The 57,671-nt window shown below is 60.7% G+C and carries 51 protein-coding genes (1 of these 51 only partly in view); 20 read left to right on the forward strand and 31 right to left on the reverse strand.

The window, feature by feature from the left end; genetic code table 11:
* Positions 1–294 carry the 5' portion of a bifunctional lysylphosphatidylglycerol flippase/synthetase MprF gene (gene mprF, locus ASD36_RS25150; RefSeq protein ID WP_277996011.1) on the reverse strand. 2,259 nt of this gene lie to the left of the window's left edge, so 294 of the gene's 2,553 nt are visible here — the first part of the coding sequence; the start codon lies at positions 292–294; the stop codon falls past the left edge of the window.
* A 338-nt stretch (positions 295–632) separates the two neighbouring features.
* Between mprF and ASD36_RS25155 the strand changes: the two genes are divergently transcribed.
* From ASD36_RS25155 to ASD36_RS25170, 4 genes are all read left to right on the forward strand, one after another.
* Positions 633–1,370, forward strand: a complete 738-nt coding sequence (locus ASD36_RS25155) for an ion channel (RefSeq protein WP_244481966.1) — start codon at positions 633–635, stop codon at positions 1,368–1,370.
* Positions 1,371–1,477: 107 nt separating this feature from the next.
* Entirely contained in the window at positions 1,478–1,876 is a 399-nt protein-coding gene (locus ASD36_RS25160; RefSeq protein ID WP_060502789.1) for a hypothetical protein, read from the forward strand.
* Between the two features lie 299 nt (positions 1,877–2,175).
* Positions 2,176–3,048: a DUF6030 family protein gene (locus tag ASD36_RS25165; RefSeq protein WP_060502788.1), complete on the forward strand. Its 873-nt coding sequence runs from the start codon at positions 2,176–2,178 to the stop codon at positions 3,046–3,048.
* 221 nt (positions 3,049–3,269) lie between these two features.
* On the forward strand, positions 3,270–4,160 hold the full coding sequence (locus ASD36_RS25170) for a sugar transferase (protein WP_244481958.1): 891 nt from the start codon (positions 3,270–3,272) through the stop codon (positions 4,158–4,160).
* A 128-nt stretch (positions 4,161–4,288) separates the two neighbouring features.
* Here ASD36_RS25170 and ASD36_RS25175 read toward each other — a convergent pair whose 3' ends face one another.
* The 8 genes from ASD36_RS25175 to ASD36_RS25210 all read right to left on the reverse strand — a co-directional run bounded on the left by ASD36_RS25175 (position 4,289) and on the right by ASD36_RS25210 (position 12,832).
* Positions 4,289–6,007 carry an ABC transporter substrate-binding protein gene (locus tag ASD36_RS25175; protein WP_060502786.1) on the reverse strand — a complete coding sequence of 573 codons (1,719 nt, stop codon included), beginning with the start codon at positions 6,005–6,007 and terminating at the stop codon, positions 4,289–4,291.
* 71 nt (positions 6,008–6,078) lie between these two features.
* Positions 6,079–6,498 (reverse strand): DUF2160 domain-containing protein, encoded by a 420-nt coding sequence (locus tag ASD36_RS25180; RefSeq protein WP_060502785.1) that lies wholly within the window; start codon positions 6,496–6,498, stop codon positions 6,079–6,081.
* A complete protein-coding gene (locus tag ASD36_RS25185; RefSeq protein ID WP_060502784.1) occupies positions 6,498–7,322 on the reverse strand; it encodes a carbohydrate ABC transporter permease in 825 nt (274 codons plus the stop codon). Before ASD36_RS25185 ends, ASD36_RS25180 begins: the two co-directional genes overlap by 1 nt.
* 18 nt (positions 7,323–7,340) lie before the next feature.
* Entirely contained in the window at positions 7,341–8,207 is an 867-nt protein-coding gene (locus tag ASD36_RS25190) for a sugar ABC transporter permease (protein WP_060502783.1), read from the reverse strand.
* 2 nt (positions 8,208–8,209) lie between these two features.
* Complete coding sequence (locus ASD36_RS25195; RefSeq protein WP_060502880.1) at positions 8,210–9,280, reverse strand: ABC transporter ATP-binding protein; 1,071 nt, start codon at positions 9,278–9,280, stop codon at positions 8,210–8,212.
* A gap of 10 nt (positions 9,281–9,290) precedes the next feature.
* Positions 9,291–10,373: an ABC transporter ATP-binding protein gene (locus tag ASD36_RS25200; RefSeq protein ID WP_060502782.1), complete on the reverse strand. Its 1,083-nt coding sequence runs from the start codon at positions 10,371–10,373 to the stop codon at positions 9,291–9,293.
* Positions 10,374–10,420: 47 nt separating this feature from the next.
* Entirely contained in the window at positions 10,421–11,938 is a 1,518-nt protein-coding gene (gene glpD, locus ASD36_RS25205) for a glycerol-3-phosphate dehydrogenase (RefSeq protein ID WP_244489871.1), read from the reverse strand.
* Between the two features lie 129 nt (positions 11,939–12,067).
* Positions 12,068–12,832: a DeoR/GlpR family DNA-binding transcription regulator gene (locus tag ASD36_RS25210; RefSeq protein WP_060502780.1), complete on the reverse strand. Its 765-nt coding sequence runs from the start codon at positions 12,830–12,832 to the stop codon at positions 12,068–12,070.
* Positions 12,833–13,006: 174 nt separating this feature from the next.
* Here ASD36_RS25210 and ASD36_RS25215 point away from each other — a divergent pair, with 174 nt between their 5' ends.
* The 8 genes from ASD36_RS25215 to ASD36_RS25255 all read left to right on the forward strand — a co-directional run bounded on the left by ASD36_RS25215 (position 13,007) and on the right by ASD36_RS25255 (position 22,242).
* Positions 13,007–13,777 carry an SDR family oxidoreductase gene (locus tag ASD36_RS25215; RefSeq protein WP_060502879.1) on the forward strand — a complete coding sequence of 257 codons (771 nt, stop codon included), beginning with the start codon at positions 13,007–13,009 and terminating at the stop codon, positions 13,775–13,777.
* 24 nt (positions 13,778–13,801) lie between these two features.
* On the forward strand, positions 13,802–14,695 hold the full coding sequence (locus ASD36_RS25220; RefSeq protein WP_060502779.1) for a LysR family transcriptional regulator: 894 nt from the start codon (positions 13,802–13,804) through the stop codon (positions 14,693–14,695).
* Positions 14,696–14,906: 211 nt separating this feature from the next.
* Positions 14,907–15,386, forward strand: a complete 480-nt coding sequence (locus ASD36_RS25225; RefSeq protein ID WP_060502778.1) for a formate dehydrogenase subunit gamma — start codon at positions 14,907–14,909, stop codon at positions 15,384–15,386.
* Positions 15,383–16,939, forward strand: a complete 1,557-nt coding sequence (locus tag ASD36_RS25230) for an NADH-quinone oxidoreductase subunit NuoF (RefSeq protein ID WP_060502777.1) — start codon at positions 15,383–15,385, stop codon at positions 16,937–16,939. Before ASD36_RS25225 ends, ASD36_RS25230 begins: the two co-directional genes overlap by 4 nt.
* A 228-nt stretch (positions 16,940–17,167) precedes the next feature.
* The gene (gene fdhF, locus ASD36_RS25240; RefSeq protein ID WP_060502775.1) at positions 17,168–20,047 is read left to right on the forward strand and encodes a formate dehydrogenase subunit alpha; all 2,880 of its coding nucleotides are present in this window, start codon (positions 17,168–17,170) and stop codon (positions 20,045–20,047) included.
* Between the two features lie 156 nt (positions 20,048–20,203).
* Positions 20,204–21,031 carry a formate dehydrogenase accessory sulfurtransferase FdhD gene (fdhD, locus tag ASD36_RS25245; RefSeq protein ID WP_060502774.1) on the forward strand — a complete coding sequence of 276 codons (828 nt, stop codon included), beginning with the start codon at positions 20,204–20,206 and terminating at the stop codon, positions 21,029–21,031.
* A complete protein-coding gene (locus ASD36_RS25250) occupies positions 21,021–21,317 on the forward strand; it encodes a formate dehydrogenase subunit delta (protein WP_060502773.1) in 297 nt (98 codons plus the stop codon). The genes fdhD and ASD36_RS25250 overlap by 11 nt, the downstream gene beginning before the upstream one ends.
* A gap of 211 nt (positions 21,318–21,528) precedes the next feature.
* A complete protein-coding gene (locus tag ASD36_RS25255; protein ID WP_082512000.1) occupies positions 21,529–22,242 on the forward strand; it encodes a pentapeptide repeat-containing protein in 714 nt (237 codons plus the stop codon).
* An 11-nt stretch (positions 22,243–22,253) separates the two neighbouring features.
* Here ASD36_RS25255 and ASD36_RS25260 read toward each other — a convergent pair whose 3' ends face one another.
* On the reverse strand, positions 22,254–22,859 hold the full coding sequence (locus ASD36_RS25260) for a hypothetical protein (protein WP_060502877.1): 606 nt from the start codon (positions 22,857–22,859) through the stop codon (positions 22,254–22,256).
* A gap of 170 nt (positions 22,860–23,029) precedes the next feature.
* Here ASD36_RS25260 and ASD36_RS25265 point away from each other — a divergent pair, with 170 nt between their 5' ends.
* The 3 genes from ASD36_RS25265 to ASD36_RS25275 all read left to right on the forward strand — a co-directional run bounded on the left by ASD36_RS25265 (position 23,030) and on the right by ASD36_RS25275 (position 28,299).
* Positions 23,030–24,415, forward strand: a complete 1,386-nt coding sequence (locus ASD36_RS25265; RefSeq protein ID WP_060502772.1) for a sigma-54 dependent transcriptional regulator — start codon at positions 23,030–23,032, stop codon at positions 24,413–24,415.
* Positions 24,408–26,411 (forward strand): cache domain-containing protein, encoded by a 2,004-nt coding sequence (locus ASD36_RS25270; RefSeq protein WP_060512023.1) that lies wholly within the window; start codon positions 24,408–24,410, stop codon positions 26,409–26,411. Before ASD36_RS25265 ends, ASD36_RS25270 begins: the two co-directional genes overlap by 8 nt.
* Before the next feature lie 235 nt (positions 26,412–26,646).
* Positions 26,647–28,299 carry an OFA family MFS transporter gene (locus ASD36_RS25275; RefSeq protein WP_060502770.1) on the forward strand — a complete coding sequence of 551 codons (1,653 nt, stop codon included), beginning with the start codon at positions 26,647–26,649 and terminating at the stop codon, positions 28,297–28,299.
* 157 nt (positions 28,300–28,456) lie between these two features.
* Here the strand turns inward: ASD36_RS25275 and ASD36_RS25280 are convergent, their stop codons facing one another.
* On the reverse strand, positions 28,457–28,888 hold the full coding sequence (locus ASD36_RS25280; protein WP_037097622.1) for an Lrp/AsnC family transcriptional regulator: 432 nt from the start codon (positions 28,886–28,888) through the stop codon (positions 28,457–28,459).
* Between the two features lie 87 nt (positions 28,889–28,975).
* Between ASD36_RS25280 and ASD36_RS25285 the strand changes: the two genes are divergently transcribed.
* Positions 28,976–30,115 (forward strand): saccharopine dehydrogenase family protein, encoded by a 1,140-nt coding sequence (locus ASD36_RS25285; protein WP_082511999.1) that lies wholly within the window; start codon positions 28,976–28,978, stop codon positions 30,113–30,115.
* A 375-nt stretch (positions 30,116–30,490) separates the two neighbouring features.
* Here the strand turns inward: ASD36_RS25285 and ASD36_RS25290 are convergent, their stop codons facing one another.
* The 7 genes from ASD36_RS25290 to ASD36_RS25320 all read right to left on the reverse strand — a co-directional run bounded on the left by ASD36_RS25290 (position 30,491) and on the right by ASD36_RS25320 (position 38,759).
* The gene (locus ASD36_RS25290; protein ID WP_060502876.1) at positions 30,491–30,898 is read right to left on the reverse strand and encodes a F0F1 ATP synthase subunit epsilon; all 408 of its coding nucleotides are present in this window, start codon (positions 30,896–30,898) and stop codon (positions 30,491–30,493) included.
* Between the two features lie 127 nt (positions 30,899–31,025).
* The gene (atpD, locus tag ASD36_RS25295; RefSeq protein WP_082511998.1) at positions 31,026–32,588 is read right to left on the reverse strand and encodes a F0F1 ATP synthase subunit beta; all 1,563 of its coding nucleotides are present in this window, start codon (positions 32,586–32,588) and stop codon (positions 31,026–31,028) included.
* A gap of 24 nt (positions 32,589–32,612) precedes the next feature.
* The gene (locus ASD36_RS25300) at positions 32,613–33,494 is read right to left on the reverse strand and encodes a F0F1 ATP synthase subunit gamma (protein ID WP_060502768.1); all 882 of its coding nucleotides are present in this window, start codon (positions 33,492–33,494) and stop codon (positions 32,613–32,615) included.
* 27 nt (positions 33,495–33,521) lie between these two features.
* Complete coding sequence (gene atpA, locus ASD36_RS25305; protein ID WP_060502767.1) at positions 33,522–35,051, reverse strand: F0F1 ATP synthase subunit alpha; 1,530 nt, start codon at positions 35,049–35,051, stop codon at positions 33,522–33,524.
* Positions 35,051–35,617 (reverse strand): F0F1 ATP synthase subunit delta, encoded by a 567-nt coding sequence (locus ASD36_RS25310; protein ID WP_060502766.1) that lies wholly within the window; start codon positions 35,615–35,617, stop codon positions 35,051–35,053. The genes atpA and ASD36_RS25310 overlap by 1 nt, the downstream gene beginning before the upstream one ends.
* 262 nt (positions 35,618–35,879) lie before the next feature.
* Positions 35,880–36,266 (reverse strand): hypothetical protein, encoded by a 387-nt coding sequence (locus tag ASD36_RS25315; protein WP_060502765.1) that lies wholly within the window; start codon positions 36,264–36,266, stop codon positions 35,880–35,882.
* Positions 36,267–36,554: 288 nt separating this feature from the next.
* A complete protein-coding gene (locus ASD36_RS25320; RefSeq protein ID WP_060502764.1) occupies positions 36,555–38,759 on the reverse strand; it encodes a primosomal protein N' in 2,205 nt (734 codons plus the stop codon).
* A gap of 82 nt (positions 38,760–38,841) precedes the next feature.
* Between ASD36_RS25320 and fsa the strand changes: the two genes are divergently transcribed.
* Entirely contained in the window at positions 38,842–39,495 is a 654-nt protein-coding gene (fsa, locus tag ASD36_RS25325) for a fructose-6-phosphate aldolase (protein WP_060502763.1), read from the forward strand.
* 60 nt (positions 39,496–39,555) lie between these two features.
* Here fsa and ASD36_RS25330 read toward each other — a convergent pair whose 3' ends face one another.
* Complete coding sequence (locus ASD36_RS25330; protein ID WP_060502762.1) at positions 39,556–40,686, reverse strand: AAA family ATPase; 1,131 nt, start codon at positions 40,684–40,686, stop codon at positions 39,556–39,558.
* 10 nt (positions 40,687–40,696) lie between these two features.
* Positions 40,697–41,623, reverse strand: coding sequence for a GNAT family N-acetyltransferase (locus ASD36_RS25335; RefSeq protein WP_060502761.1), 927 nt, complete (start codon positions 41,621–41,623; stop codon positions 40,697–40,699).
* Between the two features lie 131 nt (positions 41,624–41,754).
* On the opposite strand from ASD36_RS25335, the gene ASD36_RS25340 reads away from it, so the two are divergent.
* From ASD36_RS25340 to ftsZ, 3 genes are all read left to right on the forward strand, one after another.
* The gene (locus tag ASD36_RS25340) at positions 41,755–42,696 is read left to right on the forward strand and encodes a tyrosine recombinase XerC (protein ID WP_060502760.1); all 942 of its coding nucleotides are present in this window, start codon (positions 41,755–41,757) and stop codon (positions 42,694–42,696) included.
* A 99-nt stretch (positions 42,697–42,795) separates the two neighbouring features.
* Positions 42,796–43,899 (forward strand): TraB/GumN family protein, encoded by a 1,104-nt coding sequence (locus ASD36_RS25345; RefSeq protein ID WP_060502875.1) that lies wholly within the window; start codon positions 42,796–42,798, stop codon positions 43,897–43,899.
* Positions 43,900–44,225: 326 nt separating this feature from the next.
* Positions 44,226–45,251, forward strand: coding sequence for a cell division protein FtsZ (gene ftsZ / locus ASD36_RS25350; RefSeq protein WP_060502759.1), 1,026 nt, complete (start codon positions 44,226–44,228; stop codon positions 45,249–45,251).
* 62 nt (positions 45,252–45,313) lie between these two features.
* Here ftsZ and ASD36_RS25355 read toward each other — a convergent pair whose 3' ends face one another.
* From ASD36_RS25355 to sucC, 11 genes are all read right to left on the reverse strand, one after another.
* The gene (locus ASD36_RS25355; RefSeq protein WP_060512025.1) at positions 45,314–46,561 is read right to left on the reverse strand and encodes a CHASE3 domain-containing protein; all 1,248 of its coding nucleotides are present in this window, start codon (positions 46,559–46,561) and stop codon (positions 45,314–45,316) included.
* 31 nt (positions 46,562–46,592) lie between these two features.
* Positions 46,593–47,141, reverse strand: a complete 549-nt coding sequence (locus tag ASD36_RS25360; protein WP_060641753.1) for a DUF2867 domain-containing protein — start codon at positions 47,139–47,141, stop codon at positions 46,593–46,595.
* Positions 47,142–47,258: 117 nt separating this feature from the next.
* Entirely contained in the window at positions 47,259–48,665 is a 1,407-nt protein-coding gene (lpdA, locus tag ASD36_RS25365; protein WP_060502757.1) for a dihydrolipoyl dehydrogenase, read from the reverse strand.
* A 23-nt stretch (positions 48,666–48,688) separates the two neighbouring features.
* Positions 48,689–49,447 carry an SDR family oxidoreductase gene (locus ASD36_RS25370; protein ID WP_060502756.1) on the reverse strand — a complete coding sequence of 253 codons (759 nt, stop codon included), beginning with the start codon at positions 49,445–49,447 and terminating at the stop codon, positions 48,689–48,691.
* Positions 49,444–49,938 carry a hypothetical protein gene (locus tag ASD36_RS25375; protein ID WP_060512029.1) on the reverse strand — a complete coding sequence of 165 codons (495 nt, stop codon included), beginning with the start codon at positions 49,936–49,938 and terminating at the stop codon, positions 49,444–49,446. Before ASD36_RS25375 ends, ASD36_RS25370 begins: the two co-directional genes overlap by 4 nt.
* A 2-nt stretch (positions 49,939–49,940) precedes the next feature.
* Positions 49,941–50,582 (reverse strand): LysE family translocator, encoded by a 642-nt coding sequence (locus ASD36_RS25380; protein WP_060502754.1) that lies wholly within the window; start codon positions 50,580–50,582, stop codon positions 49,941–49,943.
* 28 nt (positions 50,583–50,610) lie between these two features.
* Positions 50,611–51,024, reverse strand: coding sequence for an MAPEG family protein (locus tag ASD36_RS25385; RefSeq protein ID WP_060502753.1), 414 nt, complete (start codon positions 51,022–51,024; stop codon positions 50,611–50,613).
* A gap of 12 nt (positions 51,025–51,036) precedes the next feature.
* A complete protein-coding gene (gene odhB / locus ASD36_RS25390) occupies positions 51,037–52,275 on the reverse strand; it encodes a 2-oxoglutarate dehydrogenase complex dihydrolipoyllysine-residue succinyltransferase (protein ID WP_060502752.1) in 1,239 nt (412 codons plus the stop codon).
* 76 nt (positions 52,276–52,351) lie between these two features.
* On the reverse strand, positions 52,352–55,348 hold the full coding sequence (locus ASD36_RS25395) for a 2-oxoglutarate dehydrogenase E1 component (RefSeq protein ID WP_060502751.1): 2,997 nt from the start codon (positions 55,346–55,348) through the stop codon (positions 52,352–52,354).
* 169 nt (positions 55,349–55,517) lie between these two features.
* Positions 55,518–56,420 carry a succinate--CoA ligase subunit alpha gene (sucD, locus tag ASD36_RS25400; RefSeq protein ID WP_037097360.1) on the reverse strand — a complete coding sequence of 301 codons (903 nt, stop codon included), beginning with the start codon at positions 56,418–56,420 and terminating at the stop codon, positions 55,518–55,520.
* Positions 56,421–56,439: 19 nt separating this feature from the next.
* The gene (sucC, locus tag ASD36_RS25405; protein WP_060502749.1) at positions 56,440–57,633 is read right to left on the reverse strand and encodes an ADP-forming succinate--CoA ligase subunit beta; all 1,194 of its coding nucleotides are present in this window, start codon (positions 57,631–57,633) and stop codon (positions 56,440–56,442) included.
* Between the last annotated feature and the right edge of the window lie 38 nt (positions 57,634–57,671).

Here is a 57,671-nt window from a genome sequence, read left to right on the forward strand (position 1 = left end):
ATTGCCGACCGCATAGGCCGCAAAAGCCGTCAATGCCACATCGGCATAGGGCAGTCGCCGCTTGAGATAGATCAGCGCCCCGACATCGTAGAAGGTCAGTGCAAAGAAGCTCAAGGCGGTAAAGCCGATGGCCAGTGCAATGGACGTGCCGCTGGTATTATCGAGCGCGGCCATCACGTCTTCATACCGAACTTCACTCGTCAGATGGAAGATCGCATAGCCCGCAAGGGCAAGGATGAGGATCGTGGCAATCGCAGTCAGCAGCCGGCCCTGAAGCCACACCCGCTGAACCATGACTTGAGTGCCACCGGGCTCATCGTTTCTATCGGCTGGATTGGACATGGAGCACCTGGTGGGGCATTTCAAACTCTAACGTCATCGACGATATACATCCTGCCACAGCTAAATAAAGTGAACTTAATGTAATCTTCGATCAACTGAATCCGGGCGTTTGCTTGGTAAGGCGCCCGGCATGAAATTCGACTGAAATGACGGTCAGGCAATGCCAGCGCCTGACAACAGGCAGCATTGACCGCTTCCACACACCAGCCTATCTCAATCTCATGACAGAGCACACCAAGAGCGACGAGCCCGGAGAGCCGATGTTAAACGGCGTACGCGCACGTTTACGTATGCTCTATCTCGGGACCAGCGCCATGGCGATCCGGTTTCAGATAACCATGGCGATCATCGATCTCGCCATCATCATCTTCTTCCTCGTTGGCCCGTATTTCGCCGCGGGGCACACCTACCTCATCATCGACTATGCAATTGCCGCCTTGATCGCCTTCGAGCTTGGCGCCCGGGCGCTGATCGCCTCAAACCTCCGGCGCTGGCTGACACGGCCGATGACGTGGGTCGATATCGCCATCCTGGCAACGCTGCTCTTCCCGGCGCAATTCTCCAACTTCGCGTTCCTGCGCGCCTTCCGCATCTGGTCGCTGGGCCAGAGCAAGGTATTCACGCTGTTGATCAAGCGGGCGGGCTATGGAGAATGGGAAGAGGTCATTCGCGCCTGCATCAATTTCGTGACCTTCCTGTTCCTCGTCACCGGCTTCGTCTACACCGCGTTCTTCTATCACCAGGCGGCCGGCGTCGAAGGGTTCGTCGATGCGCTCTATTTCACCGTCGCCACCATCACGACGACGGGCTTTGGCGATATCACCCTGCCCGGCACGCTGGGCAAGCTGACGTCGATCGTCACGATGATTTTCGGCATCTCGCTGTTCGTACGGCTGGCACAGGCGATCGTGCGCCCGCACAAGGTCGTCTTCCCCTGTCCCCAATGCGGTTTGCAGAGACACGATGCCGACGCGGTACACTGCAAGGCTTGCGGCCAAATACTGAACATTCCGGACGAAGGAAGTTGAACCTTCTGGCCACGATGACGGCCCTGGAAGCGACCAAATTTGGGCTTCGCGCCCAACCATAGTGGGTGCTAATATTCCCCTAAGGACAAGACTTGGGGGGAAGACATATGCCGCGCGTCGCAAAGCTCTATTTCCGCACTGCCATCATTTTCCTGATTATCGGAATTGCAATGGGCCTGAACATGGCCATCTCGCAGGATCACAGCGCCATCGGCGCGCACGCCCATGCCAATCTGCTCGGCTGGGTGACCATGGCGATCTTTGGCGGATACCACGCGCTGAACCCTGCCAAGGCGGGACGGCGGATCGCCATGATCCAGTACGTGGTCTACACGGCGGGCGTCGCCCTGATGGTGCCGGCGCTCTATCTGATGCTGACCGGAAATCCGGCGCTCGAGCCTGTTGTCGCAATCGCCTCGCTGATCACATTTGCGGGCGTCTTGCTGTTCGCAGTCATCATCTATAGCGGGGATACAGTACACCGCCCGGCAATTGCCACACAGTAAGACTATCTTCAAGTTTCGCCCGCGGCGGGATCTCTGAACTGTTGGCTTAGTTCGCGACCCGCACCGTATTGCCGTATCGGCGGTGCCGAATACATGACGGTCGCCGCGCCTTGCCTATTTCTTTCAACCAACTCCCCGCCCCGGCGTAACAGAACGGGTTCTTTCATTTTATACCTTGATATGTCTGTTTTTTCTCGACAATACCTATCGCGAGGGTGAGACGAGAAACGCCAGATGGCCAAGGCATGTGGATCCATGATGTCTGAGATCGGCGAAAACTGCGCAGGTCAGGTTTCGGCATGAATGTGCAGCGGAAAAACCGGTCCGGAAAGATATTCTTCCTCGCCGCTGTCGGGTTGGTCTTCGCCGGCATCCTGGCGACGGTTCTGCTTGCCAACAACCACCGCAATCTTGATCTGCTACTGACCTATCTCGGCTACCCCAATCTGATTCCCAATGCCGCGCCGCAGCAGGTGAAGATAACCCAGACCAGAAGCTTACGCTTACCGCCGGCACGCATGGTCCTGCCTGTCTATGCTTTCGCCGACTTCAAGGCCCCGCAACAAAACTTCATCCGGCTGATCCAGAGTGACCCGAGGACCCTGTGCGAACAACTGAGGGACGGCGGTTTCGGCCAATTGGACTGGACCGTCAGCAGCGCTCACAAGGACAATTGGGAATGCTCGTCCTCGGTCGATCTTCCCGCTCCGGATGCCGATAAACCGGAACAGTCCTCGATCTTTATCGTCATCAAGGGCGATGGGGAAAACCGTGTCACCTCCTTTCGCGTCAAGCTGAACATCGAAAATAAAGCCGATACGGCCAAGGTCGCCGAACTTGCCGGGGACGCGGCGAACATCTTCCTGCGCCAGGTCCGTTGGGGAAATCCGGAAGAGATCATCGGCAAGATCCATGCCCTAGAACCCTTTGACATCCGCAAATTCGGTAGCCGCATCCAGTTCAAAAGAGAATTCGGCGAAACACCACGCTACAATTTCCTTGCCAATCAGATCAGTGTGCAACGCAAGAACATGCCGGGAGATCTGTTCTTCGACCGGAGCAAGTGGTTTCCGCTGACCGGAAGCGATGGGCTGCCGATGATTGACGGCATGATGGCCGGGGAAGGCGCTGGCGGAATCCCCCTCACGGACCCAGGCAATCCTGCCCCCTAAGCCAAATCGTCCGCGCACACGATGCGATTGCGGCGCGTTGCAACCGGCTGTCCCCTTACCTGTTTCGATCCGGAGCCGGCCGCTCCGGCCCACCACAATTAACCACAGGAACGGATTGGATTCGCAAGGCCCTACCGAAATCGGTAGTATTTAATAAATCGTTAAAATCGCATATTCCACATATGCGGCGAAGTAACGAAAAGACATCTAACGAAGATCTCGTGCGCTCGCATTATCAAGGTCAATATTCAGGATATTCTGCCGCAGTCTCATCCAGCCATTCCAGCTCCATTGGCAATGCATCTCCTGGTAAAGATCAACACAAAGTAGGTATTCCGGTCGAATTCCGGGGAAGATGTAAAGTCATGACGGAAAAAACGCTGCCGCAACGACGACCTCTCATCCGGGCAACGGAAAGCCGCCCTGTCTGGACAGCGTCCGCTGAACGCCCAGACAAGCAATCGCCGGCATGCGATGACCAAGTTCACCTCGAATCGGTTCGCGTAGCAGACCTGCCCGTTCAGTTTGCGATCAAGCGCACAATCGATGCCGCCTGCGCATTTTCCGGGCTGCTCGTTCTTGCGCCCGTCATGCTTGCCATTGGCGCCCTCATCAAGCTGGACAGCAAGGGGCCTGTTTTCTCCCGGCGACTGCACCTAGGGCTGAACGGAGCTCCCTTCGAGCTGTTGACGTTCCGCTGTACGGCTACGGGCTTTCGCAATGCCGGTCAGCCAGCCACCGATGGTCAACACTTCACGCCGTTTGGACGTTTCTTGAACAAAGCCAATCTTGAAGGGTTACCGCGATTGTGGAACGTTCTCACCGGCGACATGTCGCTGGTCGGCCCTCGCCCACATGTTCCGGACTTGCTTGCGGCAGGCCACAACTACAATGACCTTGTGCAGGGCTACGAATACCGAAACCTGATGCGCCCGGGCCTTACCGGTCTTGCGCAGACCCGCGGCCCTCACGCCGCTGCCGGGCACCGCTGGATGGCGGTCCGACAAATTGTCTCCGATGTCGATTACATCACCCAGTTCTCGCTGCTCCTCGACATGAAGATCATGATGCGCACCGCAATCAACGCCATGAAGCGCTGGACGCGCCGTTAGGAGACTGGCAAGCGCAACAGCCCAAACGCGAAAATGAAAACCGCCCGAAGATTCTCTCTTCGGGCGGTTTTCATTTCAACGGAGGCTGAAGACTGGCGCCGGGACGGACCCGGCGCCAGTCTGTCGTCTTACTGCCAGCTCTTGACCAGTTCGTCGTAGTTGATGGTCTGCGGCTTTTCTTTTTCGTTTTCGATCTTCAGCTGCGGCGCAAGGTTACCCTTCGAGACGGCGTCCTTGTTCCAGTATTCGAGATCGTGTTCTTCGGCGAGCTTCGGACCGATATCGCCCTGAACGCCGGAACGCTCCAGGCGCTGCAGAACCTTTTCCTGCTCAGCGCACAGCGAATCCATGGCTTCCTGGGCGGTCTTGGCGCCGGAGGAAGCGTCACCGATTGCCTGCCACCACAGCTGGGCCAGCTTCGGATAGTCCGGGATGTTCGTACCGGTCGGCGACCACTGAACGCGAGCCGGCGAACGGTAGAACTCGATCAAACCACCGAGCTTCGGCGCACGATCCGTGAAGCTCTTGTCCTGGATGGACGATTCACGGGTCAGCGTCAGGCCGACATGGCTCTTCTTGAGGTCAACCGTCTTGGAGGTGACGAACTGCGCATAGAGCCATGCTGCCTTGGCGCGGTCTTCCGGGGTGGACTTCATCAGCGTCCAGGAACCCACGTCCTGATAACCGAGCTTCATGCCGTCCTTCCAGTAAACGCCATGCGGGCTCGGAGCGAAGCGCCACTTCGGCGTGCCGTCAGCATTGACGACCGGCAGGCCTTCCTTGACGAAATCGGCCGTGAAGGCCGTGTAGGTGAAGATCTGCTGGGCGACTTCACCCTGGGCCGGAACCGGACCAGCTTCGCCGAAGGTCATGCCCTGGGCGGATGCCGGTGCATAAGCCTTCAACCAGTCGAGGTACTTCTGGATCGAATAGACGGAAGCTGGGCCGTTGGTGTCACCACCGCGAGCGACGCAGGAGCCGACTGGCTGGGATTTCTCGTTGACCTTGATACCCCATTCGTCGACAGGCAGACCGTTCGGCAGGCCCTTGTCGCCGTTGCCGGCCATGGAGAGCCAGGCGTCGGTGAAGCGCCAGCCGAGCGACGGGTCCTTTTTGCCGTAGTCCATGTGACCATAGACCTTTTTGCCGTCGATTTCGCGGCCGGTAAAGAACTCGGCGATGTCTTCATAAGCGGACCAGTTGACCGGAACGCCGAGGTCATAGCCGTACTTCGCCTTGAAATCCGCCTTGTTCTTCTCGTCGTTGAACCAGTCATAGCGGAACCAGTAGAGGTTCGCGAACTGCTGGTCAGGCAGCTGGTAGAGGTCGCCATCCGGCGCGGTCGTGAACTTGGTGCCGATGAAGTCGGCGAGGTCGAGACCAGGGTTAGTGACGTCCTTGCCTTCGTTGGCCATCCACTTGGTCAGCGAGCGGGCCTGCTGGTAGCGCCAATGGGTGCCGATCAGATCCGAGTCGTTGACATAGGCATCATAGATGTTTTCGCCCGTCTGCATCTGGGTCTGCAGCTTTTCGACCACGTCGCCTTCGCCGATCAGGTCATGCGTGACCTTGATGCCGGTGATTGCGGTGAAGGCTGCGGCCAGAGTCTTGGATTCGTATTCGTGGGTCGTCAGGGTTTCGGAAGCAACCTTGATGTCCATGCCGGCAAATGGCTTTGCCGCATCGATGAACCATTGCATTTCCTTTTCCTGATCGGCGCGGGAAAGCGTCGAAAGATCGCCGATTTCCTTGTCCAGGAACTGCTTGGCTTCGTCCATGCCCGCAAATGCGGTTCCGGTCAGTGCCAAGAGTATCGCTGCTGTAGATGTTAGTAAGTGCCGTCGCATAATGTCCTCCCTTAAAGGTTTGCGATTGCATTCCGCCCGGCTCCATCCGGACGGCATTTCCAGTCCTTGCCTCACACCAGCTTGAAGACCCCGAAAGCGTAGACAAGCGAGAGGGCAAGAGCCCACCACTGGCCGGTACCGACGAGGCCCAGCCAAGCGAGATTGATGAAGGCGCTGCCGAGCAGCGAGATAAACAGGCGGTCGCCGCGCGTCGTCTCGAAGCGCAGGATGCCGACACGCGGATTGCCGCCGGGACGGGCATATTCCCATACGGCCATCAGCGCGAGCAGCAGGAAGATCGTCAGGAAGAACATGGCCGTCGGGAAAGTCCATGCCATCCAGCCGCCACGGATCAGCGGGGCGAACCAGTCACGCGCGCCGTCCTTGATCGGCAACGCGGAGATGAGCAACCCTGCCAGGGCGGCGTAGACGACGAGAACGGCGGCCAGTGCCAGCGGCCAGCGATTGGTGCGTTGGGACACGGTGGCCATTAGACCCTCCCCAGGGCAAAGCCCTTGGCAATGTAGTTTCTGACGAAATAGATGACGATGGCGCCGGGAATGATGGTAAGCACGCCCGCAGCAGCAAGAACGCCCCAGTCCATGCCGGATGCAGACACCGTGCGCGTCATGATCGCAGCGATCGGCTTGGCGTCGGTTGTCGTCAACGTGCGGGCGATCAGCAGTTCCACCCACGAGAACATGAAGTTGAAGAACGCAGCGACGCCGATGCCCGATGCGATCAGGGGGATGAAGATCCGCACGAAGAATCGCGGGAACGAATAACCGTCGATATAGGCGGTCTCGTCGATTTCCTTCGGCACACCCGACATGAAGCCTTCAAGGATCCAGACGGCCAGCGGCACGTTGAACAGGCAGTGCGCCAGGGCAACGGCGATATGCGTATCGATCAGGCCGAAGGCGGAATAGAGCTGGAAGAACGGCAGCGCGAAAACGGCCGGCGGCGCCATGCGGTTGGTCAGGAGCCAGAAGAACAGGTGCTTGTCGCCGAGGAACCGGTAGCGCGAGAAGGCGTAAGCCGCCGGCAGCGCGACAGAAACCGAAATCACGGTGTTCATCACCACGTAGATGATCGAGTTGATATAACCCTTGTACCAGGACGGATCTGTGAAGATCACCGCATAGTTCCGGAGCGTCGGCGCATGCGGGTAAAGCGAGAACGTGCCGGTAATTTCGGTATTCGTCTTGAAGCTCATGTTGACGAGCCAATAGATCGGCAAGAGCAGAAAGAGGATGTAGATCGTAGGCACGAGCCAGGAGAGGCTGCGGCCGGAAGATTGTGTCGCTGTGGTCATTGTTCTTTCTCCCTTCCGTCAGCTCTGCGCATCGCTATTGGTCATCACGGTGTAGAAGATCCATGAGAGCAGCAGGATGATCAGGAAGTAGATGAGCGAAAGTGCTGCTGCCGGGCCGAGGTCGAACTGGCCGATGGCCGTCTTGACGAGATCGATCGACAGGAATGTGGTGGCATTTCCGGGGCCGCCGCCGGTAACGACGAAGGGCTCGGTGTAGATCATGAAACTATCCATGAAGCGCAGCAGGAAGGCGATCAGAAGTACGCGCTTCATCTTCGGCAGCTGGATGTAACGGAACACGGCCCAGCGCGAGGCGCCGTCGATCTTGGCTGCCTGATAATAGGCGTCCGGGATCGATACCAGGCCGGCATAGCACAAGAGCACGACAAGGCTCGTCCAGTGCCATATGTCCATGACGATCAGCGTCACCCAGGCATCGAAGACATTGTTGACGTAGTTGTAGGGAATGCCGATCGCATCGAGCGTATAACCGAGCAGGCCGATATCGACGCGGCCGAACACCTGCCAGATGGTGCCGACGACGTTCCACGGAATGAGCAGCGGCAGCGACATCAAAACGAGGCAGACAGGAACGCCAAGTCCCGTCTTCGGCATGTTGAGCGCGATCAGGATGCCAAGCGGAATCTCGATCGCCAGGATGATACCTGAGAAAATCAGGTTGCGGGTCAGCGCATCCCAGAAGCGGTCGGACTGCAGCACCTGGATGAACCAGTCGGTGCCTGCCCAGAAGAATTCATTATTGCCGAAGGTGTCCTGAACCGAATAGTTCACCACCGTCATCAGCGGGATAACCGCCGAGAAAGCGACCAGCACCAGCACCGGCAGAACCATGAACCAGGCCTTGTTGTTCCAGGTCTTCTCCATGATCAGGCCTCCCCGCCCACACGCCAGCTATCGGCGTAGATATTGATGGCTGCCGGATCGAAGGTGATCTTCGGTGCCGCCGGGATCTCTCCATCTTCATGAACGACAATGGCGATCGGCCGGTTGGCGAAGGTGGCGCGGACAATTTTCTGGCGGCCGATATCCTCGACCTTGGAGATCGAAACCGGCATGCCTTCGCGGCCAAGCCGGACAAATTCCGGGCGGATACCCAGTTCGGTCTTGGCACCAGCTGCGATTTTCGGCGCAAACGACAAGGCAACCTTCTGGCCATCGAGATCGACGGACGACCCGTCGATCTTTGCCGGCAAGACGTTCATGCCCGGAGAACCGATGAAATAGCCGACGAATGTGTGCTTGGGCTTTTCGAACAGCTCTGCAGGCGTGCCGATCTGAACAATCTCGCCGTCATACATGACGACGACCTTGTCGGCGAACGTCAGCGCCTCGGTCTGGTCGTGCGTGACGTAGACCATGGTGAAACCGAACTGCTTGTGCAGACGCTTCAACTGCGAGCGCAGCACCCATTTCATATGCGGATCGATGACCGTCAGCGGCTCATCGAACAGGATGGCGCTGACGTCGGAGCGGACCAGACCACGGCCGAGCGAAATCTTCTGCTTCTGGTCGGCCGTCAGCCCCTGTGCCTTTTTCTTCGCGCGATCGGAAAGCCCGATCATCTCGAGGATTTCCGTAACCCGGCGATCGACCTCATTCTCCGGAACCTTACGATTGCGCAGCGGAAAGGCCAGGTTGTCGTAAACGGTCATCGTGTCGTAGATCACCGGGAACTGGAACACCTGCGCGATGTTGCGCTCCTGCGTCGACAGGTTGGTGACGTCCTTGCCGTCGAACAGGATCTTGCCTTCGGACGGCTGCAGCAATCCGGAAATGATGTTGAGCAAAGTGGTCTTGCCGCAGCCGGAAGGCCCAAGCAGCGCATAGGCGCCGCCGTCGTTCCATTCGTGATGCACTTCCTTCAGCGAATAGTCGGAAGGCTTTGTCGGATTGGGGCCGTAAGCGTGGCGGATATGATCGAGATTGATGCGTGCCATGGTTTTCTCCTCACGCTCCTCGAACGGCAGAGCCGCCGATGGCGCGGCCATCCGGGCCGAAGGCCATCAGGTGGCGGGTATCGACGAAAAGCTCGATCGCCGTATCCGGCTCGATGTCGTGGATGCCGTGTTCAAGCATGACCCAGCGTGATCCCGCGCAATCGACGTGGATAAAGCTCTCGGAACCGGCAATTTCGGAAATGATGATCCGCGCCTTCAGCGTCGCTGCCGTATCGTGCGGACGGGTGAGCGACAGATGATGCGGATGGAACGCGATGGTGTAGGCACCATCGGCGATACCGGCCAGATGCCCCGGTACCGGCAGGACGCTGAGACCACCACGTTCGAATGTATTGCCGGACTTCACCACGTCGAGAACATTCAGCGGCGGATCGGCAAAGGTTTTTGCGGTCGCGATGTCTGCCGGCTTGCGATAGACCGAGATGGTCGGTCCAAACTGGCTGATGCGGCCTTCGCTCATGGTTGCGGTGTTGCCGCCGAGCAGCAGCGCTTCCTGTGGTTCGGTCGTCGCATAAACGAAGATCGAGCCTGCGGCCGCAAACAGTTTGGGCAGTTCTTCACGCAATTCCTCGCGCAGCTTGTAGTCGAGGTTGGCGAGCGGCTCATCAAGCAGCACGAGGCTGGCATTCTTGACGATGGCGCGCGCCAGCGCGGTGCGCTGCTGCTGCCCGCCCGACAGGTTGAGCGGCGTGCGCTCCAGATAGGGCGTCAGCTTCATCAGTTCGGCGGCTTTGCGAACTTCGCGATCGATCGTCGCCGCGTCCTTACCGGAAATGCGCATCGGCGAGGCGATATTCTCATAAACCGTCATCGCCGGATAATTGATGAACTGCTGATAGACCATGGCGACGGAGCGGTCCTGCACGCGCACGCCCGTCACATCCTTGCCGTCGAAGGTGATGGTGCCGGTGGTCGGCTTGTCGAGACCGGCCATCAGCCGCATCAACGATGTCTTGCCCGACAGCGTCGGGCCCAGCAGCACATTCAGCGAGCCCCGCTCCAGCACAAGGTTCGTCGGATGGATATGCGTATCCGCTCCGACAACCTTGGTTATGTTTTTCAGTTCAAGCATTCTCAGGCTTCCTCCCAGCCATCGGCGGCGCCATCCCGGCGCGGCCTTCAGGCAACGTTGCGGATCGTTTCCCGCATGTAGTCTTCCAACCCGTCGGCTTCCGCTTGGGTCAATGTCAGGCCCAGTTTGGTGCGGCGCCAGAGGATATCCTCGGCATGCCGCGCCCATTCCTGGCCAATCAGCCACTGCACCTCGACCTCATAGAGATCAGCGCCGAAATGCCGCCCGAGATCTTCGGTCTTGCCCGCGCTTCCAAGCAGGCTCGCCGCAAGTGTTCCGTAAAGCCGAACCAGACGGCGCGCGTAACGCTCGGCCAGAAACGGATAGCGGCTCTTGAGTTTCGCCACTTCGGCCTCGTAGCCCGTCGCTGGAAAATCACCGCCCGGCAGCACGCTCTTCGCGGTCCACGGATTGCCCTTGGCGCCAATCGCAGCAGCGATCTTTTCCAGGGCATGCTCTCCCAGCCGGCGATAGGTGGTCAGCTTGCCGCCGAAGACGTTGAGCAACGGCGCTTCGCCATCACCGCCATCGATCTTCAGCACGTAATCGCGCGTCGCTTCCTGCGCCTTAGAGGCGCCATCATCAAACAGCGGCCGCACGCCGGAATAGGTCCAGACCACATCGGCCGGTTTGACCGGTTCGGAAAAATACTCGCTCGCCGCATTGCAGAGATAATTGATCTCGCCTTCGGTGATCTGGATGGTCTTCGGATCGCCGGTAAAATCGTTGTCGGTGGTACCGATCAGGGTAAAATCGGTCTCGTAGGGGATCGCAAAGATGATGCGATTGTCCGGGTTCTGGAAAAAATAGGCGCGCGGATCGTTGAACTTCTTCTTCACGACGATATGGCTGCCTTGAACCAGGCGCACGTTGTGAACCTTGTTCTTGCGCACCGCATTCGATAAGACCACGTCCACCCAGGGTCCAGCCGCATTGACCAGCATGCGCGCTTTGAAGGTCGTGATGGCACCGGTCGACACATCCTCGACATTGACGGACCAAAGCGCGCCTTCGCGGTCAGCCGAGACGACCCGGCTGCGCGTCATGATCTGCGCACCCTTGAGCGCCGCATCCTTGGCGTTGAGCACCACGAGACGGGCGTCATCGACCCAGCCATCTGAATATTCGAAGGCCTTGGTGAACAGCGCCTTCAACGGCTTTGCGGCCGGGTCCCGCCGCATGTCGAGCGTACGGGTGGCGGGCAAAAGCTTGCGGCCGCCAATATGATCGTAAAGGAAGAGGCCGAGGCGAATGAGCCAGGCCGGGCGGATGCCACCCTTGTGGAACGGCAGGACGAACCGCATCGGCCAGATGATATGCGGGGCCATGGCCCAGAGCACTTCGCGCTCCATCAAGGATTCACGCACCAGCCTGAACTCGTAATGTTCAAGATAGCGCAGTCCGCCATGAATGAGCTTGGTGGCGCGCGATGACGTGCCGGAAGCGAAATCGTCCATTTCAGCCAGCGCAACCGAATATCCACGGCCAACGGCATCCCTTGCGATGCCGCATCCATTGATGCCGCCACCGATCACGAAAATGTCGAGTACGTTCTGCGCAGGCACTGCTTCCCCTCCCACATTTCGCATTGCACAATTTTGAGCACATGCGAAAGTGAAATTAATTAAAGCGAAAATATTACGAATGTCAAACGAATGTTTATGGAAAACAAGCAGACGCTAAAACCAGCGTTTTTAGCGCGCGGTCTCGATCAATCGCACATCCTGCTCCTGGCAGATGTTACGGACATTTTCGATGGGGCAAATATCGGTAATGAAGGTGTGAACCTGGGTAATATGGCCGATCCGGACCGGAGCTGTGCGCTCGAATTTGGTCGAATCGGAGACAAGAATGACATGCCTGGCATTGGCGATAATCGCCTGCGCCACTTTGACTTCGCGATAATCGAAATCCAGAAGCGCGCCGTCATGATCGATCGCGGATGCGCCGATAACCGCGTAATCGACCTTGAACTGCCGGATGAAATCGACGGCCGCTTCGCCGACGATACCGCCATCGGCACCGCGCACCACGCCACCGGCAATCACCACTTCGATCGAGGGATAAACCCGCAAGCGATTGGCAACGTTGATGTTGTTGGTAATGACCATCAACTCCGTATGGTCGAGCAGCGCTTCGCCAACGGCCTCTGTCGTCGTGCCGATATTGATGAACAGCGACGAATTGTTCGGGATCATGGCTGCTGCCGCCTGGCCGATTGCCTGCTTCTCGAGAGCCGCGATCGAGCGCCTGGCTTCGTATTTCACATTCTCGTTGCCGCGCGGAAAGATTGCTCCGCCATGGATGCGCGTCAGCACCCGGCCGTCGCAGAGATCGTTCAGGTCCTTGCGGATGGTCTGCGGCGTCACCGAAAAACGGGCAGCGAGTTCATCGACGAGAACCCGGCCTTCGGTCTTGGCCAGCTCCAGAATTTCCGACTGGCGCCCCGTCAGATACATGGTAATTCCTCCCCGTCGTTTTCGTTTTCTTTCATAATAGGCAAAAACGAAAGCAGCGCAATTTCATAAACGCGGCGAGTGCTCGAAAATGAGCCCTTCGCAAAGAAGGAAGCCGCTCCGCGTTGCAATTCAGGTCATCATGCGACAGCCTGTCGGTCGCGGGAGGGTTTCACCATGTTTCATCCATCGCTGTTCAAAGGTTTGAATGTCGTCGTCACCGGTGCCGGCCGTGGCATCGGACTGGAGGTCGCACGCCAGTTTCTCGATTGCGGCGCAAACGTCTACCTGCACGGCGGCCGCGTGGCGCGCGAACCGCTGCCGGATTTTCTCGATGCGGCGCTGACTGAGGGCCGGGCCTTTCTCTCCTATGCCGACTTCTCGACCGCTGGCGGCATTGAGCTTCTCGCCACCGGTATTGCGTCCCGTTTCAAAACGATCGATGTGCTTGTCAACAATGCCGGAACGATGGTCGGACGATTTCCGGCTGGCGACCTGACCGACGAACAATATGAGACGGTGGTGCAGCTTAACCAGACCTCCGTGGTCCACACCACGCGGGCGCTGCTACCGCTCATTCGGCGTGGCACGCATCCGGCCATTATCAACACCGTCTCGATCTCGGCACTCACCGGCGGCAGCGCCGGATCGGCGATCTATTCCGCCACCAAGGCCTTCGTCTCGACCTATTCCAAGGCACTCGCCCGCGAACTGGCGCCGGAGGGCATTCGCGTCAATTGCGTTTCGCCGGGAACGATCACCACCGATTTCCACGAACGCTATTCATCCGCGGAAAAGCTCGAAGCCACCCGCAAGACCATCCCGCTGCAGCGGCTCGGCACCGCCGAGGATTGCGCGCCGGCCTATTTGTTTCTCGCATCAAACGCGCTCTCGGGTTACATCACCGGTCAGGTGCTGGAAGTGAACGGCGGTCAATTGATCTGCTGAGCGCAGACGGCGGGAGGGTGGCGGTTGATCGACAAGCTGGAATTCTTCATCGCGCTGGCGCAGGAGCGGCATTTCGGCCGCGCCGCCGATCTCTGCGGCATCACCCAGCCGACGCTTTCGGCCGCGATCAAGCAGCTGGAAGACCAGCTCGGCGTCATGCTGGTCAACCGCGGATCCCGTTATCAGAGCCTGACGCCGGAAGGGCAGCGCGTACTGGAATGGGCGCGCCGGATCGTCGGCGATTCCCGTACCATGCACGAGGAAATGCGCGCCGCCCGCCGCGGTCTTGTCGGTCATATCCGGCTGGCTGCCGTGCCCACCACGCTTGCCATGGTGCCGCGCATTACCGCACCGTTTCAGGAGAAACACCCGGACGTCACCTTCTCCATCCTCTCGACAACCTCGCTGAAAATCCTCGGCCTCTTGGAAAACCTCGAGATTGATGCCGGTCTCACCTACCTCGAGAACGAACCGCTCGGACGCGTCACCAGCGTGCCGCTGCAGGTGGAGCGCTATCATCTGGTGACCGCCGCCGGTAGCCCGCTTTCGGATCGCGAAACTGTGACCTGGAAGGAAGTCGGCAGTATTCGGCTTTGTCTATTGACCGCAGATATGCAGAACCGTCGCATCATCAACCAGCATTTCGCCGAGGCTGGCGCCACCGTCGCGCCGACACTGGAATCCAACTCGATGATCGTGCTGTTCTCCCATGTCCGCACCGGCCACTGGGCCAGCATCATGCCCTATAACGTCGCAAAATCATTTGGTTTTCACGAGGATATCAAGCTGATCCCGATCATCGAGCCGGATGCCCGCCACACGGTTGGCCTGGTCGCGACGCACCGGGAGCCGTTTACCCCACTTGTCTCTGCCCTGCTGCACGAAGCGCGTATCCTGGCGGATGCGCAGGCGCTTTGATAGAAATCATCTATCGCTTAACGGAACACGCCTATTGACCCTCCCCCAGCCTGCTGACACGCTGTATTTCAGTACGTGAGCTGCAAAACCGCGTGTTATCGGCCCTTTCGAGCCGGAAATCTGAATCGATGATGGTCTGGAGGGACTTCGTTCGGTTGGAGGTATTGCAGAGCGCGGCCAATTGTTCATTTCAGTTCGGGAGGTCTGAACGTTGAACCTGCATGTATCAAGCCGTGATATCGGTGAACGGACACTGGATATAGTCAGCGCGTTGAAGTCGCTCGAAGGGCCGCTTCTGCCGATCCTGCACGAAATCCAGGCCGAGTTCGGCTATGTGCCGCAGGAAGCGCTGCCGGTCATTGCCCGCGAACTCAACCTGTCGCGTGCCGAAGTTCATGGCGTCGTCACCTTCTATCATGACTACCGTGATCACCCGGCAGGCCGGCATGTGCTGAAGCTCTGTCGTGCAGAGGCCTGTCAATCGATGGGCGGCGACGCGCTGGCCGAACGGGTGAAATCCCTGCTCGGGATCGATTTCCACCAAACGACGCCCGATGGCGCGGTGACGCTCGAACCTGTCTATTGTCTGGGGCTCTGTTCCTCCGCACCCGCCGCGATGCTCGATGGCGAGGTGCACGGACGGCTTGATGCGGATGCGGTGCGAGACCTCGTTGCGGAGGTGCGGGCATGAGCGTGCGGATTTTCGTTCCCCAGGATGCTGCTGCTCTGGCGCTTGGCGCCGACCGGGTCGCCGTGACATTGTCGCGTGAAATCGAAACCCGCGGCATCGACGTCACGATCGTTCGCAACGGCTCGCGCGGCCTGCATTGGCTGGAGCCGATGGTCGAGGTCGAAACAGCGGAAGGCCGCGTTGCTTACGGCCCGGTCAAGGCATCCGACATTTCTTCTCTTTTGGACGCGGGCCTTGCCAACGGCGGGGATCATCCGCTCTGTCTCGGGAAAACCGAGGAACTGCCCTTCCTGAAAAACCAGACACGGCTGACCTTTGCCCGTTGCGGTATCGTCGATCCGCTGTCGCTGGAAGACTACAAGGCCCATGACGGCCTGAAGGGCCTTGCCAAGGCCGTGGCGATGGCCCCTGCCGACGTGGTGGCACAGGTGACGGAATCTGGCCTACGCGGCCGCGGCGGTGCGGGGTTCCCGACCGGCATCAAGTGGAAGACCGTGCTCGACACCGCTGGCGACCGCAAATACATCGTCTGCAACGCCGACGAGGGCGACAGTGGTACCTTTGCCGACCGGATGATCATGGAGGGCGACCCCTTCGTGCTGATCGAAGGCATGGCGATCGCCGGTCTCGCGACCCTTGCTACCAAGGGCTTCGTCTATATCCGCTCGGAATATCCGCACGCGATCGCGACGATGACGGAAGCCGTCGAAATCGCCCGGCGCGCCGGTGTTCTCGGTGCTTCGGTGATGGGATCGGGCCGAGCCTTTGACATCGAAATCCGCACCGGTGCGGGTGCCTATGTCTGCGGCGAAGAAACGGCGCTGCTCAACAGCCTGGAAGGCAAGCGCGGTATCGTTCGCGCCAAGCCGCCTTTGCCCGCCCACAAGGGCCTGTTCAACTGTCCGACCGTGATCAACAACGTCATCTCGCTCGCGTCCGTGCCGATCATCATGGACAAGGGCGCAGTCTTTTATAAAGACTTCGGCATGGGCCGCTCGCGCGGCACGATCCCGATCCAGATCGCCGGCAACGTCAAGCATGGCGGGCTCTATGAGGCAGCCTTCGGCCTGACACTCGGCCAGATCGTTGACGAGATCGGCGGCGGCACGGCATCAGGACGCCCGGTCAAGGCCGTGCAGGTCGGCGGCCCGCTCGGCGCCTATTTCCCCCGCGCCCTGTTCGATACGCCGTTCGACTACGAAGCCTTCGCCGCCAAGGACGGCCTGATCGGCCATGCAGGCATCACCGTCTTCGATGACACCGCCGACATGCTGAAACAGGCCCGCTTTGCGATGGAGTTCTGCGCCATCGAATCCTGTGGCAAGTGCACTCCTTGCCGGATCGGCTCGACCCGCGGCGTCGAAACGGCGGACAAGATCGCGCAGGGCATCGAGCCCGAGAAGAATCTCGCCCTGCTCGCCGACCTCTGCAACACGATGAAATTCGGTTCGCTCTGCGCACTCGGCGGTTTCACCCCCTATCCGGTCACCAGCGCCATGACCCACTTCCCGGACGATTTCCGCCCGGCTCCCTTGGTGGAGGCGGCGGAATGAGCAAGACGTTGCCTGTCTTCGAGCAGCCCACCGCACGCTCCCTCTTCTCCCCCGCGGGGAGAAGTGCCGAGCGCAGTGAGGCGATGAGGGGGTCTGTCCTCGAATTCGTTGCGTGGCCCCCCTCATCCGGCGCGACGTGCCACCTTCTCCCCGACGGGGAGAAGAGGAGCCGCAGCGCCAGTGCCTACGACAGAAATCTCGCTAAGACATCCACCCAGGAGGCCCTCCATGCCCCTCGTTCCTGAAATCGACTTCGGCACCCCCGCTTCCCGCTCCGAAAAGATGGTGACGCTCACCATCGACGGCAACGAGATCACCGTGCCGGAAGGCACCTCGATCATGCGGGCCTCGATGGAGGCAGGCATCCAGGTGCCGAAGCTCTGCGCCACCGATATGGTCGATGCGTTCGGCTCCTGCCGCCTCTGTCTTGTCGAGATCGAAGGGCGTAACGGCACGCCCGCCTCCTGCACCACACCCGTCGCGCCTGGCATCACCGTCCATACCCAGACGAGCCGCCTGAAGGATATCCGCAAGGGCGTGATGGAGCTGTATATCTCCGACCACCCGCTCGACTGTCTGACCTGCGCCGCCAATGGCGACTGCGAACTGCAGGATATGGCCGGCGCGGTCGGCCTGCGCGATGTGCGTTATGGCTATGAGGGTGACAATCACGTCAAGGCGCGCAACAACGGCGATATCAACCTCAAATGGATGCCGAAGGACGAGTCGAACCCGTACTTCACCTATGATCCGGCAAAATGCATCGTCTGTTCGCGCTGCGTGCGCGCCTGCGAAGAGGTTCAGGGCACGTTCGCGCTGACCATCGAAGGCCGCGGCTTCGACAGCCGTGTCTCGCCCGGCATGCATGAAGACTTCCTCTCCTCCGAATGCGTCTCCTGCGGCGCCTGCGTCCAGGCCTGCCCAACGGCGACGCTCACCGAAAAATCCGTTATCGCCATCGGCCAGCCGGAACATTCCGTTGTCACCACCTGCGCCTATTGCGGTGTCGGCTGTTCGTTCAAGGCCGAGATGCGCGGCGAAGAGCTGGTGCGCATGGTGCCGTGGAAGGACGGCCAGGCCAATCGTGGCCATTCCTGCGTCAAGGGGCGCTTCGCTTATGGCTATTCGACTCACAAGGAACGCATCCTCAACCCGATGATCCGCGAAAAGGTCAGCGACCCCTGGCGCGAAGTCAGCTGGGAGGAGGCCCTTGCCCATACGGCATCGGAATTCCGCCGCATCCAGTATCAATATGGCCGCGAATCGATCGGCGGCATTACCTCGTCGCGTTGCACCAACGAGGAAACCTATCTCGTCCAGAAACTGATCCGCTCCGGCTTCGGCAACAACAATGTCGATACCTGCGCCCGCGTCTGCCATTCGCCGACCGGCTACGGTCTCGGCGCCACCTTCGGCACGTCGGCCGGCACGCAGAATTTCGATTCGGTCGAGCATACCGATGTCGTCATCATCATCGGCGCCAACCCCACCGATGGCCACCCCGTCTTTGCCTCGCGCCTGAAGAAGCGTCTGCGCCAGGGAGCGAAACTGATCGTCATCGATCCGCGCCGTACCGACATGGTCTCCTCGCCGCATATCAAGGCGTCGCACCATCTGCCGCTGCGTCCCGGCACCAATGTCGCCATCGTCACGGCGCTCGCCCATGTCATCGTCACCGAAGGCCTGTTCGACGAAAAATTCATCCGTGAACGCTGCGACTGGTCGGAATTCGAGGATTGGGCCGGCTTCGTCGCCGAAGAACGTCACAGCCCGGAAGCGATCGAACAACTGACCGGCGTTCCGGCCGAAGAGGTTCGTGGTGCCGCCCGCCTGTTTGCCACCGGCGGCAATGGCGCGATCTATTACGGCCTTGGCGTCACCGAGCATAGCCAGGGCTCGACGACCGTCATCGGCATCGCCAACCTTGCGATGGCCACCGGCAATATCGGCCGCCCCGGTGTGGGCGTGAACCCGCTGCGCGGCCAGAACAATGTCCAGGGCTCCTGCGACATGGGTTCTTTCCCGCACGAACTGCCGGGCTACCGTCACGTCTCCGACGACGCGACCCGCGACATCTTCGAAAAGCTCTGGGGCGTGAAAATCTCCAACGAGCCGGGCCTGCGCATTCCCAACATGCTGGACGCCGCCGTCGACGGGTCTTTCAAGGGCATCTACATCCAGGGCGAGGACATTCTGCAGTCCGACCCCGACACCAAGCACGTTTCGGCCGGCCTCGCCGCGATGGAATGCGTCGTGGTGCAGGATCTGTTCCTCAACGAAACCGCCAACTACGCCCATGTCTTCCTGCCGGGCTCGACCTTCCTCGAGAAGGATGGCACCTTCACCAACGCCGAACGCCGCATCAACCGTGTCCGCAAGGTGATGACCCCGCGCAACGGCTTTGCCGATTGGGAAGTCACGCAGAATCTGGCAAAAGCGATGGGGCTGAACTGGACCTATACGCACCCATCCGAGATCATGGACGAGATCGCCGCGACGACGCCGAGCTTTGCGATGGTCTCCTACGAGTATCTGGAAAAGATGGGCTCGGTTCAGTGGCCCTGCAACGAAAAGGCTCCGCTCGGCTCGCCGATCATGCATGTCAACGGCTTCGTGCGCGGCAAGGGCAAGTTCATCCGCACCGAATATGTCGCCACCGACGAAAAGACCGGCCCGCGGTTCCCGCTGCTTCTCACCACCGGCCGTATTCTCAGCCAGTACAATGTCGGCGCCCAGACCCGGCGCACCGACAACATCGTCTGGCACGAGGAAGACCGGCTGGAAATCCACCCGCATGACGCCGAACTGCGCGGCGTGCGCGATGGCGACTGGGTAAAGCTGCAAAGCCGCGCCGGCGACACGACGCTGAGAGCGCTGATCACCGATCGCGTCGCTCCCGGTGTCGTCTACACCACCTTCCACCACCCGACGACGCAGGCCAACGTCATCACCACCGACTTCTCCGACTGGGCAACAAACTGTCCTGAGTATAAGGTGACGGCGGTCCAGATCTCGCCATCGAACGGTCCCTCGCAATGGCAGGTGGATTACGACGAACAAGCCCGCCAGTCCCGCCGCATCGCCGGCAAGCTGGAGGCCGCGGAGTAAGGTTGGAATGTTGAGTTTGTTGCAACCCTGCCGCTCTGTCCCGTTGGGACATCTTCCCCGAAAGGGGGGAGATCGGATGAGCTGTGCGCGGCAAACTCCCTCTTCTCCCCAACGGGGAGAAGGTGCCCGAAGGGCGGATGAGGGGGCGGCGGCCCCATGACCCCCTTCAAACTCACCCAGACAGTGGCCGAAACCGCCCATCGCAGTGGCAAGCTCACGCGAGGCTCCCGCGTCGTGCCCGAAGAAACGCCGATCGCGCTGTCCTATGGCGGCTCCACCCATGCGGTGATGATGGCGACACCCGGCGATTTCGAGGATTTCGCCGTCGGCTTCAGCCTGACCGAGGGGATCATTGCCGATCCCTCCGAAATTGAATCCATCGAAGCTGTTGCGGACGAAAAAGGCATCGACCTGCAGATCATCCTGAAGGACGAGCAGAACGACGCGCTGGTCTCCCGGCGGCGCCATATGGCCGGCCCGGTCGGTTGCGGTCTCTGCGGTATCGAATCGATCGAACAGGCTGTCCGCAAGACACCAATAGTATCGACCTCGCCGCTGCGCCTCTCCGAACAGCAGATCGTCGAAGCAGTGTCCCTGCTGAACGGCCAGCAGCCGCTGCATTTCGAAACGCGCGCCGTGCATGGCGCCGGGTTTTATGTGCCAAGCAAGGGGCTGATCGCCGTGCGTGAAGATGTCGGCCGCCACAATGCGCTGGACAAGCTGGTGGGCGCTGCGGCGCGTGCCGGGCATGCCGGATCGACCGGCGCCGTCGTCGTCACCAGCCGCGTTTCCGTCGAAATGGTGCAAAAGACCGCCATCATCGGCAGCCCCTTCATCATCGCCATATCGGCACCGACGGCGCTCGCCATCCGCACGGCGGACGAGGCAGGCATGACGCTGATCGCGCTGGTGCGTGGCGCCGATTTCGAGATTTTCACCCACCCTGACCGCATTCAATCCGGAGCCATCGCCGATGTCGCTTGATAACACCAATGGCAAACTGGTCCGCATGGCCAACCAGATCGCCACCTTCTTCAAGTCGCAGCCCGAAGCCGAGCGCGTTGCGGGCATCGCCACCCATATCAACAAGTTCTGGGAGCCACGCATGCGCAAGGCATTCTTCGAACTGATCGAACAGGGCGACGCCGGCTTCGACCCGCTCGTGATATCGGCTGCCGCCATCATCAAGCGGCCGGGAAGTCCGGCAAAGCCGTCCGAGGCATCCGAACACGTCGATCAGACCATGCTGGAGGCCGGCTTCAGCGATTGATCCAGGTCCAATACTGACTTCCACATTGAACGCGATCGATGTTCACGCTATGCAGCAATATCGAAAAAGATGGGCCGGTTGGTAATCCGGTCCCTGCAATCAGCAGCTTATGCCCCCTCTGGGTTTCCACGGTACCGGTTTGATCAGCATTGGTCGGCGAGGTACGTGGTCTTGTGCCGTGGTTCCTCAATGACGAACAAGGAACAGCGACATGGCGCCATCCGCCTCCCCGGGCACCCCAATTCCAACGGAAAATGTCCTCGAAAACCGTGCGCTTGATCGCGCGGAGGTCGAACTCCTTTCGAAAAGTGGACAACCGCACAAGCTTGTCGCCTGCGTGTTTGAGGAAGTCGACCTGTCGCGCCTGATGCTGGAAGGCTGGGTGTTCGAAGCATGTACCGTCAAGCAAGCCAATTTCATAGGGGCGAAACTGAGTGCGACGCTCTGGTCTAGCTGCAAGGGCGGCCAGGCCGATTTCACCGGCTGCGACCTTTCCGAAAGCAAGATTGAAGCCTGTGACTTCAACAACAGCAATTTCCGGGGTGCGACGCTGACAGGAGCGCAATTTTCCCGGTGCAAGCTGACGGGAGCCAACCTCTCCGAAACCAAAACCCTCAACCTGACCTTCGACGAAACCCGCCTCGCCGATGCCCGCCTTCCCGGCCTCTCCTTTCGCAAGGCCCGCCTGAACGGCCTCGACTTCCAGATGGCCGACCTGAAGAAATGCGATTTCCGCGATGCGATCTTTCAGGATTGCAGCCTGCGCGATGCAAACCTCGCCGAATGCCGCTTCGAAGGCGCCGACCTGCGCGGCGCAGATCTGGGCGGCATCCGCCTGCTGAACGCCAAACAATTCAAAGGCGCAACGATCTCGCGGGATCAGGCCGGGCAACTGCTCGCGGAACTGGGGTTGAAGGTGCGGTAGATTGGCGCCTCTTAAAGCACGCCAATCCAGTCATGCCCCGGATGCACTAGCCCGAGGCTGGCCTTCAACCATTTCCGTTCCGGCGTGGTCAGCTTCGGCAAGGCAGTCTCGAAATCGGCTTCGTCCTTTGTCCGTTGGTACTTTGCCTTGAAAAGAAGGATCGCGGCCGGAGCCAGATAGGGAATGCCCTCGACAGTCTTGCGCACGAAATCATGACGGGGGCCGTGGATTTGCGGGTCGCGTTTGCAGACCCATGTCTGCTCCGTTCCGGGCTCGATCATCATGTCCACGCGCCAGCGGCGCGCGGCGGCGTCCATGCACCAGATCTGCGCGATATCGGCCGGCGGCTCCACGCCATGCGGCAGTGGCGTCACGACGCCGCTGCCTGCGGTGTAAAATTCGAGCCCTTTCAAAGCGTCGCGAAATATCCCGGTATGCTCGCGCAACACAGTGAATTCGAGATCGTCGTGGTCGCGGATCTGCTCACCATGCCACAGGTCAAGCGCCCAACCGCCGACAACGCACCAGGGTTTCGTCACGCCGGACAGCCGGGCTGCCAGTTCCAGCGGATGCCAAGCGCTCCAGGCATCGTGATCCGGAATTTTTAGTGCATTCATCGAAACGCCCTTCGCCTTCATCAGATCCGGCCTCTAGCAGAGTTGAACCAACGAATAAACAAGGCCGATCAGCGGCGACCAAGCGGCTGTTGGGCAAAAGAGTTTCGAAAGAGCTTTGTACCTGCCCGCCAGCCTTGCTAAGGTCGCCCCGTCAAAAGAGGGAGAGACTTTTGCAGGGAGAGGCAGCGCGAAAGACGTCCGTGCCGGAGCGCGATCCGGAGTTCGGCCCGTGGCTGGCGCAGGCCTCCATCCTGATTGTCGATGACGAACCAGGAATGCGCAATTTTCTCGTCCGCACGCTCGGCCCCCGCTGCAAGCGGATCGAAGAGGCGGCCGATACCGACGAAGCCTCGCGCAAGCTCGACGCGCACCATTTCGACGTCGTCATCCTCGACAATATCATGCCCGGCAAGAACGGCGTCGACTGGCTGGCCGAACAGCGCGCCATCGGCTTTTTCGCCGAAGCGATCCTGATCACCGCCTTTGCCGATCTTGAAACCGCGATCCAGGCTCTGCGCGCCGGCGCCGTCGATTTTGTCTTGAAACCGTTCCGCTCCAACCAGATCCTCAATTCCGTCGCCCGCTGCCTCGACCGGATGCGGCTGCAGCGCGAAAATTTCGTGCTGCGCTACGAGTTGAAGGCAACGTCCGATCACATCCTTTTGCGCGACCGGCTGATCGGTACGTCACGGGTGATCGGCGATGTCCGCGACACCATCGCGCGGGTCGCGCCGCTACCGACTTCAGTATTGTTGACCGGCGAATCCGGAACCGGCAAGGAAGTTGCCGCCCGCTCGTTGCACACCCTGTCCGATCGGGCCGAAAAACCCTTCGTGCCGGTCAATTGCGCTGCCATCCCGGCCGATATGATCGAGACCGAACTGTTCGGCCATATCAAGGGCGCTTTCACAGGGGCTGAAAACAATCGCGAGGGCCTGTTCACCTATGCGCAGGGCGGCACATTGTTCCTGGACGAAATCGGCGAAATGCCGCTCGCCACGCAGAGCAAACTGTTGCGCGTCATTGAGGATCGCCGCGTTCGGCCGGTCGGTTCGGAGCGCGAGGTACCGGTCGATCTCCGCTTCATCTTCGCCACCAATGCCGATCTGCAGAAGGAGGTCGAAAAGGGCCGCTTCCGCGCCGACCTGTTCTACCGGATCAATGTGATGCAACTCTACCTGCCGCCGCTGCGCGAGCGCGGCAATGACGTGCAGGAACTGGCCGATCTGTTCATGCTGAAACTGTCACAGCAACTTGGCATGCCGCAGGTGACGATCGACGCGCCGGTGCGGGCGGCTCTCACCCGCTACCCCTGGCCGGGCAATGTGCGCGAGTTGCGCAATCTGATCGAGCGCTCGCTGATCCTCGGAAAATTCCCTGGCGATTTTCGAGGCGGCCACAGCCAGCAATCCGCCGGCGAGACGCTGGATGACATCGAACGCCGGCATATTCTGGCAGTGCTGGAGGAAACCGGCGGCAATCGTGATGAAGCAGCCCGCCGCCTTGGCATTTCGCGCAAGACCATCGACCGCAAATGTGCCGTCTGGAATGGCTGAGTCCTCCCGCCCGCAGGAACGCCCTGCCCGCTCCATCCGGTTCCGGCTGCTGGCCATCGCGCTGCTGCCGACGCTGGTCATCCTGCCGCTCCTGCTCGGCATCGCCATTGCCCGCTGGAACGCCAAGTTCGACGCGCTTCTGATCACCAAGGTCAATGGCGACCTGACCATCGCTCACCAATATCTGTCCCGCATTCTCGAAAACACCGGCGAGCATATTCAGGCACTGGCCGTCTCCGCCGCGTTTCGCGACACTGTCGGCTCCAGCGAGATGCCGCTCTTGCCAGCATTCCTTGAGAGAAGCCGCGCGAAACTGGGGCTCGATTTTCTGATGCTGGTGGATCGGCAAGGCCAACCCGTAAACACAGCCGGACTACCGTCTGGCGCATGGCCGGTGGTGGCCACTGCGCTTCGCGGCACATCCTCGACCGCCATCGACATTTTTTCCATTGAACAACTGGCAGCCCTGTCCCCCGCCCTGGCTGCACGCGCCCAGATCGAGCTGGTAGAGACGCCAAACGCGGTGCCAACCGACAGGAAAATCGAGACCCGTGGAATGGTCGTTCATTCCGCCAGTCCCGTAACGCTGGCAAATGGCGAGAAAGCAGCGCTTGTCGGCGGTATCCTGCTCAACCAGAATCTTGTCTTCATCGATACGATCAACGACCTCGTCTACCGTGAGGCAAGCCTGCCGGAAGGCAGCAAGGGCACTGCGACGCTGTTTGTCGAGGATGTGCGCGTCAGCACCAATGTCCGCCTGTTCGAGGATCGCCGCGCGCTCGGAACCCGCGTCTCGGCTGCCGTGCGGGCCGCCGTTCTGGACGAGGGCCGGACGTGGCTCGACAGCGCCTTTGTCGTCAACGACTGGTACATCTCGGCTTACGAACCGATCGTCGACAGTTTCGGCAAGCGCGTCGGCATGCTCTATGTCGGCTTTCTCGAAACGCCGTTCCGGCAGGCGAAATACGCCACTCTACTGACCATCGTGCTTGCCTTTCTCGTCGTCACTGCCATCAGCGTACCGATCTTCCTGCGCTGGGCACGGGCAATCTTCAAACCGCTGGAGCGCATGAGCGACACGATTACTCGCGTCGAGGGCGGCAATATGGGCGCGCGCACCGAACTGAAGGCAGCCAGCGACGAGATCGGCCGCGTGGCGCTGCATCTCGACGGCCTGCTCGACCAGCTGCAGCAGCGCGACCGGGAGCTGCGGCAATGGAACGAGGAACTGAACGATCGTGTGGCCGAACGGACCAGCGAACTGGAGCTTGCCAACCGCCAGATCGAGGCGACAACCAAGCAGCTGATCATGTCGGAAAAACTCGCCGCCATTGGCGAGATCACCGCCGGCGTTGCCCATGAGATCAACAATCCGATCGCCGTCATCCAGGGCAATCTCGACGTGGTGCGCAGCGTGCTGGGCGCAAGGGCCGAAGAAGCGAAGGTCGAGTTCCGGCTGATCGATGAGCAGATCCACCGCATCAGCCAGATCGTCACCAAACTCCTGCAATTTGCCAAGCCGGAGGAATATGCCGGTTACGTCGAGCGCCACGCGCCATCGAACGTGATCTCCGATTGCCTGCCGCTGGTGCAGCATCTTCTGCACAAGGCCGCCATCAAGCTTGTCCGCGACGACAAGGCAACCCGGCTGGTTCTGATGAACCGGACGGAGCTGCAACAGGTGGCCATCAACCTGATCGTCAATGCCATCCACGCCATGCCGAAGGGCGGATCCCTGACGATCCGAACACTGGACCAGGATATCGAGGCCCGGCCCGGCGTCGTGATTGACATTACCGATACGGGCGTCGGCATGACGCCGGAGTTGATCGGCAAGATCTTCGATCCGTTCTTCACCACCAAACGCCAGGAAGGAACCGGTCTTGGCCTGTCCATCAGCCAGCGGTTGATCTCCCGCCAGGGCGGCCGTATTTCGGTTCAAAGCGCCCCCGGAAAAGGAACCACCTTTTCCGTCTGGCTGCCAGAAGCCAGCTAGAGCGGACAAAATGTCCGCCAAGTTTCGGACATTTTGTCCGCTACCGGCGGCGTGCCTCCCATAAACCATTGAAATCCTGAATGAGCCAATTTGGCATGCCGATTGCTCCCATGTTGGCAAGGACGGCAAAGACGGCACCACGCGTTGAGGAGCGGGTGGTGCAAAACAAACCTCTGCCGACCCCGAAATGGCTTCATTGGGAACCGCCCGCTTGGGCGCACGGAGGACAAAATTCATGACGGCAACAACGGACACCTATGTGGGCGGAGGCTCGGTGGGTCTTCTCGACCGCGAACGCATCATCGCCAGGCCCGGCTTCAACCGCTGGCTCGTACCGCCTGCGGCACTTGCCATCCATCTCTGTATCGGCATGGCCTATGGCTTCAGCGTCTTCTGGCTGCCGCTGTCCAAGGCGCTCGGCACCACGCCTGACACCTGCGCCAGCATGAACCTCGCGTCTGCGCTGTTTACCACCACCTGCAACTGGCGCGTCGCCGATCTCGGCTGGATTTATACGCTGTTCTTCGTGCTGCTTGGCTGTTCAGCCGCCATTTGGGGCGGCTGGCTGGAACGCGTCGGTCCGCGCAAGGCAGGCTTCGTCTCCGCCTGCTGCTGGTGCGGCGGCATTCTTGTCGCAGCACTTGGCGTCTATACCCATCAGCTCTGGCTGATGTGGCTCGGCGCCGGAGTGATCGGCGGCATCGGTCTTGGCCTCGGTTACATCTCGCCGGTTTCCACCCTGATCAAATGGTTCCCCGATCGGCGGGGCATGGCGACCGGCATGGCGATCATGGGCTTTGGCGGCGGCGCCATGATCGGCGCTCCGCTTGCAAACCTGCTGATGACCACTTTCCGCACCGATGTTTCGGCCGGCGTCTGGCAGACCTTCGTCGTCATGGCCATCATCTATTTCGTCTTCATGATGGGTGGCGCCTTCGGGTACCGCATCCCGCCTGCCGGCTGGCGTCCGGAAGGCTGGACACCGCCAGCCTCCAAAAGCACGATGATCACCACCAAGCACGTGCATCTGCGCGACGCCCACAAGACAAAGCAGTTCTGGTTGATCTGGGCAGTCCTCTGCCTGAATGTCTCGGCCGGTATCGGTGTCATCGGCATGGCATCGCCGATGCTGCAGGAAATCTTCGCCGGTTCGCTGATCGGCCTGCCGGATGTCGCCTTTGCCGACCTTGATACGACGCAGAAGGCATCAATCGCCGCCATCGCGGCGGGCTTTACCGGGCTTCTCTCCCTGTTCAACATCGGCGGCCGCTTCTTCTGGGCATCGCTGTCGGACAAGATCGGCCGCAAGAACACCTACTTCTGCTTCTTCATCCTCGGCATCGCGCTCTATGCGCTGGCGCCGACGCTGGCCGGTCTCGGCAACAAGGCGCTGTTCGTGCTCGCTTTCGGCATCATCCTGTCGATGTATGGCGGCGGCTTTGCCACCATCCCGGCCTATCTCGCCGACATCTTCGGCACGCAGTTCGTCGGCGCCATCCACGGGCGCCTGCTGACAGCCTGGGCAACGGCCGGCATCGTCGGTCCCGTCGTGGTCAACTATATCCGCGAAGCGCAGATTTCAGCCGGCGTCGCCCCAGGACCCGAGCTTTATACCGGCACGATGTACATCCTCGCTTGCATGCTAGCGCTGGGCCTGATCGCCAATGCGCTGGTCCGGCCGCTGGCGGACACGTGGTTCATGAAGGATGAGGAAGTGGCTGCCCTGCAGGCCAAGTCGGCTGCCGCAAACGCGGGTCCGACCGGTTCCTTCGGCATCGGCACTGGCAGTTTCGATGGGACAGCCCTGATCGCCTGGGCCATCGTCGGCATTCCGATGCTCTGGGGCATCTGGGTAACGCTTCGGGCCAGCATGGCATTGTTTGGGTAAGGACGCGCTGGGGTCGCCCCTCATCCGCCCTGTCGGGGACCTTCCCCCGTAAACGGGGAGAAGGGAACAAGCGGCAACCTCTATCATTCCCTCTCCCCGCAAGCGGGGAGAGGGTTAGGGTGAGGGGCGGTTGCCAAGCGCCTCACTGGCCGAATGACTACCGGTTGATCCGCGTCGACAGAATGATTGACGACAGCGTCTTTTCCACCCCGTCGATCTCGCCGATCCGGTCGATCACCAGATCGAGTTCGCTGATCGATGACGCCGCGACGATGGCGATCAGGTCGAAGCTGCCGCTCACCGAATGCAGCGTCCGCACGTCCTCGATATCGTGCAGGTCCTGCGTCACCCGCCCCAGCGCCTTGGCCGCGAGCGTGATCAACACATGCGCCTTGACCAGCCCCTTTTCGAAATCATCCGACAGGCGCACGCCATAACCGGCAATGATACCGTCCCGCTCCAGCCGCTCGAGCTTTGCCTGTACCGTGGTGCGTGAAAGACCGAGTTTTCGCGCCAGAAGCGCCGTCGGCATGCGGGCATTCTCGCTGAGAATGGCGAGAAGCTGCCGGTCCTTGTCTACTAACGTCATATTGATCATCCAGATCGGCATTATGCCGATTATTGGTCGGCATTTTTATCAGATCAGCGCTTCATATCAACCATCGAAAAGCGGACAATGACGCTACAGACAGACTCATTCGGGGAACTTACTATGAAAAACATCGTTGTCATCGGCGCCGGCAAGATCGGCTCGACCATTGCCCGCCTTCTCGCCCATTCCGGCGATTATCAGGTGACATTGGCCGACCGCAGCGCCGAGCAGCTTGCCCTGATCGAAAAGCACGACGCCATTTCGGTCACGGAAATCGACATCTCCGACAGCGCTGCCATGGTCAAGTTGCTGACCGGCAAGTTTGCCGTCCTCAGCGCTGCCCCGTTCCATCTGACGATCGCGATTGCCGAAGCCGCCTCCAAGGCCGGTGTCCACTATCTCGACCTGACCGAAGACGTCGAATCCACCCGCCAGGTCAAGGAAATTGCCGAAAAGGCCAACACCGCCTTCATTCCGCAGTGCGGCCTCGCACCGGGCTTCATCTCCATCGTTGCCAACGATCTCGCCAGCCGCTTCGACACGCTTGACAGCGTCCGCATGCGCGTCGGCGCCCTGCCGCAGTATCCGTCCAACGCCCTGAACTATAACCTGACCTGGAGCACCGACGGCGTCATCAACGAATATATCGAACCCTGCGAAGCCATCGTCGAAGGCCAGTTGATCACGGTACCGGCGCTCGAAGAACGCGAAGAATTCTCGCTCGACGGCGTCACCTACGAAGCCTTCAACACGTCGGGCGGCCTTGGCACGCTCTGCGAAACGCTGAAGGGCAAGGTCCGCACGCTCAACTATCGCACCATCCGTTATCCCGGCCATGCCGCGATCATGAAGGCGCTGCTCAACGACCTCGGCCTGCGCCATCGCCGTGAAGTCCTGAAGGATATCTTCGAAAACTCGCTGCCCTCGACCATGCAGGACGTCGTCATCATCTTCGTTACGGTTTCGGGCCGCAAGGAAGGCCGCCTGGTGCAGGAAACCTACGCCAACAAGGTCTACAGCGCCGTTGTCGCCGGCCGCATGATGAGTGCCATCCAGATCACCACGGCAACCAGCATCTGCGCCGTTCTCGACATGCTGGCCAAGGGCGAGCTGCCCGCCAAGGGCTTCATCCGCCAGGAAGAAATCGGCCTCGACGCGTTCCTCAAGAGCCGTTTTGGCCATCACTACGAACAGCGCGCCTACGCCGACAAAATGGCTGGCTGATCTGCGGGGATAAAATGACTTCAAAACCGCGATGCCCGGGATTTTACGATCCCGGGCTTTTTTGTGCGCGGACTTACCCAAGACCTTCAGAGAGGCGGCAGTCCCTTCTCTCCGACGGCAAGAAGAAGAGCACGCGAAAACCTGGCCTGCCGGAAAGCTCCCCCACAAAACCGCTCAGGCCGCCGAATGATACGCTGTTACCCGAAACAGGAGGTTATCTGGCGCTCAATCCGGCCAGCTGGATCTTTGCACGATCAAACCGGTGACACGGCGTGCGCCGGCAGCAAGGGGTCTTAAACCACCGCGCGGCGAGCAAAATCCGGACAATAAAAAACCCCGCCGGAGCGGGGTTCGAAAGTCACGTCACTGACCCTTTCAGGCTGCAACAACGATCTCATTCAACTGCGTCAGCTCTGCAAGAAAGCTTTCCAGGCGCGTCTTGTGTTCGTCGCTGTGCGAGCCGTCTTCCAGCTCGGACTTGGCAGCGTCCATGCGCCTCTGGATCAGCTGGGCATCGACTTCGCTGACCGGAACAGCGGATTCGGCAAGTAGCGTGCAACCGGTCGGCAGGATATCGGCGAAACCGCCAAACACGACATAGCGCGTAACCTTGCCGTCAACAGCCTTGACGGTGACAATGCCCGGCTTGATCGTCGTCATGACGGGCGCATGATTGGCCATCACGGTCATTTCGCCTTCCGTTGCCGGAAGAACGACTTCGCTGACGCGCTCGGAAAGCAGCAGGCGTTCCGGGGAGACGAGTTCGAAATTGAAATCAGCCATGATCATTCGCTTCTTTTGGCGCTACCGGCGAGAAACCCCGGCAGAAAATCCCGTTCGGCGCGGCCGGACAACTGCCAGCCGCAGCGAGTGACGATCGGGGCGCCATTAGCGCCCCGATCAAAAGTCATTAAGCGGCTTCGGCAGCCAGGCGCTTGGCCTTTTCGATCGCTTCTTCCATGGAACCAACCATGTAGAAAGCGGCTTCCGGGAGATGGTCGTACTCGCCGTTGACGAGGCCCTTGAAGCCCTTGATCGTGTCTTCGAGCGCAACCAGCTTGCCCGGCGAACCGGTGAAGACTTCGGCGACGAAGAATGGCTGCGACAGGAAGCGCTCGATCTTACGGGCGCGGGCAACGGCCAGCTTGTCTTCTTCCGACAGTTCGTCCATGCCCAGGATGGCGATGATGTCCTGGAGCGACTTGTAGCGCTGCAGGGTCGTCTGCACCTTACGGGACACTTCGTAGTGCTCTTCGCCGACGATCATCGGGTCGAGCATGCGCGAGGTCGAGTCGAGCGGGTCAACGGCCGGGTAGATACCCTTTTCAGCGATCGAACGCGACAGAACGGTCGTTGCGTCCAAGTGGGCGAACGAGGTTGCCGGCGCCGGGTCGGTCAAGTCGTCGGCCGGAACGTAGATGGCCTGAACCGAGGTGATCGAGCCCTTGGTCGTCGTGGTGATGCGTTCCTGCATCTGGCCCATGTCGGTGGCGAGCGTCGGCTGATAACCAACGGCCGAAGGAATACGGCCGAGAAGAGCCGACACTTCGGAACCTGCCTGGGTGAAGCGGAAGATGTTGTCCACGAAGAACAGAACGTCCTGACCTTCGTCACGGAACTGTTCAGCGATCGTCAGACCGGTCAGAGCGACGCGAGCGCGGGCGCCCGGCGGTTCGTTCATCTGGCCGTAAACGAGGGCCGCCTTGGAGCCTTCGCCACCGCCGTGCTTGTTCACGCCGGATTCGATCATTTCGTGGTAAAGGTCGTTGCCTTCGCGGGTACGTTCACCCACGCCGGCGAAGACCGAGTAACCACCGTGCGCCTTGGCGACGTTGTTGATCAGTTCCATGATCAGAACCGTCTTGCCAACGCCGGCGCCGCCGAACAGGCCGATCTTGCCGCCCTTGGCGTAAGGAGCGAGCAGGTCGACAACCTTGATGCCGGTGACGAGGATCTGTGCTTCCGTCGACTGTTCGACGTAGGACGGTGCTTCCTGGTGGATCGAGCGCTTGCCCGAAGTGATCAGCGGACCAGCTTCGTCAACCGGCTCGCCGATGACGTTCATGATGCGGCCGAGCGTTTCCAGACCAACCGGAACGGTGATCGGAGCGCCCGTATCCGTAACCGGCTGACCGCGAACCAGACCTTCGGTCGAGTCCATGGCGATCGTGCGGACGGCATTTTCACCGAGATGCTGTGCGACTTCGAGAACAAGGCGGTTGCCGTTGTTGTCGGTTTCCAGCGCGTTCAGGATCTGCGGCAGCTGACCTTCATCGAAGGTCACGTCGACGACGGCGCCGATGACCTGCGTAACGCGGCCGACTGCGCCAGCTGCCGTGACGGCAACCTTGGCTGCCGGTGCCTTCTTCGCCACAGCGGCCTTCGCTGCTGCTGCCGGCTTTTCCGCTGCTGCCTTCACTGCTGCCGGCTTCTTAGCCGCTGCTGTTGTACTGGGGGTAGCTGCCTTAGCCATAATCCTTACCCTCTTTCCGTAACCTTAGAGCGCTTCCGCGCCCGAAATGATTTCAATGAGTTCCTTGGTGATCTGAGCCTGGCGCTGACGGTTGTAGGACAATGTCAGCTTGTTGATCATTTCACCGGCATTGCGCGTGGCGTTGTCCATCGCGCTCATTTTGGCACCCATTTCACCGGCAACATTTTCGAGCAGAGCCCGGAAAACCTGCACCGAAATGTTGCGCGGAATAAGATCGTTGAGGATCTCGCCCGCATCTGGCTCGTATTCGTAGATCGCAGCCGCTGCATCCGTCTGCTCCGCGCCTGCCGGAACGGCAGCCGGGATCAGCTGAAGAGCTGTCGGAACCTGCGATATCACCGACTTGAATTCCGAATAGAACAGCGTGCAGACATCGAACTCGTTCTTTTCGAACAGGCTGATGATCTTCTTGCCAATCTGGTCGGCATTTTCAAAGCCGATCTTCTTGACTTCACGCAGGTCGACACGGTCGATGATCAGCGATGCGAATTCGCGGCGCAGGATATCGAAGCCCTTCTTGCCGACGCAGACGATCTTCACCGTCTTGCCTTCGGCAAGCAGCTTGCGCACGTGGTCACGGGCAAAGCGGGCAATCTGCGAGTTGAAACCACCGCAGAGGCCGCGTTCCGCCGTGCAGACCACGAGCAGATGCGTCTGGTTCTGACCGTTGCCGGTCATCAGGCGAGGTGCACTATCATCCGAACCGACAGCGGCGGCGATGTTCGAAAGAACAGCGCTCATCCGTTGCGAGTAAGGCCGTGCGGCCTCGGCCGCCTCCTGCGCACGCCGAAGCTTCGCCGCGGCGACCATTTTCATCGCCTTGGTGATCTTCTGCGTCGCCTTGACGGAGGCGATCCTGTTTTTCAGATCCTTAAGTGAAGGCATCGGTTGTCCGTCCTAACTGGTACCCGATCAGGCGAAGGATTTCGCAAACGTGTCGATGGCAGCCTTGAGCTTGCCCTTGACGTCGTCGCTGATTGCCTTGTCCTTGCGGATAGCCTCAAGAATGTCCTTGCCTTCGGAACGCATGTACGACAGCAGACCCTGCTCGAACGCGCCAACCTTGTTGACGGCGATCTTGTCGAGGTAACCGTTCACGCCAGCGAAGATGACCGCGACCTGCTCTTCCGTCTTCAGCGGCGAGAACTGCGGCTGCTTCAGGAGTTCGGTCAGGCGTGCACCACGGTTCAACAGACGCTGCGTTGCAGCATCGAGGTCGGAACCGAACTGGGCAAACGCTGCCATTTCGCGATACTGGGCGAGTTCACCCTTGATCGAACCAGCAACCTGCTTCATCGCCTTGATCTGGGCGGCCGAACCAACGCGGGAAACCGACAGACCGACGTTAACAGCCGGGCGGATACCCTGGTAGAACAGGTCCGTTTCAAGGAAGATCTGGCCGTCGGTGATCGAGATCACGTTGGTTGGGATGAACGCCGAAACGTCGTTACCCTGGGTTTCGATGACCGGCAGAGCCGTCAGCGAACCAGCACCCATCTCGTCGGAAAGCTTTGCAGCGCGCTCGAGCAGACGGGAATGCAGGTAGAAAACGTCGCCCGGATAAGCTTCGCGGCCCGGAGGACGACGCAGAAGCAGAGACATCTGACGATAGGCCACAGCCTGCTTCGACAAGTCGTCGTAACCGATCAGAGCGTGCATGCTGTTGTCGCGGAAGTATTCGCCCATGGCAGCGCCAGCGAACGGTGCGAGATACTGCATCGGAGCCGGATCGGACGCCGTTGCGGCGATGATGATCGAGTACTTCAGTGCGCCGCGCTCTTCGAGCACCTTAACGAACTGAGCAACCGTCGAACGCTTCTGGCCGATAGCGACGTAAACGCAGTACAGCTTTTCGCTGTCCGGGCCGTTGTCGTGGATCGACTTCTGGTTCAGGATCGTGTCGAGAATGATGGCGGTCTTGCCGGTCTGACGGTCACCGATGACCAGCTCGCGCTGGCCGCGGCCAACCGGGATCAGAGCGTCGATGGCCTTGAGGCCGGTCGACATCGGCTCATGAACCGACTTGCGCGGGATGATGCCCGGCGCCTTGACGTCAACGCGCGAGCGCTGCTTGGCATTGATCGGGCCCTTGCCGTCGATCGGATTGCCGAGTGCGTCAACAACGCGGCCGAGCAGTTCCGGACCAACCGGAACGTCAACGATGGCGCCGGTCCGCTTGACGGTGTCGCCTTCCTTGATTTCGCGGTCGGCGCCGAAAATAACGACACCAACGTTGTCGGCTTCAAGGTTCAGCGCCATGCCGCGAATTCCACCCGGGAATTCGACCATCTCACCTGCCTGAACATTGTCCAGACCGTAGACGCGGGCAATACCGTCACCGACGGAAAGCACTTGACCGACTTCGGAGACAACTGCCTCCTGGCCGAAGTTTTTGATTTGATCTTTGAGAATTGCGGAAATTTCCGCGGCGCGGATATCCATCAGCCGACCTCTTTCAGTGCAAGCTTAAGGCTAGAAAGCTTTGTGCGAAGGGAAGTGTCAATCTGGCGGGACCCGACCTTGACGATCAGACCACCGAGAATAGAGGGTTCAACCGTGACGTTGAGCGTCACGTCTTTGCCGGTGACGCCCTTGAGCGCCGCCTTCAATTCAGTCTGCTGCGCTGCCGTCAGGGCATGCGCCGAAGTCACGTCAGCAGAAACTTCGCCACGATGACGGGCAGCAGTTTCGCGATAGGACTTGACGATGCCAGGCACCGCGAACAGGCGGCGATTGCGTGCAACCACCTTCAGGAAGTTACCGACCAGACCCGAAATACCGGCCTTCGCGATGATCGCGGAAATGGCCTTGAACTGGTCGTCGGCAGAAAAGATCGGGCTGACGATAAGACGCTTCAGATCAGCGCTCTCGTTGATCAGCGACTGGAACTTGTCCAGATCCGCCCCCACGCTCTCCACCGAACCCGCCTCCAGTGCGAGATCGAAAAGCGAAGACGCGTACCTTTCTGCAACACCGGAAATAAGCTGGGATGTGTCTGCCACGGGCACAAGCTTCTCTTATTTTAATTCAAGAGCGATGTCTGCGGAGAACCGTAAACCCAACACCTTGAATTTGTTGCTATATTTTAAAGGACATACAAGCCGGGCGGCCTGTTTCCCCCACAAGTCGCGGTTCGTCTAGCATAGGATATCTGGACTCGCAACACGCGAACCGCACGAATGCGCATAGTTCTGGCCGGTTTGGCCAAATTTTGACAAAAAGGGGGTATGAGCTGACGAGGTCCGCGCTGTAGGCCCTTGCTGGCCGGGTTTAGATAAAACCAAAGACATAGGCCAGGGGCAACGCCGAGAGCACGATCTGGACGATCAGATACAACCAGTTCACAACCGTATTGCCGCTGTCCGACAGCATCGACAGGATGCGTCCGAACGCCGCAAGCGCAAAGGCAGCACCGAGCGCCAGATAGACCATCGGCTGGGCCAAAAGCAGCGCGGCAATGCCAAGCCCGAGATGAAAGCCGCCCATCGTGGAGCGCGCCTCCGCATACCCGCCGCGTCGGCCTTCACGCAGATCTATCCCCAGAGCCCGGAAGGCAATGCCCGGTGCAAACAGGAAGACAAGCCCGAGCAGCGAGGTCATTACGGCGGCGCAGAACGCCAGGAATTCTCCCGTTTCGGTTGGAATGTAGAACTCCATGCCTGTCCCCTCATGTCTTGCGCCGACTTCGCGACGAGAGAGGATTAACGCAGTGGAAAGGAAAAGGGAATCAGGTGCAGAGAGGTAATCCAAAGGTAGCTTGCCCGCCTACGCCGGACTGCCCCTCACCCTAGCCCTCTCCCCGCTCGCGGGGAGAGGGGACGACGGAGCGGATCATTCGCTCCCAGCTATATCGTCGCGAGGTGGAAAGAAGGTGCGGCATATCCCTTCTCCCCGCAGACGGGGAGAAGGTGGCCGACAGGCCGGATGAGGGGCTTTTTCGCGATTCTACAAAAAGCTCTGCGGATCGATATCCAGCTGGACGCTGACCGATCCGCGAACCTTCGGCCCGTTCGCCATCATCGTCTTCACGAAGGCCTGCATGTCGCTGTTGCGCCGTCCGTGCACCAGAAGCCGGAACCGGTGCCGTCCGCGGATCAGCGCCAGCGGCGCTTCGGCCGGGCCCAGAATAGTAATGCCGCTCACCTTGGGAGCCGCCTGCCGCAGACCGCGCGCGTGACCCTCTGCATCGGGGCGGGTATCGGCCGAGACGATGATCGAGGCAAGGCGGCCAAACGGCGGCAGCAATGCCTTTTCCCGCTCGCCGATTTCGCGTTCGTAAAACGCTTCCGAATCGCCCGAAACGATCGCCTGCATCACCGGATGTTGCGGCTGGTAGGTCTGCAGCAGGCCAAGCGACTTGAGGCCGGTGCGCCCCGCCCGGCCCGTCACCTGGCTAAGCAGCTGGAATGTCCGCTCCGCCGCACGCGGATCGCCGTTGGCAAGCCCGATATCGGCATCGACAATGCCGACGAAAGTCATCATCGGGAAATTATGTCCCTTGGCGACCAGCTGCGTGCCGACGACAATATCCGCCTCGCCCTTGGCAATGGCTTCGAGCTCCAGCCGCAAGCGCTTGACGCCCATCAGGTCGGACGACAGCACGATGGTGCGGGCATCGGGAAAATGCCGGTCGACCTCCTCGGCGATCCGCTCGACACCCGGGCCGCAGGCAACCAGATGATCGAGCGTGCCGCATTCCGGGCAGCTCTCCGGCGTCTTTTGCGCATAGCCGCAATGATGGCACTGGATCTGGCCACGGAACCGGTGCTCGACCAGCCAGCTGGAGCAGTCCGGGCACTGAAACCGGTGGCCGCAGACCCGGCAGAGCGTCAGCGGCGCATAGCCGCGCCGGTTGAGAAACAGCAACGCCTGTTCACCGCGCTCCACCGCCTTGCCGATATAGCGCAGCATCACCGGCGACAGGAAACCGCCGCGCTCCGGCGGATGTTTGCGCATGTCGACAAGCCCCAGATCCGGCAGCGCCGCATCGCCAAACCGCGTCGGCAGATGGATCGGATTGTAGCGGCCAAGATCGCCATTGACCCGGCTTTCGACCGATGGCGTCGCAGACACCAGCACGATCGGGAATTCGCCGATCCGGGCCCGCACCACCGCCATGTCACGCGCATTATAGAAGACACGATCTTCCTGCTTGTAGGCCGGGTCATGCTCCTCATCGACAATGATCAGCCCAAGATTCTCGAACGGCAGGAACAGCGCGGAACGCGCGCCGGCGACGACCCGCACGCCGCCCTCCGTCACCTGCCGCCAGACTTTTTCGCGGGTCCGTGGCGCAAGGTCCGAGTGCCATTCGGCCGGCTTGGAGCCAAAGCGATCCTGAAACCGTTCGAGGAAACTCGCCGTCAGCGCAATTTCCGGCAAAAGGATCAGCACCTGCTTTCCGGCCTTCAGGGTCGCGGCAATCGCCTCGAAATAGACCTCGGTCTTGCCGGAGCCGGTAATGCCATCGATGAGGGACACAGAAAACCCGCCGGCATCGACGCTTTCCAGAAGATCGATGGCCGCCTGTTTCTGCGGTCCCTCGAGCCGGTGCCCGGCATAATCGGGATCGGGTGCCGCCACCACCGGCGGCGGCGGCATGAACACGGTCTCGAACACGCCTTGCGCGGTCAGCCCGTCGATGACGCTGGACGAGGTACCAGCCGCATGCGCCAGCCCGGAACGGGTCCAGGTAAATCCGTTGTCGGCCGTCGCGATCACCCGCTCACGCGCCGATGTCATCCGCTCCGGCCGCATGTCCGTCAGCCGCAAGCCTTCTATCATGGGCTCCGGATCAAACGCCGCCGGAGCCCGGAGCGCCATGCGCGCCACCAGACCGGGCGGTGAAACCGTATAGGACGCGACCCAGTCGAGAAAGGTGCGCATATCCTTCGCCAGAGGCGGGCAATCGAAGACCTGGGTAATCGCCTTCAATTTCTTTGGATCGACACTGCCATCGTCAACGCCGTCCCAGACGACGCCCACCACCTGGCGTGGCCCGAGCGGCACCTGGACGATCGATCCGGGCTCGACGGCCATTCCCTCCGGCACGGCATAGGAGTATGGTTTCGGGGCGGGCATCGGCACCAGAACGGGCACGACGCGGCGGGCGAACAGGTCGTCAAACAAATCGGTCGAATCTTCAGTCATCGGCCGTGACCTTGCCCCCGGATTGCGTTAAAGAAAACCCCGAAACAACACAGCAGCCCCCGCATCCCAAGGGAGAATACCAATGAAGTTTTTTGTCGATACAGCCGATGTCAATGAAATCCGGGAGTTGAATGACCTGGGCCTCGTCGACGGCGTCACGACCAACCCTTCGCTGATCCTGAAGTCCGGCCGCAATATCGTCGAAGTGACCAAGGAAATCTGCAGCATCGTTGAAGGCCCGGTTTCTGCCGAAGTCGCCGCCACCGAATACGAGCAGATGATGAAGGAAGCGGCTGTCATTTCGAAGATCGCCGACAATATCTGCATCAAGCTGCCGTTGACGCTCGATGGCCTCAAGGCCTGCAAGAACCTGTCGTCGGATGGTCACCTGACCAACGTCACCCTGTGCTTCTCGGCCAACCAGGCCCTGCTCGCCGCCAAGGCTGGCGCCACCTTCGTCTCGCCCTTCGTCGGCCGCCTCGACGACATCGCCTTCGACGGCATGGACCTGATCCGCGAAATCCGCCAGATCTTCGACAACTACGGCTACGAGACCGAAATCCTCGCCGCCTCGATCCGTACGGTCAACCACGTCAAGGAAGCCGCCCTGATCGGCGCCGACGTCATCACCGCCCCGCCGGCAACGCTGAAGGCCCTCGTCAAGCACCCGCTGACCGACAAGGGCCTCGAAACCTTCCTGGCCGACTGGGCCAAGACCGGCCAGAAGATCGCCTGATTTTTTGAGGTTTTGGAATGAACGAAGCCCCGCGAGACGATCGCGGGGCTTTTTTTGTTTCTAATCATCCTCATCGATCACGCCGGTCAGCCGCATCCCCTCGATCCAGGTCGCGCCGTCGTTGCGGATCACCCGTTTCGGGCGGGTACCGCAACGCTTGTGGATTTCCGTGGCTAGCAGTTCGGAATGGGTGACGATCCAGATCTGGCTGTCGGTCGATGCTTGCGCGATCATTTCGGCAAGTGCGGGCAGCATGTCGGGATGCAGGCTGGTTTCCGGTTCATTGAGCGCGATGAAGCGGGGTTTGCGGTAGGAGAGCAGCGCACCAGCCAGCGCCAGGAACCGCATCTGGCCGTCCGACAGCTCCCGCGGTGAAAACTGGCGTTGCGGAAAATCCGGGAAGACCAGCGAGAATTCGGCGAACTCTTCTGGTTCGGGCACGACAAGCCGGGCGCCGCCAAAGGCATCGGCAATCGCCCGGTCGAGATCGACCGTATCCTGGCGGGTATGAAACAGCGTCGCAAAGACGGCCGCGAGGTTGGAGCCGTCCTCGTCCAGCATCGGCGCGGTGACGGCAAGACAGGGCGAGCGCAGCGGTGAATCGCGGTCCGTGCGGAACCCATGGAAAAAGCGCCAGCCATCGATCGCCCGCCGGAACGTGCCGATCTCCGGGTAATGCCCGGCGTCGCCCAAGAGCGCGATGGCGGTTTCCGAGGTCAGCGCCTGTTCCGGGTGTTCCTCCATGCGGCCTGCCGCATTTCTGACGAAGATGCCCGGCCCGGCCCGCTTCATAACCGTCACCGGCCGGCCGGCATCGACCTTCAGCTCCTCCTCCTTCACCTGCGGCTCGAAGATGAACCCGGCAGCAGCCTTTGCGGGACGCAACCCGGCCTCGACACGGTAGAGGAAACTCAGCGCCTGAACCTCGTCGAGCAGCTCGACCTCAAGCTTGATGCGAACGGGATCGCCGCTGCGGCGCCTGCCGCTCCACAGCGCCGAAGCCATGCCGCCTTCGCGGGCAATCTCGTGCGCCAGCCTCCCACGCACGGCCGCCTGGATCAGCTGCAGGGCACGGTAGAGATTGGACTTGCCGACACCGTTTTCGCCGATGAACAGGTTGACGCCGGCCATATCCATGCGGATGGATTTGAGCGAACGGTAATTGGCGGCGAACATGGAGCGAATCTGCATGATGCAGAATTTACCCGATCGTCTCCACTGACGAAACCGGGTTGCGGAACTGTGTATTGCCATCGAACGCCAGATCAAAGACGGTGTGGCGTTCCAGAGCGCGCGTCACCTCGATCGGATCGCCATCCAGCGCATCCGGCTGAATGAGGTTGCCGATGGTGAAATCGAACAGGTCGCCCTTCTTGTTCAAAAGCTCATGAAACACCGTCATGTCGCGCAGTTCGGTCGACCATTTGGCGAGCCAGTAGAACAGCCCGGAATTGCGCGCCGACATATGCACCGGCAGGATGGCCAGATTGTACTTGCGGGCAAAGCCGACAGCCGACGTTTTCCATGGCCGCTCATTGAGCCGCCCATTCGCCCAATAGGCGATCCGGCCGGAGGGAAACAGCACTGTCGCCTTGCCCTCCGAGATCGCCCGGTTGGTGATCTGCAGCGTTTCACGCGCCTTCAGCTTGCTCTTGTAGTCCTCGCGCCACTCGACCGGGATGACCATTTCGGCAAAGCGCGGATTGACCCGGATGGCATCGCGATTGGCAAAGAACATCATGTCGGGGCGGCGGATTTTTAAGAGATCAAACACCGCAATACCGTCGGCAATGCCGGTCGGATGGTTGCTCACCAGCAAGAAACCACCCGTTTCGGGGATACGCTCTTCGTTACGCACGCGGATATCAAGCGACAGGGTCCGGCTCAGGTGTTCGAACGCCTGGAAACCCGGGGCATTGGCAACAGCGTCGGCAAACTCGATCGCCTTGCGGTAGTTCAGCAGCATGTAGAGAAACGGCCGCATCACCGGCCAGAGCGGATGCTGGACGATACGCTGGCCGCGTTCGGCAATCAGCGTATCGACGATATGGCCCGGCTGGCCATGCGATACCAGCGCCACCGTCTCTGCGAAATAGGTGAAACCGCTTGCCGAATCCCGTCGCGCCATCGCTTCTTCCGCCTTGCCTGCGCTTGAGCTATCGCAGTTGAATATGATCCGGGCATGACAAATTCCAAGGGCCGTTAGGAAAAACATAACCGGCTGGCGCGCAGAGTCGCGATCATCTGAAATCGCGGAGCATGGCTGTGAACGAACTGCTGATCATTGGTCATCCCGAGTTGATGGCCGAGCGCCAGCGCTGGCTTTCCGGCCTTGGAGAGGAGCGGCGGCTGTCGGACAAGACAGTCGAAGCCTATGAGCGCGACACGCGGCAATTCCTGCATTTCCTGACCGGGCACCTCAGCGGCCCTGCCCGGCTGAGCGACATCAGCGCGTTGCGCCCCGGCGATCTGCGCGGCTTTCTCGCCGCGCGCCGGCGGGATGGCGCCGGAGCGCGAACGCTTGGACGCGGGCTGGCCGGCCTGCGCTCGTTCCTGCGCTATCTGGAAAAGAAAGGCATGGCCAACGCCGCCGGTGCTTCTGCCGTTCGCTCGCCCAAACAACCGAAATCCCTACCAAAGCCGCTGACGGCAACGGATGCGCTGACGGTCGTTACCAATGATGCGCAACTGGCCGAAGAGCCCTGGATTGCCGCACGCAACGCTGCCGTCCTGACGTTGCTCTACGGCTGCGGCCTGCGTATTTCCGAAGCGCTGGCCCTGACGCCAGCCGATTTTGCCGGTACGCCGACAGCGCTGCGCATCCATGGCAAGGGCGGCAAGACCCGCATCGTGCCGCTGATCTCGACGGCGGTCGATGCCATACGCGCCTATGAAAAACTCTGCCCCTATCATCTGGCAGCGGACGGCCCGCTGTTTCGCGGCGCCAAGGGCGGCAAGCTGCAACCGGCGATCATCCAGCGCGAGATGCAGAAGCTGCGCGGCGCGCTTGGCCTGCCGGATACGGCAACGCCGCATGCCTTGCGCCACTCCTTCGCCACCCATCTGCTCGCGGGCGGCGGCGACTTGAGGACCATCCAGGAACTGCTCGGTCATGCCAGCCTGTCAACCACGCAGGTATATACCGGCGTCGATTCCGCACGGCTGCTCGAAATCTATGATCGTGCTCACCCACGCGCCTGAATTATGCCGGTTAACCCGCGTTAACCAGTTTTGTTAAACGGCCCGTGAGGCCTGGGCAGCTAGAATCGCCGGATTGATGTTTCGCAGACAGGATCGATGATGTTTCAGCACTGGGCAAAACCGGCACGCAGCCTGGCAGATAGATTGACCAGCAGGTTGGGCGATAACCTGCTTGCGCTGATCGCCACGCTGCACGTCCTGTTTGCACTCAGCCTGATCGTCACCCTTCTGTCGATTTCCCCGGCCCATGCCGAAGAGGTATCCTGCGGCGGCAAGAACCTGATCGCCGAAATGCGCACATCCGATCCAGCCCGGTTCGCGGCGCTGGAAAAGGAGGCGGCGGCCGTTCCGAACGGCAAGGGCACATTCTGGAAGATCGAGAAGCCCGGCGTTGCGCCATCCTATCTGCTCGGCACCATGCACGTCACCGATCCGCGCGTTCTGGCCATGCCTGCCGGCGCCAGCCAGGCCTATGACACATCCGGGACCGTCATCGTCGAATCCGACGAGATCGTCGATGACCGCAAAGCTGCCGCTGCGATCATGATGCAGCCCGGTTTGACTATGTTTGCCGATGGCAAGTCGATCAAGGACTTCCTCAAGCCCGAAGACGTTGCGAAGCTGGAAGCGGGGTTGAAGACGCGCGGCATTCCGCTGACGCTGGTGGCCAAGATGAAGCCGTGGATGATTGCCAGTTTCGTTGCCCTGCCCGCCTGCGAAATGAGTCGCAAGGCCGCCGGCGCCGCGTTCCTCGATAAAAAGCTGGCCGAGGATGCCTTGAAACAGGGCAAGAGCCTGAAAGGGCTGGAGACCCTGGTCGAGCAATTGCAGGCCATGGATGCGCTGCCGGTGCAGTTTCATCTGGAAGCGCTGATCGAGACATTGGCACTCGGCGACACCATTACCGACGTCATGGAAACAACCACCGAGCTTTATCTCTCCGGCGATACCGGCCTGATCATGCCAATGATGAAAGCGGTTTCGGAAGAGAAGTCCACCAGCGATGATGCAGGCTACGCCGATTTCGAACAACGCATCATCACCGACCGCAACAAGACCATGGCGACGAGAGCCAGGCCGATCCTCGACGGTGGCGCTGTCTTCATGGCCGTCGGCGCCCTGCACCTGCCGGGCAACGAAGGCGTGATCGAACTTCTGCGCAAGGACGGCTTTACCGTCACCAGCATGTCGGCCGCCAATTGAGCGGCCTCCCTCTTCTCTCCCGCAGGGAGAAGTGCCAAACGCAGTGAGGCGATGAGGGGCGTTTCGGCGTATTCCGCACCTGCGGTCCCCCCACCCGGCCTTTCAGGCCACCTTCTCGCCGCCGGGGAGAAGGGACAGATCACCCTCCAGAAACCCTCGCCAGCACAGCAATTTTAGCTGTGACTCTTGCACGCGCGCCGTCTCTCTGCCTTTTTGCCATCATAACCTGCAGCGGCCTGATTCGCGCCCGCTCCGCTTCGTATTCGATGCAGCTCCCGGAACGCGCTTCCACACGCCGGGGCCGCAACCAAGTCCAAGGAGACAAGATGACAGAGATCAAGAAACCCGTGATTTCGGAAATGAGGCCGAAGATCACTGTCATCGGCGTCGGCGGCGGTGGCGGCAATGCCATCAACAACATGATCTCCGAGGGCCTGCAGGGCGCCGAATTTGTTGCCGCCAACACTGACGCGCAGGCGCTGACCATGTCGAAGGCGACCCGGCTGATCCAGCTCGGAGCACAGGTGACCGAAGGTCTCGGCGCAGGCTCGTTGCCGGAAGTCGGCCGCGCTGCAGCCGAGGAATCGATCGACGAGATCATGGATCATCTCGGCGGCACCCATATGTGTTTCGTCACCGCCGGCATGGGTGGTGGCACGGGCACCGGTGCCGCACCGGTCATCGCTCAGGCCGCGCGCAATGCCGGTATCCTGACGGTCGCCGTCGTCACCAAGCCGTTCAGCTTCGAAGGCAAGCGGCGCATGCAATCGGCTGAAGAAGGCATCGAACGGCTGCGTGAAGCGGCCGATACCGTCATCGTCATTCCCAACCAGAACCTCTTCCGTATCGCCGACGCCAAGACCACCTTTGCCGACGCGTTCGTCATAGCCGACCGGGTTCTCTATTCCGGCGTCGGCTGCATCACCGACCTGATCGTCAAGGAAGGCCTGATCAACCTCGACTTCGCCGACGTCAAATCGGTGATGAAGGGCATGGGTCGCGCGATGATGGGTACCGGCGAAGCCAGCGGCGACAGCCGCGCCTCCAAGGCAGCCGAAGCAGCGATTGCCAACCCGCTGCTCAGCGAAGTTTCGATGAAGGGTGCCAAAGGCGTGCTGATCTCGATCTCCGGCGGCTCCGACATGACGCTGTTCGAAGTCGATGAGGCAGCGACCCGTATCCGCGAGGAAGTCTATGAGGACGCCGACATCGTCGTCGGCGCGATCTTCGACAAGAGCCTTGATGGCGTCTTCCGCGTTTCCGTCGTTGCCACCGGCCTCGACGGTCAGGCTGCGGGCACCGATGCCGGCGCAATCCCCGCGCAGGCGGCTCAGTTCCGCACCCTGCAGTAAGCCTATCGACGCGCGGCGCTGGTATCCCCGGCGCCGCCGTTTTCTGTCAGGATTGAGGCTGGCTACGCTGCCGGATCGAACCGCACCCGGAAGGCGCTGACGGGGTGAGCGATGTTCTTGACCTTGAGGAATCCCAGATCATCGAAAACCAGATGCCGCTGCTTGCGGATGTGATCGCGAACCGCGCGTGAGATGCAGATCCCGCCGGGATCCGCCATTGGCTCCAGCCGCGCTGCTACATTCACCGTATCGCCAAAAATATCGCCATCCTGCACGATGACATCGCCGACATTGATGCCGATGCGGAACATCAGGTGCTGTTCTTCCGGCAGGTCTGCGTTGTCCGCCGCCATCGTCCCCTGGATTTCCACCGCGCAATCGATCGCCGACAGCGCACTGGCAAAGGCGACAAGCACGCTGTCGCCCGCCGTGGTGACAATGCTGCCGCTGTGATTGGCAATGATCGGATCGATCCGGTCCCGCACGTCTTTCAGCCGCGCTAGGGTCTGGGCTTCATCGCCCTCCATCATCCGGCTATAGCCAACGATATCGGCCGCCATGATGGCGAGCAGCTTGCGGTCGAGATGCTGCAGCAATTCGTCGCGCGACGCTTCTGCCGACCGTGCGCGCCGCAATGTGGCGCGCACGGCGATGACGCCCATCAGGGCGGTCAACATCGCCAGCCCGATCACCATCATCTCCAGTACGAACCCGGCGCGGCGCGCCTGATTAGCCCTGAGCGTCATCAGGCTTTCCTCTTCCCTGCGCATGCGCTCCAAAACGTCACGCACGCCGTCCATCAAGACCTTGCCCTGACCGTTGCGCAGCATGGCAATGGCGGCGCCTTCATCACCGGCGCGGCGATGCTCAATGGTCTGGCGCAGCTCTGACAGCTTCTGGGTGGTCAGCGACCGCAGCACCGCAACATTGCCGTCCTGGCGGCGATTGTCGGACACTCCGGTGGCAAGGCTCTCCACGCTGGCGCTGATCGCGCTGACAGCCTTGTCGTAAGGCTCGAGGTAAAAGGGGTCACCGGTCAGAAGATAACCGCGCTGTCCGATTTCCGCATCCTGGAGCTGGGATTGCACGATGGAAATCAGGCGCTCGTTGTGAACCGTGTGTGCGACGGCCTCGTCCGCTTCCTGGCCCTTCTTGGACACCCAGAAGGATGCTCCCAGGAGCAGGACGATAAACACGGCGACGCCCACGGTGATCAGCCGCAGGTTCTGCCCTGCCTCGTAGCGGATGTGACGGATGACCGTCGATGTTCTCGGACCGGAAAGCTTGGGCGCACTGAAATCGGATGCCACGGATATCTGCCTTGAGCCAGCGGTTGCGCCGTCAGAAGGAAATGGCGCGCAACCGCGGTTTTGCAAGGGCGGACCGGCAGGCGGGCTCGCAAGAGCCCACCGGACGGGCAAGCCGGGCCAGCATCGTCCTGACGATCAGCCGGTGAAACGGTGTGATGACAGCAATGTAGATCTTGCCCAGCAGGATCTTGCGGCGCACCAGCGTCGTGACGCTGACCCTTTGGGCGAGTTCGCCGGCCTGGCGCACGTCGATGACGATGCGGAAATCCAGATGCGTGTCGTCAAAGCCGAGTACGGTCTGTTCACTGGACTTCGAAATGACGGGAAAAAAGCCGATCATCTCCGTTTGACTGCCTGGATGATCGCCCGAGCCCTTCAGTCCGAAGGGGCGGACAACCAGATTTCGCAACCACAACAGAGCACGTGCCCAGACCGGAAAAACACCCATTGCACGCCTGCTCGCGGAAATCGCGTTTGTCGATTGGCCGGGAACAACGAGCTCGTAACAATCTGCCCAATCGGCGAGCGGCAGGGCTGGGTGTGGCAACGTGACAGGAACGGAATGGGTACGGGGGGCCATCGGCGCGTGCTCCTTGAATGCGCCGATTCTAGACCGCGCACTCAGGAGCCGCAAAGGGGCCGATTGTCACGGCCCCTCATACCAAGTCTCTCATCGAGACTTGGTATTGCTGGTTTCTTACATATGGATCGGCTTGAAGAAGGTCGCGAGAGCCGCTTCCTTCACCGCTTCCGACATGGTCGGATGGGCATGGCAGGTGCGGCCGAGATCTTCCGAAGAGCCGCCGAATTCCATCAGAACGGTGATTTCGTGGATCATTTCGCCAGCGCCGAAGCCGACGATGTGACCACCGAGAACCCGGTCGGTTTCCTTGTCGGCCAGAATCTTCACGAACCCATCCGTCTGCAGCATGGCGCGGGCACGGCCATTGGCGGTGAACGGGAACTTGCCGACCTTGTAGGCAATGCCTGCAGCCTTCAGCTCTTCCTCGGTCTTGCCGACGGAGGCGACTTCCGGCTGGGTGTAGACGACGCTCGGGATGACGTCATAGTTCACGTGGCCAGCCTGACCGGCAATGATCTCGGCAACGGCAACACCTTCGTCTTCGGCCTTGTGGGCCAGCATCGGTCCGCGCACGACGTCACCGATGGCATAGATGCCGGTGACGTTGGTCTGGAAATGACCATCGATTTCGACGCGGCCGCGGCTGTCCATGACGACACCGGCCTCAGCCAGGCCGAGACCATCGGTGAACGGCTTGCGGCCTGTGGCGATCAGCACGACATCGGCATCGATCGTCGCAGCATCGCCGCCCTTGACCGGTTCGAACGTTACCTTGGCGCCGTCTCCGGCCTTCTCAACGCCGGTCACCTTGGCGCCGAGCTTGAAGTCGATGCCCTGCTTGGCGAGCATCCGCTGGAACTGCTTGGAGACTTCACCGTCCATGCCGCCGAGGATCGTGTCGAGATATTCGACGACGGTCACCTTGGCGCCGAGACGCGACCAGACGGAACCGAGCTCGAGGCCGATGACACCGCCGCCGACGACGACCATGGTGGCCGGAACCTTTTCCAGCGCGATGCCGCCGGTGGACGAGATGATGATCTTTTCGTCGATTTCAACGGGAACGCCGGGGATGCCTGCGACATCCGAACCGGTGGCGATGACGATGTTCTTCGTCTCGATGACCTGCTCTTCGCCCTTGTCATTGGTGACGGAGACCTTGCCTTCGCCGACAACCTTACCGGTTCCCTGGAAGGCATCGATCTTGTTCTTCTTGAACAGGAAGGCGACGCCATCGGTGTTCGACTTTACCGTTGCATCCTTGTGGGCCATCATCTTGCCAAGGTTCAGCGTCGGAGCCGCGACTTCGACACCCAGCGCATCGATGCCGTGGCCGGTCTGATGGAAGACTTCGGATGCGTGCAGCAGCGCCTTGGAGGGAATGCAGCCGATGTTGAGGCAGGTGCCGCCATAGGTGGCGCGCTTCTCGATGACGCCAACCTTGAGCCCGAGCTGGGCTGCCTTGATGGCGCAGACATAGCCGCCGGGGCCAGTACCGATAACGATGAGATCATAAGCCATTGAAAAGTCCTTCCTGAGAGCGGCTAGCGTCCGCCGCTGACGTTGAGAATGGCGCCCGTAACATAGGACGACGAAGGGGAGATGAGATAGAGAACAGCATCGGCGACCTCTTGCGCGGTGCCTGGCCGTTTCATGGGAATAGTCGGCCCGAGTTCACGGGCACGGTCCGGAAGCCCGCCGGAGGCGTGGATATCCGTATCGATGATGCCGGGGCGTACCGCGTTGACGCGGATGCCATCCGAGGCGACTTCGCGCGAAAGGCCGATGGTGAACGTGTCGATAGCACCCTTGGAGGCGGCATAATCGACATACTGCCCGGCCGAGCCAAGCACGGATGCCACCGACGAAATATTGACGATGACGCCGCCCTTGCCACCATGACGCACCGACATACGGCGGACTGCCGCAGCGGCACAGAGGATCGAGCCGGAGACATTGACGCGCAGCATGCGCTCCAGCCGCTCGGCGGTAATGTCCTCGACACGTGCCGGCATGCCGACGATGCCGGCATTGTTGACCAGCCCGTCGAGACGGCCGAACCTCTCGTCGATCGCCGCAAAGATATCAGCAATTCCGGCCTCGTTGCCGACGTCGCCTTCCACCGCAATCGCAACACCACCTTCCGCTTCGATCGCAGCCACGACTGCGTCAGCGGCAGAGCGGTTGGAGGCATAGTTTACGGCAACCGCCCAGCCTTGCTCGGCGGCAGACCGGCAGATCGCGGCACCGATGCCGCGGCTGCCGCCGGTGACCAGCAAAACGGGCCTGTCATTCCGCGTCATTGGCTGCATCCCTTGAAGGTCAGAACATCCCAGGGCGCGACAGTCGCCTTGCCCCAGATGGATGAATTGCGGATCGCCGGGCCGAAATCGGGCAAAAGTACCTGCGCGGCGGCTTCGAGGCCTTCGCCGGGCAACGAGAGGACCTTGCCATCCGCACTGACCGAATAGATCACGCCCTGCCAGATCGTGCAGGCGGCGATGTCGTCGCCGGTCACGTCACCTTCCGGGCATTTGTGCATGATCATGCCGTTGGCGCGCACAGGCTCGTCGGATTGCATGACGATGCCATCAAGCACCAGATCGGTCTTGCCGACCTTGACCTTGAAATGATTGCTGGTGGCGGCACTGGCCGAGCCGACCGGCTCGAAATGCAACTTGTAAGCATTATCCGCATCACCATAGATCGCCTGTTCCTGCAGGCAGTCGGCGGCACCTGCCGGCGAAACCGCCAGAAATGCGCTCAGGATAGATGCGGGGCCCGCGAGACGCATGCTCAGGCCGCCTTTTCCGTGGCGAGCTTCAGGCCAAGCGCAATGAAGACCATGCCGCTGGCGCGGTCGATCCACTGGCTGGCGCGCGAGAAGGCGGCGCGCATCTTCGGCGTCGTCATGAACATGCTGACACCGACGAACCAGAGGATCAGGCAACTGGCCATCACCAGCCCGTAGCCGAAATTGACCATGATCGGCGTATGGGCGCTGACCACCGTCGAGAAGATCGACAGGAAGAAGAAGACCGGCTTCGGGTTCAAGGCATTGGCGGCAAAGCCGAGGCCGAATGCCTTCAGCCCCGACTGGCGCTTTTCACCGGCCTGCACCCCTTCGGCCTGCGCCGTCATGTCGGTCTTGCCCGCCCGCAGCGACTTGACGCCGATATAGAGAAGGTAAGCGACACCGCACCATTTGACGATGTTGAACAGGTAGATCGACTGCGAGATGATCAGCCCGAGACCGAGGATCGTATAGGTCACATGGAACATCAGCGACGCGCCGACGCCGAAGGACGTGATGATGGCGGAGCGGCGGCCGTTGACGATCGACTGGCGCATGACCATGGCAAGGTCTGCGCCCGGAGAAACGATAGCGAAGGCGAAGATGGCCATCAGCGAGGCGAGTTCGAACAGATAGGGATGCACTGCACTCTCCGTTTATCGCTGTGGGACGTCAGAAAATCAGCGTCGCGACCATGATGAGAAGCCCGGCAAGCGAACCGAGCCAGATGAGCGAGCGGATATAGGGAACACCCGCCAGATAAAGCGGAATATAAATGATCCGGCAGACAAGCCAAGTCCAGGCACCGGTCAGGCCCCAGCCGGTGAGATCGCCGGTGATGGCCAGCGCAAGAGCCAGGCCGACAAAAGCCGGATAAGTCTCACGGAAATTCGCCGATGCCCGGGCCGCCCGGCCGGCCAGTTTGCCGGAGGGTTTCTTTTCCTCATCCCGCGGACCGGCATTCCATGCCGATCCAAGTTCGAGGGTTGCAGAAAAGCCCTGCAGTGAGACATGAAACACCAGCAGCACCACGCTCCATGCAAGAAGCGTGACGAAGGGCGATACCGCCAGTGCTGCCGGGTCCATGCCTATCGTTCCTTACAGGTCGAGAACGAGGCGTTCCGGATCTTCCAGGCTTTCCTTGACGCGCACGAGGAAGGTAACCGCTTCCTTGCCGTCAACGATGCGGTGGTCATAGGAGAGCGCGAGATACATCATCGGACGGATGACGATCTGGCCGCCGACGACGACCGGGCGATCCTGAATCTTGTGCATGCCAAGAATGCCCGACTGCGGCGCATTGAGGATCGGCGAGGACATCAGCGAACCGTAGACGCCACCATTGGTGATCGTGAACGTGCCGCCCTGCATGTCGCCCATGGAGAGGGCGCCATCGCGAGCGAGCTTGGCGAGACGGCCAAGATCCTTCTCGACTTCGGCGATCGACATTTCGTCGGCGTCGCGGATGACCGGAACGACGAGGCCCTTATCAGTGCCGACGGCCATGCCGATATGGCAGAAGTTCTTGTAGATGATGTCGGTGCCGTCGATCTCGGCGTTGACCGAAGGAATTTCCTTCAGGGCATGCGTCACAGCCTTGGTGAAGAAGCCCATGAAGCCGAGCTTGACGCCGTGCTTCTTCTCAAAGATGTCCTTGTACTTGGTGCGCAGCGCCATCACGGCCGACATGTCCACCTCGTTATAGGTGGTCAGCATCGCTGCTGTGTTCTGCGCATCCTTGAGGCGCTTGGCGATGGTCTGGCGCAGGCGGGTCATCTTGACGCGCTCTTCGCGCGGCGCGTCCTCGGCCGACGACGGACCACGCGATACGGCCTTTACCGGCTCGGAAGCGGCTGGTGCCGAAATGCCCTTGGCAACGGCAGCGATGACATCGCCCTTCAGAACCTGACCGCGCTTGCCGGAGCCGTCGACCTGATCGGCCGAGAGGTTGTTTTCAGCCAGCATCTTTGCGGCAGCAGGAGCTGCCGGCATGGCGGACGCAACCGGTGCGGCGGCCGGTGCAGCAGCGGCGGCTGCAGGGGCAGCAGCAGCCGGTTCAGCCTTCTTTTCAGCGGCGGCCGGTGCGGCAGCACCAGCAGCGCCTGCTGCGATGTTGCCGAGCAGCGCGCCGAGGCCGACGGTCTCGCCGGCAGCGGCGACGATTTCGGACAGCACGCCAGCGGCTGGCGACGGAACTTCGATCGTCACCTTGTCGGTTTCAAGTTCAAGCAGCGGCTCATCGGCCTTGACGGTATCGCCAACCTTCTTGAACCAGGTACCGATGGTGGCTTCGCTGACGGATTCGCCCAGAGTGGGAACGCGGATTTCTGTGGCCATGATTTTTTGTCGTCCGTTGATCGGGTGTCGGTTTCTGTTGAGGCAAAAGAGGGAGGCCTTTCAGCCTCCCGTTTTCTTAGCCCCCGAGGGCGTCTTCGAGGAATGCGGCAAGCTGGGCGAGATGCTTGGACATCAGGCCCGTCGCCGGAGAGGCGGCAGCCGGACGGCCGGTGTAACGCACGCGCTGGTACTTTGCATCGATATGGGCAAGCACCCATTCCAGGTACGGGTCGATGAACGACCACGCGCCCATGTTCTTCGGCTCTTCCTGGCACCAGACCATTTCGGCATGGCGGAAGCGCGAGAGTTCGTTGATCAGCGCCTTGGCTGGGAACGGATAGAGCTGTTCGACGCGCAGCAGGTAGACATCGTCGATGCCACGCTTTTCACGCTCTTCCAGCAGGTCGTAATAGACCTTGCCGGTGCAAAGCACGACGCGGCGGATCTTGGCGTCCTTCTGCAGCTTGATCGGGCCGTCCTTGATGACCTCGGCATCGTCCCAAAGCAGACGGTGGAACGAGGTCTCGCCCGCCATTTCCGACAACGAGGAGACAGCACGCTTGTGGCGCAGCAGTGACTTCGGCGTCATCATGATCAGCGGTTTGCGGAAGTCACGCTTCGTTTGGCGGCGCAGAATGTGGAAGTAGTTCGCCGGCGTCGTGACGTTGGCGACCTGCATGTTGTCTTCGGCGCACATCTGCAACCAACGCTCAAGGCGGGCCGAGGAATGTTCCGGACCCTGGCCTTCGTAGCCGTGCGGCAGCAGGCAGACGAGACCCGACATACGCAGCCACTTGCGCTCACCCGACGAGATGAACTGGTCGAACACGACCTGCGCACCGTTGGCGAAGTCGCCGAACTGGGCTTCCCAGAGCGTCAGCGCGTTCGGACGGGCCAGCGAATAGCCGTATTCGAAACCGAGTACAGCCTCTTCCGAAAGCATCGAGTTGATGACTTCGTAACGGGCCTGGGTCGGCGACAGGTTGGCCAGCGGGATGTAGCGGTCTTCGGTTTCCTGATCGTAGAGAACCGAGTGGCGCTGCGAGAACGTGCCGCGTTCGCAATCCTGGCCCGACAGACGAATCTTGGTGCCGTCGATGCAAAGCGTGCCGAAAGCCAGCGCTTCGGCCATCGCCCAATCGACGCCTTCACCGGTCTGGACCATGTTGGCCCGGCCGTCCATGAAACGCTGAATGGTCTTGTGGGCATGGAAGCCCGCCGGAACTTCCGACAGCTTGCGGCCTACTTCCTTGAGCGACTTCATCGGAACCGAGGTCTTGCCGCGGCGCTGCTCATCCTGGTTGTCGGCGGCGCGAAGTCCCGACCACACACCGTCCAGCCAGTCGGCCTTGTTCGGCTTGTAGGATTGGCCTGCCTCGAACTCCTGCTCGAGATGCGCACGCCAGTCGGCCCGCATCTTTTCCAGTTCGCCTTCGGTGATCAGGCCTTCGGCGATCAGACGCTGGGCGTAGATCTGCACGACCGTCTTGTGGGCGCGGATGACCTTGTACATTTTCGGCTGCGTGAATGACGGCTCATCACCTTCGTTATGGCCGAAGCGGCGATAGCAGAACATGTCGACGACGACAGGCTTGTGATACTTCATCCGGTATTCGGTGGCGATCTTGGCAGCGTAGACGACCGCTTCAGGATCGTCGCCGTTGACGTGGAAGATCGGCGCTTCGATCATCTTGGCAACGTCCGACGGATAGGGCGACGAACGCGAGAAGGCCGGATTGGTGGTGAAGCCGATCTGGTTGTTGATGATGAAATGCACCGTACCGGCAACGCGGTGACCGCGCAGGCCTGACAGGCCGAGGATTTCAGCCGTGACGCCCTGGCCGGCAAAGGCAGCGTCGCCGTGCAGCAAAAGCGGCATGACTTGCGCGCGCTCGGACAGCGGAATGACGTCGCCTTCGAAGATCTTCGCCATCTGGTCCTGCTTGGCGCGGGCCTTGCCCATGACGACAGGATTGACGATTTCCAGATGCGACGGGTTGGCCGTCAGCGACAGGTGAACCTTGTTGCCGTCGAACTCGCGGTCCGAGGAGGCACCCAGATGGTACTTCACGTCGCCCGAGCCTTCAACGTCGTCCGGTGCGTAGGAGCCGCCCTTGAACTCGTGGAACACGGCGCGATGCGGCTTGCCCATGACGTTGGTCAAGACGTTCAGACGGCCGCGATGGGCCATGCCGAGGATGACCTCTTTCAGGCCTTCCTGACCGCCGCGCTTGATGATCTGCTCCAGCGCCGGGATCAGCGATTCACCGCCGTCGAGACCGAAGCGCTTGGTGCCCTTATACTTGACGTCGATGAACTGCTCGAAGCCTTCGGCCTCGATCAGCTTCTGCAGGATGGCCTTCTTGCCCTCAGGCGTGAAATCAACACCCTTATCCGGGCCTTCGATGCGTTCCTGGATCCAGCCTTTGATTTCCGGATCGGAGATGTGCATGAACTCGACACCGAGCGTCGAGCAATAGGTGCGCTCGAGAATGTCGACGATCTCGCGCAGGGTTGCGTATTCAAGACCAAGCACGTTGTCGATAAAAATCGGCCGGTCCATGTCTTCCGGGCCGAAACCGTAGTTCGACGGCGAAAGCTCGTGATAATCCTCGACCGGAGCGGCGATTGCCAACGGGTCGAGCTTGGCATGCAGGTGGCCGCGCATGCGGTAGGCGCGGATCAGCATGATCGCGCGCACGCTGTCACGGGTCGACTGGTGAACGTCGGCGGGCGCTGCGGCAACGCCGGTCACGGCAGCCTTGGCTTCGGCCTTCGCCTGAACCTTCTTTTCGATGACCTTTTCAACCGTGCCCCAGTCGCCGTCCAGCGCCGAGACCAGTTCGCCACTGGCTTGGATTGGCCAGTGTGGCTTCTTCCACGAAGCGCCCTTGGCGGCCTTGATCACGTCTTCCGGCTGCTCCTGCAGCGCCTTGAAGAACGACTGCCATTCGCCGGAGACCGACGACGGATCGTTTTCGTAGCGCGCATAGAGCTGGTCGATATAGCCAGCATTCGCTCCATCGAGGAACGAGGTCAGCTGAAATTGCTCGTTGGCTTCTTGCCGTGCCATGGTGTTCCGCGGACCTGTCCGTCCGCCTCCTGACTAGTTAACTCTGCCGGGTGGATGGCCCCGGTAAACCGCATTTTCGAGAGCGCCGGATGCGCCCCCGCGTCATCAGATGGTGCGGACCGGGCCAACCGCAATGGGCGGCCCGGTCACGTTATTCGCTTGGAACGTCTCAGCCCTTGAGGACTTCGACCAGCGTCTTGCCGAGGCGCGCCGGGGAAGGCGATACCTTGATACCGGCCGCTTCCATGGCCGAGATCTTGGATTCCGCATCGCCCTTGCCGCCGGAAACGACAGCACCGGCGTGGCCCATGGTGCGGCCCTTCGGAGCGGTACGGCCGGCGATGAAGCCTGCCATCGGCTTCTTGCGGCCCTTCTTGGCTTCGTCGATCAGGAACTGGGCTGCATCTTCTTCAGCCGAGCCGCCGATTTCGCCGATCATGATGATCGAGGTCGTGGCCGGATCGGCCAGGAACATCTCAAGCACATCGATGAACTCGGTGCCCTTGACCGGGTCGCCGCCGATGCCGACAGCCGTCGTCTGGCCAAGGCCTTCGTTCGACGTCTGGAACACGGCTTCATAGGTCAGCGTGCCGGAGCGCGACACGATACCGACCGAACCCTTGCGGAAGATCGAGCCCGGCATGATGCCGATCTTGCATTCTTCCGGCGTCAGGATGCCCGGGCAGTTCGGGCCGAGCAGGCGCGACTTGGAGCGGTCGAGGCGAGCCTTGACGCGAACCATGTCCATGACCGGAATGCCTTCGGTGATGCAGGTGATGAACGGGATCTCGGCTTCGATCGCCTCGATGATCGCGTCGGCAGCACCTGCCGGCGGAACGTAGATCACCGATGCGTCTGCGCCGGTGCGTTCCTTGGCTTCAGCGACGGACGCGAAGATCGGCAGGCTTTCGCCCTTCGAGCCGGTCCAGGTTTCGCCACCCTTCTTCGGGTGGATACCACCGACCATCTGCGTGCCGTAGTAGGCAAGCGCCTGTTCGGTGTGGAACGTACCGGTCTTGCCGGTCAGGCCCTGAACCAGGACCTTGGTATTCTTGTTGACGAGAATAGACATGAGTTCGGGTCCTTAAAAATTAGGCGTTGATCGCAGCGACGATCTTCTTGGCCGCATCGTCCAAGTCGTCTGCCGCCGTGATCGCGAGACCCGATTCGTTCAGAATCTTCTTGCCGAGCTCGACATTGGTACCTTCGAGGCGCACGACGAGCGGAACCTTGAGGCCGACTTCCTGCACCGCAGCGACAACACCTTCAGCGATGACGTCGCACTTCATGATGCCGCCGAAGATGTTGACGAGGATGCCCTCGACCTTCGGGTCAGCCGTGATGATCTTGAAGGCAGCAGCCACCTTCTCCTTGCCGGCGCCACCGCCGACGTCGCAGAAGTTTGCCGGCTCCTTGCCGTACAGCTTGATGATGTCCATCGTCGCCATGGCGAGACCAGCGCCGTTGACCATGCAGCCGATGTTGCCGTCGAGAGCGACGTAAGCGAGGTCCCACTTGGAGGCTTCGATTTCCTTGGCGTCCTCTTCGGTCTCGTCGCGCAGCGCCTTGACGTCGTCGTGGCGGAAAATCGCGTTGCCGTCGAAGGACATCTTGGCGTCGAGGACACGCAGATGGTCATTCTTCATGACGATCAGCGGGTTGACCTCGAGCAGCGCCATGTCCTTCTCGTTGAAGGCTTTGTAGAGGATCGGGAACAGCGACTTGGCGTCTTCGGCAGCAGCGCCCGAAAGCTCGAGTGCCTTGGAGATCGCAGCAACGTCAGCGTCGGTCACGCCCGTTTCCGGGTCGATTGCGATTGTGTGGATCTTTTCCGGCGTGTCATGGGCGACAGCCTCGATGTCCATGCCGCCTTCGGTCGAGACGACGAAGGCAACGCGGCCAACCGAACGGTCGACCAAAAGCGAGAGGTAAAGCTCGCGGGCAATGTCGGCGCCGTCTTCGATGTAGAGGCGGTTGACCTGCTTGCCGGCTTCGCCGGTCTGCGCGGTTACCAGCGTGTTGCCCATCATTTCCTTGGCATGCGCCTTGGCTTCGTCGATGGAGAACGCCAGGCGAACGCCACCCTTGGCATCCGGGCCGAGTTCCTTGAACTTGCCCTTGCCGCGGCCGCCAGCGTGGATCTGGCTCTTGACGACGTAGAGCGGGCCTGGAAGCGACTTTGCAGCCGCTTCTGCCTCGTCGGCGGAGAAGATGGCAACACCTTCTGCGACCGGAGCGCCAAAGGTCTTCAGCAGAGCCTTGGCCTGATATTCATGAATGTTCATGGGGATATTTCCTGTTTAAGCCGAGCGGTAATTACGTG

It is taken from the genome of Rhizobium sp. Root1334 (genome assembly GCF_001426665.1).
Lineage (GTDB): Bacteria > Pseudomonadota > Alphaproteobacteria > Rhizobiales > Rhizobiaceae > Pararhizobium.

Coding starts and splice junctions, on each gene's coding strand:
- ASD36_RS25175 (WP_060502786.1), bottom strand. CDS start 6,007: ATGCGACGGCACTTACTAACATCTACAGCAGCGATACTCTTGGCACTG.
- ASD36_RS25190 (WP_060502783.1), bottom strand. CDS start 8,207: ATGGAGAAGACCTGGAACAACAAGGCCTGGTTCATGGTTCTGCCGGTG.
- ASD36_RS25385 (WP_060502753.1), bottom strand. CDS start 51,024: ATGGACCCGGCAGCACTGGCGGTATCGCCCTTCGTCACGCTTCTTGCA.
- ASD36_RS25200 (WP_060502782.1), bottom strand. CDS start 10,373: ATGCTTGAACTGAAAAACATAACCAAGGTTGTCGGAGCGGATACGCAT.
- ASD36_RS25335 (WP_060502761.1), bottom strand. CDS start 41,623: ATGGCGCGACGGGATTCGGCAAGCGGTTTCACCTATTTCGCAGAGACG.
- ASD36_RS25165 (WP_060502788.1), top strand. CDS start 2,176: ATGAATGTGCAGCGGAAAAACCGGTCCGGAAAGATATTCTTCCTCGCC.
- fdhF (WP_060502775.1), top strand. CDS start 17,168: ATGCCCCTCGTTCCTGAAATCGACTTCGGCACCCCCGCTTCCCGCTCC.
- ASD36_RS25360 (WP_060641753.1), bottom strand. CDS start 47,141: ATGGCCCCCCGTACCCATTCCGTTCCTGTCACGTTGCCACACCCAGCC.
- ASD36_RS25340 (WP_060502760.1), top strand. CDS start 41,755: ATGGCTGTGAACGAACTGCTGATCATTGGTCATCCCGAGTTGATGGCC.
- ASD36_RS25185 (WP_060502784.1), bottom strand. CDS start 7,322: ATGACCACAGCGACACAATCTTCCGGCCGCAGCCTCTCCTGGCTCGTG.
- ASD36_RS25370 (WP_060502756.1), bottom strand. CDS start 49,447: ATGACGCGGAATGACAGGCCCGTTTTGCTGGTCACCGGCGGCAGCCGC.
- ASD36_RS25180 (WP_060502785.1), bottom strand. CDS start 6,498: ATGGCCACCGTGTCCCAACGCACCAATCGCTGGCCGCTGGCACTGGCC.
- ASD36_RS25255 (WP_082512000.1), top strand. CDS start 21,529: ATGGCGCCATCCGCCTCCCCGGGCACCCCAATTCCAACGGAAAATGTC.
- ASD36_RS25215 (WP_060502879.1), top strand. CDS start 13,007: ATGTTTCATCCATCGCTGTTCAAAGGTTTGAATGTCGTCGTCACCGGT.
- ASD36_RS25315 (WP_060502765.1), bottom strand. CDS start 36,266: ATGGAGTTCTACATTCCAACCGAAACGGGAGAATTCCTGGCGTTCTGC.
- ASD36_RS25270 (WP_060512023.1), top strand. CDS start 24,408: ATGGCTGAGTCCTCCCGCCCGCAGGAACGCCCTGCCCGCTCCATCCGG.
- ASD36_RS25395 (WP_060502751.1), bottom strand. CDS start 55,348: ATGGCACGGCAAGAAGCCAACGAGCAATTTCAGCTGACCTCGTTCCTC.
- ASD36_RS25320 (WP_060502764.1), bottom strand. CDS start 38,759: ATGACTGAAGATTCGACCGATTTGTTTGACGACCTGTTCGCCCGCCGC.
- ASD36_RS25275 (WP_060502770.1), top strand. CDS start 26,647: ATGACGGCAACAACGGACACCTATGTGGGCGGAGGCTCGGTGGGTCTT.
- atpD (WP_082511998.1), bottom strand. CDS start 32,588: ATGGCTAAGGCAGCTACCCCCAGTACAACAGCAGCGGCTAAGAAGCCG.
- ASD36_RS25195 (WP_060502880.1), bottom strand. CDS start 9,280: ATGGCACGCATCAATCTCGATCATATCCGCCACGCTTACGGCCCCAAT.
- sucC (WP_060502749.1), bottom strand. CDS start 57,633: ATGAACATTCATGAATATCAGGCCAAGGCTCTGCTGAAGACCTTTGGC.
- ASD36_RS25300 (WP_060502768.1), bottom strand. CDS start 33,494: ATGCCTTCACTTAAGGATCTGAAAAACAGGATCGCCTCCGTCAAGGCG.
- sucD (WP_037097360.1), bottom strand. CDS start 56,420: ATGTCTATTCTCGTCAACAAGAATACCAAGGTCCTGGTTCAGGGCCTG.
- ASD36_RS25210 (WP_060502780.1), bottom strand. CDS start 12,832: ATGTATCTGACGGGGCGCCAGTCGGAAATTCTGGAGCTGGCCAAGACC.
- ASD36_RS25290 (WP_060502876.1), bottom strand. CDS start 30,898: ATGGCTGATTTCAATTTCGAACTCGTCTCCCCGGAACGCCTGCTGCTT.
- ftsZ (WP_060502759.1), top strand. CDS start 44,226: ATGACAGAGATCAAGAAACCCGTGATTTCGGAAATGAGGCCGAAGATC.
- fdhD (WP_060502774.1), top strand. CDS start 20,204: ATGACCCCCTTCAAACTCACCCAGACAGTGGCCGAAACCGCCCATCGC.
- fsa (WP_060502763.1), top strand. CDS start 38,842: ATGAAGTTTTTTGTCGATACAGCCGATGTCAATGAAATCCGGGAGTTG.
- ASD36_RS25280 (WP_037097622.1), bottom strand. CDS start 28,888: ATGACGTTAGTAGACAAGGACCGGCAGCTTCTCGCCATTCTCAGCGAG.
- ASD36_RS25155 (WP_244481966.1), top strand. CDS start 633: ATGCTCTATCTCGGGACCAGCGCCATGGCGATCCGGTTTCAGATAACC.
- ASD36_RS25330 (WP_060502762.1), bottom strand. CDS start 40,686: ATGCAGATTCGCTCCATGTTCGCCGCCAATTACCGTTCGCTCAAATCC.
- ASD36_RS25250 (WP_060502773.1), top strand. CDS start 21,021: ATGTCGCTTGATAACACCAATGGCAAACTGGTCCGCATGGCCAACCAG.
- ASD36_RS25230 (WP_060502777.1), top strand. CDS start 15,383: ATGAGCGTGCGGATTTTCGTTCCCCAGGATGCTGCTGCTCTGGCGCTT.
- odhB (WP_060502752.1), bottom strand. CDS start 52,275: ATGGCCACAGAAATCCGCGTTCCCACTCTGGGCGAATCCGTCAGCGAA.
- ASD36_RS25375 (WP_060512029.1), bottom strand. CDS start 49,938: ATGCGTCTCGCGGGCCCCGCATCTATCCTGAGCGCATTTCTGGCGGTT.
- lpdA (WP_060502757.1), bottom strand. CDS start 48,665: ATGGCTTATGATCTCATCGTTATCGGTACTGGCCCCGGCGGCTATGTC.
- ASD36_RS25160 (WP_060502789.1), top strand. CDS start 1,478: ATGCCGCGCGTCGCAAAGCTCTATTTCCGCACTGCCATCATTTTCCTG.
- atpA (WP_060502767.1), bottom strand. CDS start 35,051: ATGGATATCCGCGCCGCGGAAATTTCCGCAATTCTCAAAGATCAAATC.
- ASD36_RS25285 (WP_082511999.1), top strand. CDS start 28,976: ATGACGCTACAGACAGACTCATTCGGGGAACTTACTATGAAAAACATC.
- ASD36_RS25260 (WP_060502877.1), bottom strand. CDS start 22,859: ATGAATGCACTAAAAATTCCGGATCACGATGCCTGGAGCGCTTGGCAT.
- ASD36_RS25345 (WP_060502875.1), top strand. CDS start 42,796: ATGTTTCAGCACTGGGCAAAACCGGCACGCAGCCTGGCAGATAGATTG.